Consider the following 57,154-nt stretch of genomic DNA (forward strand, 5'->3'; position numbering starts at 1 on the left):
CACGCCTCGCCGAACTCGCTTAACTCCTTGATTAGCAAGGAGTTTTGCGTTCCGTTTGCTGCGGAAGTGGGGCGCATTATAAGGGGATCTGAAAGGCCGTCAACCTTTTATTTCAGATATTTGAAAGATCCTCGGCGCAGACCTTATATAGGCCACCAAGTGCCTGCCTCAAACTCTGCTGCGCCTACAAGATCGAGCGCCGCCCGCGCGGCGCTTCGCGGGCAAGCCCGCTCCCACATTTGTTTCGGGCCAGTTATGCCTGTGCCATAGGCGCTCGACGCCTGGTGTGTACGACTCGGTAACGCGCCGTGCGCCAAAGGGGTCGCGCGAAAATGCCACAGGACTCAATGGCCCGAAACAAACTGTAGGAGCGGGCTTGCCCGCGAAGCGCCGCGCGGGCGGCGCTCGATCTCAAGGGCGCCAGAAACATCAAGGCAGGCCCCTCTCAGCCCCCAGCCCGCCCCCAAGCCAGCAACAACACTCCCAAGCCTACCCTACCGCCCACAAACCAAAACGGGGAGGCCTGTCGGCCTCCCCGCTTCTCACATCACCACAACCTTACAAGCTCGGGAACGCAAACTGCGACGCTTCATGGCTCTTGCGCTGCGGCCAACGCTGGGTAATCGCCTTGCGACGGGTATAGAAGCGCACCCCATCCGGCCCATAGGCGTGCAGGTCACCAAACAGCGAACGCTTCCAGCCGCCAAAGCTGTGATAGCTCACCGGCACTGGCAGCGGCACGTTCACACCCACCATGCCCACTTCGATCTCGTCGCAGAACAAACGCGCCGCTTCACCGTCACGGGTGAAGATGCAAGTGCCGTTGCCGTATTCGTGATCGTTGATCAGCTGCATCGCCTCTTCCAGGCTCTGCACCCGAACCACACACAGCACCGGCCCGAAGATCTCCTCTTTATAGATGCGCATCTCCGGAGTGACGTTGTCGAACAGCGTCCCCCCAACGAAGTAACCGTCTTCATTGCCCGCAACGCGGAAGCCACGGCCATCCACCACCAGCTTGGCACCCGCAGCCACGCCATCGTCGATATAGCCTACGACTTTGTCACGTGCAGCAGCAGTGACCAACGGCCCCATGTCCAGCCCGCAAGAAGTGCCGGCACCAATCTTCAGCGCCTTGATCTGTGGCTCCAGCTTGGCGATCAGCGCATCGGCAACCTGGTCACCTACGCACACCGCCACCGAGATCGCCATGCAGCGCTCGCCGCACGAACCATAGGCCGCGCCCATCAGGGCGCTCACCGCATTGTCCAGCTCGGCATCGGGCATCAGCACTGCGTGGTTCTTCGCACCGCCCAACGCCTGCACGCGCTTGCCGCGCTTGGTGCCTTCGGCATAGATGTATTCGGCGATCGGCGTCGAACCCACGAAGCTCAGGGCCTTGACTTCAGGTGCTTCGATCAGCGCGTCCACCGCTTCCTTGTCACCGTGCACCACGTTGAGGATGCCCTTGGGCAGGCCGGCCTCCAGCAACAGTTGGGCAATGAACAGGGTCGAGCTCGGGTCACGCTCCGACGGCTTGAGGATGAAGGCGTTGCCACAGACGATCGCCAGTGGGTACATCCACAGCGGAACCATCGCCGGGAAGTTGAACGGGGTGATGCCGGCCACTACGCCCAGCGGCTGGAAGTCCGACCAGGCGTCGATGTTCGGGCCGACGTTGCGGCTGTATTCACCCTTGAGAATCTCGGGCGCAGCACAGGCGAACTCTACGTTCTCGATACCGCGCTTCAACTCGCCGGCGGCATCCTCGAGGGTCTTGCCGTGCTCTTCGCTGATCATCTGCGAAATGCGCGCCTCGTTCTGCTCCAGCAATTGCTTGAAGCGGAACATCACCTGCGCGCGCTTGGCCGGTGGCGTGTTGCGCCAGGCCGGGAATGCAGCCTTGGCCGAGTCGATGGCTTCCTGGATGGTGGCGCGGCTGGCGAGTTCGACCTTGCGCGTAGCTTGGCCGGTCGACGGGTTGAAGACATCGGCGGTACGACCGCCCTTGGAAACCAGCTCACCATTGATCAGGTGCTGAACGATGCTCATGCAGAACTCCAGATAAAGAAGGTTGGAACAGGCGCGGTCAGGCGCCTGTCGTCAGCGTCGGAAAGATCAGTCGATCTGGTTCAGGGCTTCGCCTACCGCGTCGAACAGGCGATCCAGTTCCTGCGGCTTGGTATTGAAGGTTGGGCCGAACTGCAGGGTGTCACCCCCGAAGCGAACATAGAAGCCGGCCTTCCACAGTTTCATGGCCGCCTCGTATGGACGCACGATCGCATCGCCATCGCGCGCTGCGATCTGGATCGCGCCAGCCAGGCCGTAGTTACGGATATCGACGACATTCTTGGTGCCCTTGACGCCGTGCAGCAGGTTCTCGAAGTGCGGCGCCAGTTCGGCGGCGGATTGCACCAGGTTTTCCTTCTGCAGCAGGTCCAGCGCAGCGATACCGGCAGCACAGGCCACAGGGTGAGCCGAATAGGTGTAGCCATGGGGGAATTCCACGGCGTACTCCGGCGTCGGTTGGTTCATGAAGGTCTGGTAGATCTCGCTGCTGGCGATCACGGCCCCCATCGGGATGGCGCCGTTGGTCACCTGCTTGGCGATGCACATCAGATCCGGAGTGACGCCGAAGGCTTCGGAGCCGGTCATCGCACCCATACGACCGAAGCCGGTGATCACTTCGTCGAAGATCAGCAGGATGTTGTGCTGGGTGCAGATTTCACGCAGACGCTTCAGATAACCCTTCGGCGGAGGCAGCACGCCAGCGGAGCCGGCCAGCGGCTCGACGATCACAGCGGCGATGTTCGAAGCGTCATGCAATTCGATCAGCTTGAGCATCTCTTCGGCCAGGGCGATACCGCCCTCTTCCGGCATGCCGCGGGAGAAAGCGTTCACCGGAAGTACGGTGTGAGGCAGATGGTCGACATCCAGCAGTTGGCCGAACATCTTGCGGTTGCCATTGACCCCACCCAGGCTGGTGCCAGCGATGTTCACGCCGTGGTAACCACGGGCACGACCGATGATCTTGGTCTTGGTTGCCTGGCCTTTCAGGCGCCAGTAGGCACGCACCATCTTCAGCGCGGTGTCGGCGCACTCGGAGCCGGAGTTGGTATAGAAGACATGGTTGAGGTCGCCAGGCGTCAGCTCGGCGATCTTCTCGGCCAGCTGGAACGACAGCGGATGGCCGAACTGGAAGGCCGGCGAATAATCCAGTGTGCTCAGCTGGCGCGTCACCGCGTCGGTGATTTCCTTGCGGGTATGCCCGGCGCCGCAGGTCCACAGGCCCGACAGTGCGTCGAAGATCTTGCGCCCCTTGTCGTCAACCAGGTGATTGCCTTCGGCGGCCACGATCAGGCGTGGATCACGCTGGAAGTTGCGGTTGGCGGTGTAGGGCATCCAGTGAGCATCCAGCTTGAGCTGGCTGGCCAGGCCGGACGGGGCGGTTTCGGGCATGTTCATCGGCGGTTCCTCGGAAGACGACTAGGCAACGATGGGTGTTGTTGCAGCTAAATTGTCACGGGGATAAAGTCTGAAAAAGCCAACATTTCTAATCTTCAGTTAGCAGCGGACTAAACTTATGAGTCGTCGCCCAGATCCTCTCGCGCAAGTCAGCGATTTCGATATTCGTCTGCTGAAGATTTACCGCAGTGTCGTCGAGTGCGGCGGCTTTTCGGCGGCGGAAAACGTACTGGGTATCGGGCGCTCTGCCATCAGCCAGCAGATGAACGACCTGGAACAGCGCCTGGGCTTGCGCTTGTGCCAGCGTGGCCGGGCAGGCTTTTCGCTCACCGAAGAAGGCCGCGAGGTCTACCACTCGGCGCTGCAACTGCTCAGCGCCCTTGAGAGCTTTCGCACCGAGGTCAACGGACTGCACCAGCACCTGCGTGGCGAACTCAATATCGGCCTGACCGACAATCTGGTTACCTTGCCTCACATGCGCATCACCCACGCGCTGGCTGAGCTCAAGGATCGTGGGCCGGATGTGCGCATTCAGATTCGCATGATCGCCCCGAGCCAGGTCGAACAAGGGGTGCTGGACGGCAGCCTGCATGTCGGCGTCGTGCCGCAGACCAGCCCGCTCTCGGGCCTGGAATACCAGCCCCTGTACAGCGAACGTTCATTGCTCTACTGCGCAGTCGGCCACCCCCTGTTCTATGCCGAGGACCAGAAAATCGACGATCAGCGCCTCAACAGCCAGGAAGCCATCGCCCCGACCTTCCGCTTGCCAGCCGATATCCAGGCGCACTACCAGGCACTGAACTGCACCGCCAGCGCCTCGGACCGCGAGGGCATGGCCTTTCTCATCCTCACCGGGCGCTACATCGGCTACCTGCCCGATCACTACGCCATGTTCTGGGTCCAACAGGGCCGCCTGCGGGCACTGAAACCGACGCAACGCTTCTATGACCTGAGCCTGAGCTGGGTGACGCGCAAGGGACGGCGTCCGAATCTGGTGCTGGAAAGTTTTCTCGAAAGCCTCGCGGCAACGCGCTAATGCTTGTCACTTCAGCACAGGCAGGTAATCTGTCCGACATCCGTTGTCCACAGACCCCGTACGGAAACGTCCATGACCTTTGAAGTCCCTGCGCATCGCCTCTCCGCCTCGGGCAAGCCCGCCGGCCGCATTCGCCAAAAGAACGAACAGGCCATCATCCAGGCCGCCGAGGACGAATTTGCCCGCCATGGCTTCAAGGGCACCAGCATGAACACCATCGCGCTGAAGGCCAACCTGCCCAAAGCCAACCTGCACTACTACTTCACCAACAAGCTCGGCCTTTATATTGCCGTGCTCAGCAACATCATCGAATTGTGGGACAGCACCTTCAACGCCTTGAGCGTCGAGGACGACCCAGCCGTGGCGTTGAGCCAGTACATTCGCACCAAGATGGAGTTCTCCCGGCGCAACCCGCAGGCATCGCGGATCTTCGCCATGGAGGTGATCAGCGGCGGCCAGTGCCTGAGCGAATACTTCAGCGCCGACTACCGCGAGTGGTTCCGCGGCCGAGCCGCAGTGTTCCAGGCCTGGATCGAGGCCGGCAAGATGGACCGGGTAGACCCTGTGCACCTGATCTTCCTGCTCTGGGGCAGTACCCAGCACTACGCCGACTTCGCCACCCAGATTTGCCAGGTCACCGGCCGCAGCCGCCTGACCAAGCAGGACATGGAAGACGCCAGCAACAACCTTATCCACATCATTCTCAAAGGCTGCGGCATCACCCCGCCCGCCTGACCCGGACCTATGCCCTCTACCCTGCTTGAGCTCTGCGAGTTCCGCGAAGACATCCGCAAGAGCCGCTTCATCACCCTCGCCGGCCCTGTCAGCAGTGCCGCCGAGGCGATGAGCTTCATCGAACGTCACAGCGACCTGGCCGCCACCCACAATTGCTGGGCCTGGAAAATCGGCGCGCAATACCGCAGCAGCGATGATGGCGAGCCGGGCGGCACCGCCGGACGTCCAATTCTTGCGGCGATCGAAGCCCAGGACTGCGATCAGGTGGTGGTGCTGGTCATCCGCTGGTATGGCGGTATCCAGCTCGGCACCGGAGGCCTGGCCCGTGCCTATGGCGGGGGCGCCAACAAGTGCTTGCAACAGGCGCCGAAACGGCTGCTGGTACAGCGCAGCGAATTCACCTGCAGTTGCACGTTCAGCGAACTGACCTTGCTCAAGCTGCGCCTGGCCGAGGCCGACGGGCTGGTGCTGGACGAACAGTTCACGGCAAACGGCGTCGATCTACTCCTGGCGCTGGGCGAAGAGCACGTACAGACCTTCCAGCGGCAATTGGCCGACCTCAGCCGTGGCCGGATTCGTCTGGAGCCTCGCTGAAAGGTGCCCACAACTGCTGTGGGCCTGCCTGTGGATAAGCTTGGGGCATTCTTTGGCAAGCCTTGCCACGTATGGCTTTCAGCCGATTGAGCATATTTTGATCACTGTTTTATGACACCCGCAAACGACTGAAACCCGGAGAGTTATCCCCATCGCCCGGTTTTCACGAGCTTTCCCGCTGCCCACGCGCTTGCACACAATAACTGTGGAACAGCCTGTGGATAACCCGTGCGCCAACAGGCAGGGCGCCCACCAGCACACGGCGCGGAGCGTCTGATCATTTTTTGTACAAACGCAACGCAGGCGAGTCGCCCCCGCCTGGAGTATCCTCGATACCCTTCTTCAAGCGACCTCGGAGCATCCACATGTCCACAAGCAAAAACGCCCTCATCATCGGCGCCTCCCGCGGATTGGGACTGGGCTTGGTACAACGTCTGCGTGAAGACGGCTGGAACGTGACAGCCACCGTGCGCGATGCAAGCAAGCCGGGTGCCCTGAAAGATGTCGCAGGTGTGCGCATCGAATCCCTGGAAATGAACGATACCGCCTTGCTCGACGACCTCAAGCAGCGTGTGCAAGGCGAGATTTTCGACCTGGTCTTCGTCAATGCCGGAGTCATGGGACCGTTGCCACAAGACCTGGAAACCGTGCAAGACACGCAGATCGGCGACCTGTTCATGACCAATGCCGTTGCGCCCATCCGTGTGGCGCGTCGCCTGGTCGGGCAGATCCGCGAAAACACCGGGGTGCTGGCGTTCATGAGCTCGGGCCTGGGTAGCGTGACCAGCCCGGATGGCAACGAGATCTGCCTGTACAAGGCCAGCAAGGCCGCACTCAACTCGATGATCAACAGCTTCGTGATTGAGTTGCAGCGGTCCGACCTGAGCGTGCTGGCCATGCACCCAGGCTGGGTGAAGACCGACATGGGCGGCGAGAACGCGGAAATCGACGTGTTCACCAGCACACGCGGCATGCTCGACCGGATCAACGAGCAAAGCGGCCAGGGCGGCCTGCGCTTTATCAACTACAAGGGTGACGCCCTGACCTGGTGAATTGAAAGCCACGTGGCGAGGCAGTAGACTCGATGCCTCGCCTCGCGGCGGACCTGGATCAGCAGACAGGGCAACACTGAGCTGGCTAACCCTGAACCCACTTTCAGAGGAGCCGGCACCATGCCTGCGACCCGTATCTGGTTGAAATCACCCCTTGCCATCTTCACTGCCAACGGCACCGATGCCCGCGGTGGCCTGGTCATTGAAAACGGCCGCATCAGCCAACTGCTCGCCCTCGGCGAACAACCCAACACCGCCTGTGACCAAGTGTTCGATGCCCGTGAGCACGTTGTGCTGCCTGGCCTGATCAACACGCACCACCACTTCTACCAGACCCTTACCCGCGCATGGGCTCCTGTGGTCAACCAACCACTGTTTCCCTGGCTCAAGACCCTCTACCCGGTGTGGGCACGGCTGACGCCGGCCAAACTGGCGCTCGCCAGCGAGGTTGCACTGGCCGAACTGCTGCTGTCGGGTTGCACCACCGCCGCCGATCACCATTACCTGTTCCCGGAAGGTCTGGACCACGCCATCGACGTACAGGTAGAGGTCGTACGCAAGCTCGGCATGCGCGCCATGCTGACCCGCGGCTCGATGAGCCTGGGTGAAGCGGACGGCGGCTTGCCCCCGCAGCAGACAGTGCAACAAGGCGAAGTGATCCTGGCCGACAGTCAGCGACTTATCCACAGTTATCATGAGCGTGGCGAAGGCGCGCGCATCCAGATAGCCTTGGCGCCCTGCTCACCCTTCTCGGTCACGCCAGAGATCATGCGCGCCAGCGCCAGCCTGGCCGAAGAGCTGGACGTGCGCCTGCATACCCACCTGGCCGAAACACTCGATGAGGAAGACTTCTGCATGCAGCGCTTCGGCCTGCGCACCGTGGACTATCTGGACAGCGTCGGCTGGCTCGGCCCACGCACCTGGCTGGCACATGGTATCCATTTCAACCCCGACGAAATCACGCGCCTGGGCGCTGCCGGTACCGGCATCTGCCATTGCCCGAGCTCGAACATGCGCCTGGCCTCGGGAATCTGCCCGACCATCGAGCTCGAAGCGGCCGGGGCCGCAGTCGGCCTGGGTGTAGACGGCTCGGCGTCCAACGATGCCTCGAACATGATCCTCGAAGCGCGCCAGGCCCTCTACCTGCAACGCCTGCGCTACGGCGCCGAGCAGATCACGCCCGAGCGCGCGCTGGGCTGGGCAACCCGTGGCTCGGCGCAACTGCTGGGCCGTAGCGACATTGGGGAGCTGGCGGTGGGCAAGCAGGCGGATCTGGCGTTGTTCAAGCTCGACGAACTGCGTTTCTCCGGAAGCCACGATCCGCTGTCGGCGCTGCTGCTGTGCGCGGCGGACCGGGCTGACCGAGTCATGGTCGGCGGACACTGGCGCGTGATCGATGGCCAGATCGAGGGACTCGATGTCCAGGGCCTGATCGCCGACCACCGTCAGGCGGCAGCCGCACTGATCGCCGGTTGAAGCACAGCGGGGCTGTCGGTCAGCCCCGCCCTACCGAATAGCGCATAGCCCTGTAGAATGTCGGCCAACCGTACCTGATTCGAGATCACACCCTATGTATGACTGGCTCAATGCCTTGCCCAAGGCCGAACTGCATATGCACCTGGAAGGTTCGCTGGAGCCGGAACTGCTGTTCGCCCTGGCCGAACGCAACAAGGTCGCCCTGCCCTGGGCCGACGTGGAGACGCTGCGCAGCGCCTACGCGTTCAACAACCTGCAGGAGTTTCTCGACCTCTACTACCAGGGCGCTGATGTACTGCGCACCGAGCAGGACTTCTACGACCTGACCTGGGCCTACCTGCAACGCTGCAAGGCGCAGAACGTCATTCACACCGAACCCTTCTTCGACCCACAGACCCATACCGACAGGGGTATCCCCTTCGAGGTGGTGCTCGGCGGAATCAACCAGGCGCTCAAGGATGGTCGCGAGCAGTTGGGTATCAGCAGCGGCCTGATCCTGAGCTTCCTGCGTCACCTCAGCGAGGCGGAGGCCGAGAAGACCCTCGACCAGGCCCTGCCATTCCGCGATGCCTTCATTGCCGTGGGCCTGGACAGCTCCGAGAAAGGCCATCCACCAAGCAAGTTCCAGCGCGTCTTCGACCGAGCCCGCAACGAAGGCCTGGTCGCCGTTGCCCACGCCGGCGAGGAAGGGCCGCCCGAGTACATCTGGGAAGCCCTCGACCTGCTGAAAATCAAGCGCATTGACCACGGCGTGCGAGCTATCGAAGATGAGCGGCTGATGCAACGCATCATCGACGAGCAGATTCCGCTGACCGTCTGCCCGCTGTCGAACACCAAGCTTTGCGTGTTCGATCATATGAGCCAGCACAACATCCTCGACATGCTCGAGCGTGGGGTCAAGGTCACGGTGAACTCCGACGATCCGGCCTACTTCGGCGGATATGTCACGGAAAACTTCCACGCCTTGTACCAGCATCTGGGCATGTCTCAAGAGCAGGCAAAGCGCCTGGCGCAGAACAGCCTGGATGCACGTCTGGTTTGAGTAACGAGCACAGCCGGCATTACAGGGGCACTTCAGCCCACCTGCAATGCCGGCACCCTCGCGATACGGTTGATCTCTTGAATACCCAGGGAAGAAATCTGCATTACGCGCGACCCCTCCTGCTCGCGTATCCAGCCAGACTGCATGAACAACCTGAGCATCGCTTGCCCGACACCACCGCCCAGGTGGGGGCCGTTGTCACTCCACTCGCTGCTGTGGCAGACCACACAGGCACCACGCTGGCGCGGCGCCAGCGCATCGATGTAGACGCCAATCGCGGCCAGTTGCACGCGCCCTTCCAGGCTCACGCTAGGGTGCAGGTCATTGCCCTCCAACCAACCAGCGGACACCATGCGCCGATACAGGTCTACCGCAATTTCGCCACCCAGGTGATCGCCACAACGTCGCGCCCTGCGCAACGACAGCGGCACCTGCAACGGCCTGACCGATCCCTGGCATTCGCCACGACCGCCAAGCTGCACGCTGGCCAGTGCCTCGACCGCGGCGATCACCTCGGGGGTGGCCAGTCGAAAATAGCGCTTGCGCCCACGTGCCTCGAGGCGCAGCAGGCCGGCAGCCGACAACAAGGACAAGTGCGCGCAGGCCGATGACGGCGTAACGCCAATCATGAGTGCCAACTCGTCAGCGTGCCGAGAAGATCCATCGATCAGGGCCCAGAGCATGGCACTGCGCTTGGGCTCGGCCATCAGACCGGCGATCTGACTGATACTGCTGACTGCTTTCATACTCTATCAACTCCATTGCAAGGTCCGTTTTTTATCCAATGGCCATCATGGCAGTGGGAATGGCCAGAGGTTGCAGCAGATAGTGTGGGTTGCAGCCTGTCAGGCAGTGTGGGAAGCACCGCCTGGTGGGGAAACCGCTCCTGGGGGCAAGTATAAGCCGCCGAAAGCCCTGTACTAGCTGGGTTTGGCCAACGTTTCGCGACACAAGACCGAGGGTAGTAGCACCCTTCGCGAAGTCGAAAAACGCCGGTAAATGACAAGCGCTATCAGCATCCCCTCTAACATCCCGGACCTGGCCAGATTCCTTGCCAGATAAAGGCCACAACAGAGGAACAATGCCGACAGTCGAGTTCCACAAGTAGGGCAAGAAAAAGCGAAGGTTCGCATCTTGGTTGAATCAGCCTTTCGTCCCTCGGGTGACCGTCAGTCAGGACGTCACCCCGGCATGTGGCGGGCAGTAGGGACGGCGCTACACTGATTTCGCTCTCACCCCGACTGGAGGATGCCGCGATGAAGATTGTCGTCAGTACATCGAACCGCCACCCCAACTGCCCCTGGCAGGTACAGCTCGATCAACATGTGGTGAGTTTTCGCAGCGAGGCGGAGGCCCGGGCATTCGTCGCCGTTCTGGAGACACGCCTGAAGGCCCCTCACCCCCTCATGCAGCCTGCCTGGACTGGAGGCGTCGAGTCAGCATCGCGACATTGACCACCAGCACACCGCACAAGCTGATCACCAAGGCCATCGGCACTGCGCTGCCATCATGCAGAACCCCCACCAGCGCTGCCGCGCCTGCGGCGACGCTGAACTGCAGGCTGCCCATCAATGCCGACGCGCTGCCCGCCCTGGCCCCTTGCCCGTTCATGGCACAGGCCGAGGCGTTGGGAATGATGCAACCCAAGCTGGCGATGCACACGAACAGCGGCACCAGCAATGGCCACAACTGCGTCGGACGCAACAGCGCCACCCCCAGCAGTACCAACCCGGCAGCCAGGTAGAGCCATACCGCTCGGGCCAGCAGGAAGGCGGGGCCGCGCTTGGCCAGCAGTCGGGCGTTGACCTGGGCGCAGAGGATGAAACCGGCAGCATTGGTGCCAAACAGCCAGCCGTAATGTTCGGCCGGCACACCATAGAGCTTGATGAACACGAACGGGGATCCGGCGATATAGGCGAACATGCCGGCGATGGCGATGCCGCCCGTCAGCGCATGCCCCAGGAACACCCGATCGCCCAGCAGCCGCAGGTACTGACGCAAGGCACCCGGCAGCGGCTGGCGGGGCACATGGGCTGGCAGGCTTTCCGGCAGCCCCAGGCTCACGGCCAGCAGGCAGGCGGCGCTGAACAGGCTGAGCACCAGGAAGATCGACTGCCAGCCAGACACATTGATCAGCACGCCACCGAGCATTGGCGCGAGAATCGGCGCGAGCCCCATCACCAGCATCAATTGCGAGAACGCTTTGGCTGCCCCCACCGCGTCACATTTGTCGACGACGATGGCACGCGACAACACCATGCCCGCACACCCACCCAATGCCTGGATGAACCGCGCCACCACAAGAGTATCGAGGTCCGGGGCGTAGGCGCAGGCGAGCGACGCCAGGGTGAAAAGGCTGATACCGAACAACAGTGGCTTGCGTCGGCCGAAACGGTCGGCGATCGGACCATAGGCCAGTTGGCCAAGCGACAAACCAAGGAAATAGGCAGCCAGGGTCGTCTGGACGTGCTGTTCATCGGTGCCGAAGGCCTGGGCCATGGCAGGGAACGCGGGGAGATAGAAGTCGATCGCCAATGGCGCGAAGGCCGAGAGAGCGCCGAGGATCAACAAAATGCGCAGGTTCATCGGGAATCCATAGCAGGCTAAGCAACGGACTAGTCTAACTGCACTGGGGTCGGCCTGGTATGAAAAGCTTTGTAACAGTTACGCCCGAAAACGGTGATACCCGCAGCAGGTACCACCGTTCATCGTCGTCAGGCCGGCTCGGCCTGGTAACCCTCTTCACGGATCGCCTCCAGGATCTGCTGCGCCCCGAGCTGGCTCTGCACCCGCACCTGTTTGGCGCCCAGGTCGACTTCCACCTGCGCCGTCGCATCCTGCTCCTGAACCGCACGGGTCACTGCCTTGACGCAATGACCGCAGCTCATGCCCTGCACATTGAAGACTTGCATTGGAACTACCTCCATCTGGGTTTTGCGGAGAGTTTCAAGCTTGCCATCATGGCAAGGTCAAGTTCTCCACAAAACGGCCGGGCTGGAAATCCGCGAGCGGCTCGGCCAAGCTGCGCTTTTGACGACTCGCCAATCAGGAGAAGTTTCATGATCAGGGCAGCATTGGGCCTCGTCGGGCTGCTGAGTGCCGTGGCCGTCGTGCCACCGGTCAGCGCCGAGGGCAATTCGGACTACAGCGTGCTGATCATTTCCCGGGAACGCCTGGAAGTGGCCACCAGCTGCGAAATCGGTGTGTATCTCAACGACCAGCTTTCCGGCCGTGTGTTCCAGGAACAATCGACCTCGTTCAACCTGCCGCCTGGACCGGTGGACGTGCGCCTGCGCCTGCTGCCCGGGCAGGTGCCCGGTTGTGCACCCGGCGTCGAAGACCAGCGCAGCACCCGCCTCAACCTGCAAGCGGGCCAGATCAACAAATACCGGATCGCCGTGGGCCAGAATGGACTGGAATTGAAGCGAGCCGGCCTGGGGTATTGACCTTACCAACATGGCAAGCTTGATGCTGCAGGCTCGATCACGGAGGAAAGCCCATGTCCGCATCAACCACCTTCGACCTGCCGATCAGCGGCATGACCTGCGCCAGTTGCGTCGGCCGCGTCGAGCGCGCGCTGCGTAAGGTCAACGGCGCCGAACAGGTCAGCGTCAACCTTGCCACCGAACAGGCCAGGGTCCAGGCTCCGGCCGAAAGCCTGCCGGACCTGCTCGAGGCCGTGCGCAAGGCCGGCTACAGCGTGCCGAGCCGCACCCTTGAACTTCAGGTGGGCGGCATGACCTGCGCCAGCTGTGTCGGCCGCGTCGAGCGCGCCCTGGGCAAGGTGTCCGGCGTCGAGCAGGTCAGCGTGAACCTGGCGAGCGAACGCGCCCACCTCAGGGTACTCGAGGGCGTCAGCGACGACGCCTTGATCGGCGCCGTGGAAAAGGCCGGCTACAGCGCCAGCCTGCCACGTACCGCCCAGGACGATCGCCATGACGCGCAGCGACGCCTGCGCAACGAACGCCTCGCGGTGATCGCCGCCCTGCTGCTGGCCTTGCCCCTGGTACTGCCAATGCTGGTGCAGCCGTTCGGCTTGCATTGGATGCTGCCGGCCTGGGCTCAGTTCGTACTGGCGACACCGGTGCAGTTCATCCTCGGCGCACGCTTCTACAAGGCCGCCTGGAAAGCCGTGCGTGCCGGCGCAGGCAACATGGACCTGCTGGTAGCGCTCGGCACCAGCGCTGGCTATGGCCTAAGCCTGTACGAATGGTCCCAGGCCCATGTGGGCATGGAGCCTCACCTCTACTTCGAAGCCTCGGCCGTGGTAATCGCCCTGGTGTTGCTGGGCAAATACCTGGAAAGCCGTGCCAAGCGCCAGACCGCCAGTGCCATTCGCGCCCTGGAAGCCCTGCGCCCCGAACGCGCATTGCGCGTGGTGGAAGGCCGAGAGGAAGACGTAGCGATCAGCCAGTTGCGCCTGGACGACCTGGTGCTGGTCAAGCCGGGCGAGCGCTTCCCGGTCGACGGCGAGGTGATCGAAGGCAGCAGTCACGCCGACGAAGCGCTGATCAGCGGCGAAAGCCTGCCAGTGCCCAAACAGCCCGGCGACAAGGTCACCGGCGGTGCGATCAACGGTGAAGGACGCCTGCTGGTGCGCACCCTGGCCCTGGGCACCGAAACCGTACTCGCGCGGATCATTCGCCTGGTCGAAGACGCCCAGGCCGCCAAGGCACCGATCCAGAAGCTGGTCGACCGGGTCAGCCAAGTGTTCGTCCCGGCAGTGCTGGTGCTGGCTTTGATCACCCTGGTCGGCTGGTGGCTGGCCGGCGCACCGCTGGAAAGCGCACTGATCAACGCCGTGGCCGTACTGGTGATCGCCTGCCCTTGCGCTCTGGGCCTGGCCACACCAGCGGCGATCATGGCCGGCACCGGTGTGGCAGCCAGCCATGGCATCCTGATCAAGGACGCCGAAGCATTGGAGCGAGCCCATGCAGTCAATCGCGTGGTCTTCGACAAGACCGGCACCCTGACCTCCGGCAGCCCCCGCATCGTCCACAGCGAAGCCGCCGTCGGCGATGCACACGACCTGCTGCGCCTGGCCGGAGCCCTGCAACGCGGCAGCGAGCATCCGCTGGCCAAGGCCGTGCTGGATGCCGGCGCCGAGCACGCTCTGCAGATTCCCCTGGTGAGCGATAGCCAGTCGCTCACCGGGCGTGGTATCGCCGGTACGGTCGAAGGCCGGGTATTGGCCCTGGGCAACCGGCGGATGCTCGACGAAAGCGGCCTCGAGCCCGGCGCCCTGCTCGATAAGGCCCAGGCCTGGGAAGCCGAAGGTCGCACTTTGTCGTGGTTGATCGAGCGCACACCGCATGCCCGCGTGCTCGGGTTGTTCGCTTTTGGTGACAGCCTCAAGCCCGGCGCCGAGCAAGCGATCGCGGCACTGCACGCACAGGGCATCAGCAGTCACCTGTTGACCGGCGACAACCGCGGCAGCGCCAAGGTGGTCGCCGAGGCGCTGGGCATCGACGATGTGCACGCCGAAGTCTTGCCAGCCGACAAAGCGGCCACCGTCAACGCACTCAAGCAGAACGCCGTGGTGGCCATGGTCGGCGACGGCATCAACGATGCCCCGGCCCTGGCCGCCGCCGATATCGGCATCGCCATGGGAGGCGGCACGGACGTAGCAATGCAGGCCGCCGGCATCACCCTGATGCGCGGCGACCCTCGCCTGGTACCTGCGGCCCTGGAAATCAGCAACAAGACCTACGCCAAGATCCGTCAGAATCTGTTCTGGGCGTTCATCTACAACCTGATCGGTATCCCGCTTGCCGCCTTTGGCTTCCTCAACCCGGTTCTGGCTGGCGCGGCCATGGCGCTCTCCAGCGTCAGCGTGGTGAGCAACGCCTTGTGGCTCAAGACCTGGAAGCCCACCGACATCGCCTCGAAGGAGACGCCATGAACATCGGCCAAGCCGCCCGGCGCAGCGGGCTCAGCGCCAAGATGATCCGCTACTACGAGTCCATCGGACTGCTCAAGCCGGCGCTGCGCAGCGACAGCGGCTATCGGCTGTACCAGCAGGAAGACCTGCACAGCCTGGCGTTCATCAAGCGCTCGCGCGACCTGGGATTTTCCCTGGAAGAAGTGTCCCGGCTGCTGACGCTCTGGCAAGACCGCCAGCGCGCCAGCGCCGACGTCAAGGCGCTGGCGACACAGCATATCGACGAACTGAACCGGCGGATCGAAGAGATGGTGAGCCTGCGCGACACCTTGAGCGAGCTGGTCGCACACTGCCAGGGCGATGATCGGCCCGACTGCCCGATTCTCAGGGACCTGGCGAACGAAGGTGAATGCTGCCACTGAGCGCTGCCGGGGGCTGCCTGACGGCCCGCGGCAGCATTTTGGTATGCCATATTAGCCATCCCTGGCCGAACCGACCTCAATATCAAGTTTCATCCAATAAATTCGGGAGTTTCACTCAGAAATTCCTGCGCCCTGCCGATGCCCTGTATACCAGTTTCATGCGTCGACAAGAAAAAATCCGGGAGCGTGGATGAACATCAAGCAAAAATTGACCTGGGCCTTCGCCGTCATTGCCGGCCTGCCTATCGTTCTGGTCGCCACCGTAGTGGTGCTGAACCTGCGTGAAGAAGCGCAGGACGACTTCCTGGATGGCAGCAGCCGGGAGATCCGCCAGGTCGGCAACGCGATGAACATCTTCTTCCAGGGCATTGCGCAGAACGTCGAGTACCTCGCCAGCCAGCCCTTGGTCACCGCCAGCGCCGACAACCTCAAGAAGTACATTGCCGCCGACGCCGCGCAGATTCCCCTGGGCGAGCAGGACAAGGCGCTGTACGACCAGTTCACCCGCCTGGCCCAGAGCCACCCCGACTACGCGTACGTGTCCTACGGCGTGAAAGACGGCGGCTATGCGTTCTGGCCGGGCGATCCGAAGATGGCCAGCTACGACCCACGCACCCGCCCCTGGTTCCAGGCTGCCATGGCCAGCCCCGGCAAGACCCTGCGCACCGCGCCCTACTACTGGGCCGGCGACGACGCCGTGCTGGTCAGCACCGTGCGCACCGTGGCCAACCAGCTCGGTAGCCCGGGCGGCGTGGTCAACATCGACGTCTCGCTCAAGGGGCTGACCGAGATCGTCAAGCAGATCAAGCTGGGTGACAGCGGATACCTGATCCTGATGGAGAACAACGGCAACGTCATGGTCGACCCGCGTGACGCCAGCCACAACTTCAAGCAGCTGGAAAGCTTCGGCGGCGGCTACGCCGAGCTGGCCAAGGCCGGCAAGGGCCTGGCCGAAGTGACACTGGACGGCGAGCGCTACATGGCCAACATCTATCCCGACGAGCGCCTGGGCTGGACTTTCATCGGCCTCATCCGCCAGGACGAGGTGATGCAGACCACCACCCGCCTGACCTGGCTGATCGGCACCCTCGCACTGGTGCTGGCGGCAGTCTTCGCCGTGGCTGGCGCTGCCTTCGCCAAGCTCATCGTACGGCCGATCAACAGCGTCACCAGCGGCCTGGAAGACATCGCCCAGGGCGAAGGCGACCTGACCCGTAATCTCGAAGTGCGAGGCAGCGACGAAACCGCGCAACTGGCCAACTGGTTCAACCAGTTCCTGGGGGCGATCCGCAGCCTGATCCAGCATATCGGCGGCGCCGCCGGCAAGATCCTCAGCACCTCGGCCAGCTCCACCCGGGTGTCCGGCGACATGGCCGAAGCCGCCGGCCGTCAGCGCGAGGCGGTGGACATGGTGTCCACTGCTTTCCATGAAATGGTCGCCACCGCCAACGAAGTGGCGCGCTCCTGCAGTCAGGCCGCGCAGTCGGCCGACAGCGGTCAGCAACAGGCACGCGAAGGGCAACAGCAGATAGATGCGGCCGTGCAGAGCGTCGACCGCCTGAGCCAGGAGATCGAGCAATCGGCGCAGTCGATCCAGCAACTGGAGCGCGACAGCAACGCGATCCAGTCGATCCTCGGCACCATCCGCTCGATCGCCGAGCAGACCAACCTGCTGGCCCTCAACGCCGCCATAGAAGCGGCCCGCGCCGGAGAGCAGGGCCGTGGCTTTGCCGTGGTAGCCGACGAAGTCCGCGCCCTGGCCAAGCGCACCGCCGACTCCACCGCCGAGATCGACGGGCTGCTGGGCAACCTCGCCAACCGTACCGCCGAGGTGGCCGAGCAGATGCATGCCAGCCTTGAGGTGTCGCAGCAGTCGGTCAACCGCATCGGCCTGGCGCGCGACAGCTTCGGGCAGATCCGCGAGTCGGTAGACATCATCCGTGACATGAACACCCAGATCGCCACCGCCGCCGAAGAGCAGCACCAGGTGGCCGAGGACATCAATCGGCATATCAGCCAGATTCACGGCGATGCGCAGTTGGTGGCCGAGCTTGCACAAGCGGCGCGGCAGGACTCCCAGAGCCTGGAAGGGTTGTCCAACGAGCTGGATGCGTTGGTGCGGCGGTTCAGGACCTGAAGTTCACGCGCCACACCGCAACCCTCGGTGTGGCGCGCCTCACTCAGAACGAGTGGCTCAGGCCGAGGTTGATCCCATAACGCTGATCAACATTGCGCCCGCGGGCAGCCTCAACCTCCGTGCTGATTGTCCAGCCTGACAGCACCTCGGACGATACGCCCAATGCCATCTCGGTGCGCCCGCTGCTGAACCTGTTGTCGAGTTCATGACCGTTGAGGCTGACCCTGCGCGTGCCGCCCAGGTTGTCCATCACCGCGATGCGGCCATGGGTCGACAGTTCCAGACCATTGTTCAAGACGATGACGCGCCCCCCCTTGATACCGAGCGTCCCCATATTCAGGTGTTGGTTGGATGACTCGACCTCAAGCCCATTACTCAAGCTGCTGCGCTGCCCCTGCACGATCGCGGCACTCAGTTGTACAAAAGGCTGCACATACCAACCTTGATCAAGGCTCAAGCGACGACCAGTCTCCAGCGTGAGCCCATACCCCCCCTGACGGCGATTGCCGGACACCTTGCGTCCATCGTGAGCCCGGGCATCGAGGGTGCCATCGAACAGGTTGAGCTTGAGCGCAGCATCGGCGTAGTAACCGGAGTTGTCGCCCCAACCGGCATACAACGCGGAGAAGTAGCTGTTCAGTGTTGCAGATGAGCCGCGCTGCAGGCCAATCGCCGAATGACTGAGCCCCACTGCCGCACCGACCCGCCAAGTATCATCGAGCAAAGTATCAGCGCCCAGGGCAAAGCCACCAACGCGCTGGGTATAGCGGGTGCCGACTGCACTGTCGACATCAAAGCCGGTCGTGCCGGTATGCATCCACAACCCGGCTGAACCACCATTGGTCCGCAGTTTTTCGAGGCGTCCGACAACCCATCGGGACTCGACCTGCGACGCGGCTTCAAGCGAACTGTCGAACGCCATCGCCGTCTCACCGGCATTGCTCAGTCTCGCCTTGCCCCGCATGTCGACCTGTGGCCGCAAACTCCACTGGTCCCCTTCGCGGACCAACTCGTGAGCAAAGGCCCCTGCATCGACCGGGCCGGATGCCAGATCGAACGTCGCATCACCACTGCCGATTCCGACCACCGGCCCCTGTGGCTCATGGCCAGAACTTGCCAGGTGCAAGGCAAAGCTGCCGCTGGCATGACTGTCTATCTGCAAGCGGCTATGGTCGAGCCAGAACGTACCTTCTCCTTGCAAGGTGTCGGCTCGCAGGCTACTGCCTGACTGCACGACCACCGAACCCTGGCGCAAGTCGAGAGTCCCGACCTGAGCGTCCGCTACCGTCTCCCACCTGGACTGCGCGCCAATCTGCAACTGCTGGACATTATGTAGCTGGCCTCGTAACTGCGCCGCATTGTCCAGGGTGATATCAGCACTGGCACCCTGCTCGACGCGGATGTCGCCTTCCAGGCGACTGTTGCTCACGTGAAGCGAGGCCTCGCCCCCCTCGATGACCTCAAGCAGCACGCCGTTAGCGCCTTTGAGTTGGCCTCCCTCGGCCACCCGGATGTCCACCTGTGCGTCACGAACCACTACCGCACTACCCTGCAGACCCTCGATCAGACTGGCTTGAACAACGACCTGATTGGACAGATCCTTTTGCCAGAACTCCGGTGTACCGACTTCCAGGCCGACGCCCCCCGACACCACGGTCCCTTCATGCAACGCAAGTGTTCCGCCCTTGAGTACAACACCTGCTCTGTCACCGTGGATGCGCGAACTGCGCGCGTGCAGATCAGCCGAGTCCAACTCCACCCCAGTGGTGGCACCGCGCACACTGCTGCCGCTCAAGATTGCCGTAGACGTCAAAGTGCCATCGCCCAGCGTTCCAAGGGCCATACCGATGGAGCCTGTGCTGACTACCGTGGCATTGGTCAGGTTGACCGCACCATCCACGATGCTGATCGCAGCCCTGTCGGTCGAACTCACCTTGGCTCCCTCGACGTTGACCTGACCGCCGTCGAATCCAGTGATACGCCCGGTCTCGGCGCCCGGGCGCACGTCAAGACGCGCTCCGCTGCCCAGGTGCCAATCCTCGACAGGGTCTCCAGGGGAGACCAGCGCAAACTCGCCAGGCCCCAAGTCCGCGGCATTGGCAGCCAGACTTGCGCCCAAAGTGAACGTCAGGGTTACCGCCAGCGGATGGCGCCGCAGTAAAATCAGTGATCCAGTCATGGAAATGCCTCTCAGGATATTGGCTCGAGAGGCGGACGTTACGTTGGAGCAAAAAGAAGATCGGTCAGACAGTTCCGTATGGATCGTGAGAAGCGAGTTGTTCGGATTGACCGTTCGAAATAACGTCGGATAAGACTTGGTCGGTCGTCCCTAGAAACGAAGCTCCCCAGGCGTCGCACCGAACAGTTGCTTGAACGCCGCGATATAGGCCGATGTCGAGTCATACCCGCAGCCTAGTGCTGCATCGGTCACGCTCTCCCCCGCCTCCAGCAACGCCAGCGATGACAACAGCCGCATGCGCTGGCGCCAGTTACGGAAGCTCAGCCCCGTTTCGCGCTGGAACAGGCGCATCAGGGTCTTCTCCGAGCAGCCCAACTGCAGTGCCCATTGCTGCAGGGTCTGCGCCTGGTCGGGCGCGGCGATCAACTGATTGCACAGCGCAAGCAACCCGGCATGACGCGGCAGCGGCAGCGAAAATCCCACCTGCGGCAACGCCTGCAACTGGTCGAGCAAGACGGCTACCAGGCGCGCCTCGGCGCTGTCGCCTTCGGGATACGACGCTGGCATCTGGCAGAACTGCTTGATCAGCTCCCGCGCCAGCGGAGTCACTTCGAGTACCCGGCATTCGTCGGCAGCCCAGGTACAGGCATCGCGACGCACATACAGGCTACGCATCTCGGCCTGCATCGAGGTCACCACTTCGTGTTCGAGACCAGCCGGGATCCACACCCCCCACTGCGGTGGCGCGAAGTAGCTGCCATCGCTGGTGTAGACCCCCAGCACACCGCTGATCGCATAGGAAAACTGCACCCAATCATGTCGGTGACGCGTGGTCCAGGAACCCGCGCCGAGGCTTTCGGCACGGGCGTAAAGTGGCCTGGGCAGTTGCTCGAGGTCGGGGATGGCGCGGGGGGCGGAAATCTGTCCGAGGGTCTGCATGGCACTGATTATTGTCGTGGGTCCGACAAGGTTAACACCTCAACGCTCGACGATCGCAGTCACCCCCTGCCCGCTCGCCGCGCAGATCGAGATCAGCCCACGCCCCTTGCCCGCCGTGGCCAGCAGCTTGGCCATGTTGGCCAGAATGCGCCCGCCGGTAGCGGCAAACGGATGCCCTGCCGCAAGCGAGCTGCCCTTGACGTTGAGTTTGCTGCGATCGATCGAGCCTAGCGCGCCCTCCAGCCCCAGGGTGTCGCGACAGTAGCGCTCGTCCTCCCAGGCCTTGAGTGTACAGAGCACCTGGGCCGCGAAGGCCTCGTGGATTTCGTAGTAATCGAAGTCCTGCAGGCTCAGGCCATTGCGCGCCAGCAGCCGCGGCACGGCATGAACCGGCGCCATCAGCAGCCCCTCCTGGCCTTTGACGAAGTCCACCGCCGCGGTCTCGCCATCGACCAGATAGGCGAGTACGGGTAACCCGCGCGCCTCGGCCCAGGCCTCGCTGCCCAGCAACACCAGCGAGGCGCCATCGGTCAGCGGCGTGGAGTTGCCGGCGGTCAGGGTGCCTTGAGCGCCCTTGTCGAACACCGGTCTGAGCTTGGCCAACTGCTCAGGGGTGAGGTCCGGGCGCAGGTTATTGTCGCGGGTCAGGCCGAGGTAGGGCGTGAGCAGGTCGTCGTGCCAGCCTTCGGTGTAGGACGCAGCCAGATGGCGATGGCTGAGCAGTGCCAGTTCGTCCTGTTCGGCACGGTCGATCTGCCAGGTCTGCGCCATGCGTTCGCAGTGCTCGCCCATCGACAGCCCAGTGCGTGGCTCGCCGTTGCGTGGAAACTCAGGTTTCAGGAAGCTCGGACGCACCTTCAGGAAGGGCTTCAGGCGCTCGCTCAACTGCTTGCCCCGGTTCGCCTGCAGCAAGACTCGGCGCAGCCCTTCATTGATGGCGATCGGCGCGTCCGAGGTGGTATCCACGCCGCCAGCAATACCACTGTCGATCTGCCCTAGAGCGATCTTGTTGGCCAGCAGCAGCGCCGCCTCAAGGCCCGTGCCACAGGCTTGCTGGATATCGTAGGCAGGGGTTTGCGGCGACAGGCGTGAACCGAGCACACACTCGCGGGTCAGGTTCATGTCCCGCGAATGCTTGAGCACCGCCCCCGCCACCACCTCGCCCAGTCGCTGGCCATGCAGGCGATAACGCTCCACCAGGCCTTCCAGGGTGGCAGTGAGCATCGCCTGGTTGCTGGCAGTGGCGTAGGCGCCATTGGAGCGGGCGAAGGGAATACGGTTGCCCCCCAGGATCGCGACCCGTCGAGGTGAATGCATGCGCTGATTCCTCCTGAAACAATTTGATCCGATTGGATGACGGGCTCAAGGCCTGTCACTTCGGCTAGGTTGGCTACAGCCTAGGCGTTTTTGCCGCATTCGAACGACCTTGCCACAAACATGGTCCACACTTGCATGCTTGCCTTCAGGGAGACCCGCACCATGAGTGACCGCTATCTCGGCTTTGCCAACTCCAACCTCGGCCGCCGCCTGGTCGACGCCCTCGGCCTGCCGCGCCCGGCGCCGCTGGAGCGCTGGCAGGCCGGACGCCTGCGCCCGATCGAAGGCGCGCTGGTGCTGGGCGGCGGGCCGCTGGTACGCAAAGTCGAAGCCATCGCCCCGGCACTCACCGACGAGCGCTACAGCTTTGCCGGCGAGGACCTCGAGGCTCCCGCCTGGGTCGCCGGGCTCGGCCCGAAACTCAAGGCAGTGGTGTTCGATGCCAGTCATCTGTCCGACAGCGACGAGCTTCGGCAGTTGCGCGAATTCTTCCAGCCGCTGCTGCGCAGCCTGGCACCCTGTGCCCACGTGGTGATCCTCGGGCGCCCCCCTGAACAGGTCGAAGCGCCCCAGGCCAGCGTCGCCCAGCGCGCCCTCGAAGGCTTCAGCCGCTCGCTGGCCAAGGAGCTGCGCAACGGCGCAACGGCGCAACTGCTGTACGTCGCGTCCGGCGCAGAGGATCAGCTCGAAGGCGCGCTGCGGTTCTTCCTTTCACCCAAGAGCGCGTTCATTTCCGGCCAGGTGCTACGTCTTGAAGCCTGTGCAAGCCAGGTGCAGGACTGGACGCGACCGCTGGCAGGCAAACGCGCATTGGTCACCGGGGCTGCCCGCGGCATTGGTGCATCCATCGCCGAAACCCTCGCCCGCGACGGCGCCGAGGTGATCCTGCTGGACGTGCCGCCCGCGCAGAAGGACCTCGACGCCCTCGCCGCACGTATCGGCGGCCACGCCCTGGCCCTGGACATTTGCGCCAGCGATGCCTCGGCCAAATTGCTCGAAGGGTTACCTCAGGGCATCGACATCGTGGTGCACAACGCCGGCATTACCCGTGACAAGACCCTCGCCAACATGACCCCGGAATACTGGGACGCGGTCATGGCAGTGAACCTCAAGGCTCCCCAGGTGCTGACCCAGGCCCTGCTCGACGCCGGCCAGTTGCACGACAACGCGCGCATCGTGTTGCTCGCATCGGTCAGTGGCATCGCCGGTAACCGGGGCCAGGCCAACTACGCCGCGAGCAAGGCCGGCCTGATCGGTTTCGCCCAGGCATGGGCGCCTAAACTCGGCGCGCACGGCATCAGCATCAACGCAGTGGCACCCGGCTTCATCGAAACCCACATGACCGCCGCCATGCCCATGGGACTGCGCGAGGCTGGCCGTCGCCTGAGTTCGCTGGGCCAGGGCGGACGCCCACAAGACGTCGCCGAGGCTGTCGCCTGGCTCGCCCAGCCCGGCACTGGTGCGGTCAGCGGCCAGTACCTGCGCGTCTGTGGGCAAGCACTGATGGGGGCATGAACATGAACCGGACATGGCAGGACCTGCACACCCCCGATACCCGCACCCGGCTTTACCTGCGAGCGCTCGGCAAGCGCAAGATCAGTGGCGACCGCCTGCCCACTGGTGGCCTGCGTTGTTTCCTGCGGGTCGACCCGACAAACCTTGCGGCTTATCGTCGCCTGTGCCACTTCAGCGACGATGGTCGCCTGCCGCCCACCTATCCGCACGTGATCGCGTTCAACCTGCAGTTGCAACTGCTGACCGCCAGCGACTTCCCCTTCCCCCTGCTCGGGCTGGTGCACCTGCACAACGAGATCCAGGTGCTGCGCCCGTTGGGCGCCATCGAAGGCCTGCGTTTTGCCGTGCATGCCGACAACCTGCAGGCACATCCCAAGGGTGGCACCTTCGACCTGGTCACCGAGGCCCAGGACGGGCTGGGTCTGCTCTGGCGCGAAACCAGCCGCATGCTGGTGCGGGGGCTGAAGCTCGAAGGCGAAACGCACGGGGCCAACGACGAGCCAGCCATCGAAACGCCGGAAGTGACGCGCTGGTATGCCGACAGCGATATCGGCCGCCGCTACGCCAAGGTCTGCGGCGACTACAACCCCATCCACCTGAGCGCAGCGAGTGCACGGCTGTTCGGCTTCCCCAAAGCCATCGCCCACGGCATGTGGAACAAGGCCATGGCGCTGGCGGCACTGCGCGGGCACCTGCCGGTGGCGGGCTATGGGTTCGCGGTGGACTTCCACAAGCCGGTGCGCCTGCCCTCGGAGGTGGTGCTCGGCGCGACTGCCGCTGGGCCGCAAGGGCAACTGAATCTGACCGGGCACGGGGGCCTGCTGCACATGACCGGCAAATGGAGCGCCCTGTAACCGATCAAGCGCGCGCCAGGGCCGCTCCCTCGGCTTCAACAATGGCCGCCAATTCACTTGATTTGCTCCCTGGCGCACCCGAAGCTATGCGCCAGAAGGAGAGCCCTCGATGAACCTGCAAGAACTGACCGACCGCCTGCACCGGATCCGCGACAACAACGACTGGCGCGGCTTCCACAGCCCGAAGAACCTGGCCATGGCCGCCAGCGTCGAGATGGCCGAGCTGGTGGAAATCTTCCAGTGGCTGAGTGAAGACCAGTCACGCCAGCTCGCTCCCGAGCAGCTCGCCCACGCCGGCCAGGAAGTCGGCGATGTGGTGCTCTATCTGTTGCTGCTGTGCAGCGAGCTGGGGCTGGACATGGAAAACGTGGTGCGGGCCAAGCTCGCCGACAGCGAGAGGCGCTTCGCCCGATGAACGACCGTCATTTCGATGAGCTGGCCAGCCGCTTCGCCGAGAAGATCTACGGCGGTGCCAAAGGCGCGATCCGCCTGGCGGTGCTGCAGGCGGACCTCGCCGAAAGCCTGCCCGACCGCCCCCTGCGCATCCTCGACATCGGCGCGGGCCTGGGCCACATGGCGCTGTGGCTGGCACAGCGGGGGCACCAGGTGACCCTGGCCGAGCCCGCCGCGCCGATGCTCGACGGCGCCCGCGCGCGCTTCGCCGAGGCCAACCAACCCGCCACCTTCATCCAGGCGCCCTGGCAGGACCTGCTCGGTCAGCTCACCGAGCCCTTCGATGTGGTGCTGTGCCACGCCGTGCTCGAATGGCTGGCCGAACCACACAGCATCCTGCCGGTGCTGCACCAGCTGACCACACCGGGCGGCTGGCTGTCGCTGGCGTTCTACAACCGCGATGCGCTGGTCTACCGCAACTTGCTCAAGGGTCACTTCCGCAAGCTGCGCAGCGACCGCCTGGCCGGCGAAAAACAGAGTCTCACCCCGCAAAAACCTCTTGATCCGCGAGAGCTGCGCGCGCAACTTGAACCCATGTGGCAGGTCGAAAGCGAGAGTGGGGTCAGGGTTTTCCACGACTACATGCCCAAGGAATTCCAGGACAAGGCCGAGCTGCTCGACCTGCTGGAAATGGAATTGGCCCACCGCCGTCATCCGAGCTTCGCCGGGCTCGGCCGATACCTGCACTGGACCTGTCGCCCACGCTGATCTCGCCTGCCGGGAGGAATACATGCCTTACCGTCTGTTGTGCCTGGCCTTGCTTCCCTTCGCCCTGGCGGCGTGCCAGAGCAGCAATCCCTATGTCGCCAGTTCCCGGCCACTGCCACCGGCGCCGCCCCAGGCTGCGACCACCTTCGATGCCAGCGCCTACCCGGCCGCGCCACGCGACTATGGGCGCTATCGCAGCTGGAGCTGGCGCAACGGCCAGTTACCCAGCGGCAGTGCCAATGCCGATCCTGCGCAACTGGCCGATGCCATCAGCGGTGCGCTCGACCAGCATGGCCTGCGCCCGGCACGCGGCGCCAGCGGCGATCTGCTGGTCAGCGCGAACCTGCGTCTGGAACGTCGCCTGCGCCAGGTCCGCGATTACGACTACGATCCCTACTACGGCCCCGCTCCCTACGGCGGCATCGGCTATGGCGGCTACCGCAACGGCTATGGTGCCTACGGCAGTGTACCGATCGTGCGCACCTACGAAGTCGAGGTGATGGTGGTGCGCATCGACCTGTTCGATGCCCGCAACGGCCAGCCGGTGTGGAGTGCCAGCGCCGAAAGCGGCAGCGAAAAAGGTTCGCCGCGCGACCGTGAAAATGCCTTGCGCGAGTCGGTGCGCAAGGCCCTCAGTGGCTACCCTCCCAGTTAACGCGTCAGGAGAATCATCATGTTGCGCCGCCTCGTTCTGCTGTCCTTCGCGCTGCTGGTCGCCGGCTGCACCAGCAACAACGTCACCCAGGATTTCGATGCCAGCCGTGACTTCGCCGCCTACCGCAGCTGGGCCTGGCAGGAACCGGCCCTGCAATACCGCCCGGACGATCCGCGGATCAAGAGCGATCTCACCGAGCAGCGCATCCGCCAGGCCGTGGCCGACCAGCTCGACCAACGCGGCCTGCGTCCGGCACAAGGCAGCGCCCGGCCCGATGTGAAAGTGCGCGCCTACCTGATCGTCGAAGACCGCCAGCAGCAGGTCACCACCAACTATGGCGGGGCTTGGGGTGGCTACTGGGGCGGTTACTGGGGTGGTCCGATGTACAACGAGACCCGTAGCGTCGACTACAAGGTGGCGACCATCCAGGTCGACCTGTTCGATGGCCGTGACGGCAAGTTGGTCTGGCGCGGCAGTGCCGAGCAGATCATGAACAGCTACCCGCCAAGCCCGCAGGAGCGCAATGCCGCGATCCAGAAGACAGTGACCCAGGTGATGAGCAACTACCCACCGCACTGAGACCCAACACCTATCTGTAGGAGCGGGCTTGCCCGCGAACACGGGCGTAGCCCGTGCCAGGCAGCGCGGTGTTTTTTTCGCGGGCAAGCCCGCTCCTACAACCAGGTGGCGTGAAGCCTGAGAAGAGGCAAGATGCCATCATCCTGACTACACTCCTTTGACCGCAGCCGCGATGCCTGGCCTTCGGCCTGCAAAGGAGTGCCCGTGGTTTCCTCTTCCGCTGCGCGCCAACGCGGCGCGATCGGCCTGATGGCCGTGATCACCCTCGGTATGGCCCTGCTGTTCCTGTTGCTGGCAATCGACAGTGGGCGGCTCTACCTCGAACAACGCAAGCTGCAGCGCATCGCCGACATGGCTGCACTGGAAGCCGCCGGGCAGTTCGCCGTGTGCATCGGCACCGGCCCACAGGCCAATGCCATCGCCCGCAATGCCGCCACCCGCAACGGGCACGCCCCCGGCAACCCGCTGCAGGCCAGTTGCGGCTACGTGCAGACCGGCGCCAACAGCCTGCGCAGCTTTACCCGTGACGACAACCGCAACGAAGCGATCCGGGTCGATGTCAGCAACACCGTCACCACCAGCGTCGCGGCGGGGGTGTATGCCCTGGTCCAGGGCAACGGCGTGCCGCTGACCACAACCTTGCAGGCCCACGCTGTCGCCTCCGCGCCACTGCCGCCGCAGGCGATGCTTAGCATCCGCACCACCCTGGCCACGGTCGATTCGCGCCAGTCGGTACTGCTCAACGCCCTGCTCGGCGCCCTCGGTGGTGGTGTGCAGTTGGACCTCGCCGGCTGGAAAGGCATCGCCGCCACCGACATCAAGTTGCTCAGCTATCTCGATCAACTGGCAGTCGATCTCAACCTCACGGTCGGCGACTACAAGCAGTTGCTCAACGCCAACGCCACCGCCACCCAACTGCTGCAGGCGGCGGTCAAGGTGTTGCAACAAAGCGGTGCGGCGCTGGAGGTGGTGACCAACCTGGGCAAGGTCGCCCTGGGGGCCGGCAACGGCACGCTGGTGCGCCTGGGCGATATCCTCGACATCCAGAACGGCACCGCCCAGGCTGGCCTGGATGCCAGCATCCAGTTGCTGCAACTGGTGCAAGGGGTGATCCAGCTGGCCGCCAGCGAAAGCGCCGCCAACGTCGACCTGCCGCTCAACGTGCTCGGCCTGGTCAACGGACGAGTTCGCCTGAAGGTCATCGAGCCGCAGCAGATCTCCTCGGTCGGCGACCCGCGTACCGACGAACTGCGTGTGCACACTGCCCAGGTGCGGGCGATGATCTCCCTCGACCTGCCCTTGCTCGATGGCATCTTCGGCCTGGTCAACGCCGTGCTCGACCTCGCCGCGCCGCTGACCAACGTGATCAACAACCTGCTCAGCCTGAACCTCGCCGCCACCGTGCAATCGGTGCTCTGCCTGCTCGGCGTGCCCTGTACGGTCAGCGATATCGTCCTGGTGCCCGGCAAGCTGCACCTGGACATCGGCCTGGAAGTCGCCGAAGCCAGCACCCGCCTCAATCCTGCAGCCCCCGATACCTTCAGTTGCTCACCCAAGCGCCTGACCACCCGCAACCAGAGCTCGGCGGTCAAGATCGCGGTAGGCCAGTTCGCCTCACCGGATGAGTTCTTCACCAACGGCACCACTGCGGTGAAGGCGCTGCCCCTGATCGACATCGGCACCAAGCGCTGCACCCGGCTGTTGATCCTGCCGCTCGGACAGTGCGAGGAGCGCATCCCCTTCGTCGGCGGCGGCATCGGCCTGCGGGTGGACAGCATGGTGCTGGGCAGCGGTGCCCAGGAGCGCGCGCTGACCTTCCAGGCCCCCGACAGCGTACCGCCGAACATCGGTCTCAAACCTGCCTATCTACCCATGAGAAGCGCCAACGACAACGTGGTCGGCAGCCTCAGCGACACCCTGCTGGGCATTCAGTTGGAGGCCTACCGGCCGACCGCCAACAACAGCGGCCTGGGCCAGGTGCTGGTGCTCGTGGGTGGGGTGCTCGATGGCGTCAAGGCGATACTCGAGCCGCTGATCAAAGGTCTGCTCAGCCCGCTGCTCGACCCCTTGCTGAACGTGCTGCTGAAAGTGCTGGGCATCGACCTGGTCAACGCCGAAGTCGGCGCCAACCTCAGTTGCTCGACAGGCCGTGCTCAACTGGCACTGTAGAGCGGCAGCAGTATGCAGAAGCACGCGCCGTCCGGGCCGTTGAGTACCTCGAGGCTGCCGCCCATGGCCTCGACGATGCCATGGCTCACCGACAGCCCCAGCCCCGTGCCGACACCCGCGGGCTTGGTGGTGAAGAACGGCTCGAAGATGCGCCCGAGCAGGCGCGGATCGATGCCACCCGCGTTGTCCTCGACCTGCAGGCAGACGCGCCCCTCGACCCGCTGCTGGCTGACCCGGATGGCCGGTGCCAGGGGTTGGCGTTCGAGCAACGCGTCGCGGGCATTGATCGTCAGGTTGATCAACACCTGCTCGAGCTGGTCCTGATGCCCCAGTACCGTCAACGCCGACTCGGGCGCCACGATATGCAAGGCCACACCCTTGCCCCGAAGCCCCTCGGCCAGCAACGCGGCCGCACCTTCCACCGCGTCCCAGGCCACGAATGCCTGACGCTCCGGTTCAGAGCGACGGCCATAAACGCGCATGTGCTCCACCAGCCGCGCCGCCCGCTCTACCTGGGCCTCGATGCGGTGCAGCTTGTCGGTCAGGTAATCGGTATCCGCCGCGCCGTTCTCCAGACGCTTCAAGGTATTGGCCACGGCCATGCGCATCACGTTCAGCGGCTGATTGATCTCATGCACCAGCCCGGTCGCCAGCTCACCGAGCGTCGCCATCTTCGCGCCCTGCAACAACTGGCGCTGGCTGCGTCGCACCTCGGTGTTGTCACGCCCCACCGCCTGGATCTCCTGGAGCCGCCCCTGCCCGTCAAACAGGCCGCGGTCAGCCCACACCCACCAGGCGTTTTCCCGCCCCGGCAGTTGCAGGCAGATCTCCGCGCTGCTCAAGGGCTGCTCCGGGGTCAGCGTTGCCAGGCGCTGCTGGAACGCACTGCGTTGCGCGTCGGACATCCACTGGCCAAGGTTCATGCCGGCAAGCTGCTCCGGCGCACACTCCAGGTGGTCAGCCAGCGGACGGTTACCGAACAGGAGTTCGAGATCGGGACGATAGCGGCAGATCATCGCCGGCGAATCCTCCACCAGCACTCGATAACGCTCCTCGCTGTGGCGCACGCGCTCAGCAGCCTCGGTCGCCTCACTGACGTCCAGCCACAGCCCGACCACCTCCACGGGCTGGCCGAGGTCGTCGCGCAGCAGACGGGCTTCATCGAGGACCCAGTGATAGCCACCCGACTGGTCGCGCAGGCGGTAGCGGCAGCGCGCCTGGCCATCGCGCAGCAGTGTGCGCGTGCGCTCCAGCCACAGGCTGCGGTCGTCAGGGTGCACTGCCAGCCCCGGCTGACGAGCCTGTTCGCTGTCGCTGTGCCAGCCCAGCATCGGGGCCAGGCTGGCGCTGAAGAACTCGCTGTGCAGCGCGCCCTCGGCATAGCGCTGGATATAGATCACGGCCGGCGAGCTGGCGATCAGGTTCTCCAGCCGTGCACGGGCGGCGCCAGCCTGCAGTTCCTGAGCCTTGAGCGCACTGATGTCGAGCAGAAAGCCGCGGACCTGGCGCCCCTGCATTTGCCCCACCCAGTGCAGCCAACGCGGACTGATCTGCGGGGCGTGCTCGTGCAGGCGCAGGCTGAGGCTCAGGGCACGGCCTTCACGCAGTTGCTCGAGCGCCAGCTGCGCGGCCTCGCGATCCGCCGGGTGCACTCGCGCCAGCCATTGCTCGACGGTGATTTCACGCGGCAGGTCGAAACTGGCCGCCAACGCTGGGTCCAACTGCAGCGGCCCCTGCAGTGGCCACTCCCACCAACCAGCGCCCAACTGCCGCTGCAGCGCGTCGAGGTGCTGGTCGCTGCGCTGCAACTGGCGCTGTCGAAGACGCGCCAGCAACGGGTCCAGCAACGCCTGCAAGAGCCGCTCTCCCGGCTCGTGCACAGGCGGCGACCCGCTCGCCACGCACAGCAGGCAGGCCTGGATGTCCGGCCCCAGCCGATAGGGCAGCAGCGACACCGGCAAGCCGCCGCACAAGACCTGCAATTCGTAACGCTCGCACGCATCGAGCTCGCCCCGTAGCGCATACTTTTCAAGCCACGGCCGCAGTTGCCCGTCATCGGCCCAGGGCCAGTCGTCGCCACTGTCGGCATGGCTGCGCCAGACGCCGGCCTCCAGCAGCATCAGCCGCACCGAATCGGCCTGCCAGTACTCGACCAGGCGCTGTAACTGCTCGCCGGTCACCTGCGCCAGGCGCTCCTCGCCGCAGTCGCGTACCGCTCGGCCGATGTCGCCAGCCAGGCGCTGCAGGCTCAAGCGCTGCCCCTCGTGGTCGTGCGCGCGCACCAGGTCGCCGATATCGAACAACTGCAGCAGCCAGCCCTCGGCCTGACGTTGCAGCCAGCCACGGGTGTGCAGTGCCTGCCCGTGCACGGTACGAAAATCCAGATCCAGCGGCTGTCCCTGCCAATCGGCGGGATCACCTTCGAGCACCAGCCAGCTATGGTGCTGCAGGTAATCCTGCACCCGTCTGGCATGCTGGGGCGGCATGGCCAACAGGGTACGCAGCGGGCCAGACAAGCGCAGCACCTCACCCTGCTCGTCGAGCCACACCTGAAGACCGACCGCCAACGGCGCCTCGGCCACCGATGTCTGGCCACCCAACCAGCGATCGAAAACGCCGCTCACAGTTGCAGGCTCGCTTGGGCCTGCAAGCGCTGGGGCAGCCGCGGCACTTCGCCGATCAACGGCAGCACCAGTACCGGCATGACATTGGTCAGTTTGTTTTTCGGGTAGTCGATGGTCACCGTCAACAGGTTGCCGGGGGCCAGTACGATCCGTGCATCGGTGGCGGGCTGAAAGTCCAGCGCAGCGGGCATCCAGCTCAGTTGATGGGCGATCACCTGGCGTGCCAGGTTCTGGACATCATTGGCATAGGTGGCGCTGTTCGGGTCCAGCGCCACGCAGCGCCGTACCGCCTCGCTACTGGCCTGATTGAACGACTGCAGCATGAGCATCGGCAGGCTGTAGCTGACCAATCCGTAGAACACCGCGAAAAAGATCATGAAGACTGCGACAAACTCGATGGCTGCCGCGCCTTTTTGCCGTACTGCCAAGCTTGCTCGCATGTTCACGTCTACCCTGACTAGAAGTCCTGAGTGACAGCATAGAACCCGTTCAACGAATAGGGATGGCCAATTGCCAATGCAAAGCATTGTTCTCCTGATGTGGCTTGCCTTGTGCACCGAACAAGATGTCCGTGAACGGCAGATCTCCAACACCCTGACCCTGGGTGTCGCCGCCTGCGCCCTGGCCTGGCTGTTCGCCACCGGGCACAGCTGGATAGGTGCCGATGCCAGCGATGCGGGCTGGGCCTTGGCCATCGTCATGCTGCTGACCCTTCCCGGCTACATGCTCGGCCGCTTCGGCGCCGGCGATGTGAAACTGCTCGGCGCCCTGGCCCTGGCCACCAGCCACCAGTACGTGCTCGGCACCTTCATCGGCGCAGGCGTGACAGTGCTGGTGTGGATGCTTGGCCGACGCCGCCTGTGGACCCTGGCCAACCCCAAGGTTAAGAAGCGCCTGCAGCGCCTGGCCGAGCAGGTGGGCGACAAACAACCGTTCGCACCCTACGTGCTGGCCGGGTTTCTCCTGACCGCCGTCTGGATCCAATGAATGACCAGTGGGTCGAATCCGCGTGTATAGACCTTGTACATAATTTCAAAGTGCGACTACTTTTCTTAAGGGCCAGGCTGTCTGGCCAACGGAGCGGGGCCCGTACCAACAGGGAGTTGAACGTGAACAAGTCTGCTAGTGAGGTGAAAGTACTGGTTGTGGACGATCAGCCGTTGATCGTCGAAGAGCTTTGCGAATATCTCGAAAGCGCGGGCTACCACTGTGTGCCGGCGCACTCCACGGCGCAGGCCATCGAGCGCTACGGCGCGGACGAGTCCATTGGCCTGGTGCTGTGCGACCTGCACATGCCCGAACAGGACGGCATCGCGTTGATGCGCGCGCTGAAGGACATCGCCGGGCAGCAACGGCTGTTCGAGGCGATCATGCTGACCGGCCGCGCTGACAAGCAGGATGTCATTCGCGCGCTGCGCGAAGGGTTTTCCGATTACTACCAGAAGCCCATGGACCTGGCAGAGCTGCTCGAAGGCCTGCGCCGCCAGGAAGCAGCGCTGATGGAGCGGCGCCGCAACTTCCGCGAGCTGGGTAGCCTGAACCAGCGCCTGCAGGAGCTGGCCGAATCCATCGACGACCTCTACCACGACCTGGAAAAGGCCCGTGGCCAGGGTGCCCATCGCCGGGCCGGTGACGGGGAAGAACTCGAGAACGAACTGCCACCGGTGTTCGAAAAGCTCTCGCCGCGCCAACTCGAAGTGGCCAAGCTGGTCAGCAAGGGCAAGACCAACTACCAGATTGCCTGTGAGCTGGGGATCACCGAGAACACGGTAAAACTCTATGTGTCGCAGGTGCTGCGCCTGACACACATGCACAACCGCACCCAGTTGGCCCTGGCTCTGACGCCGCGCGCCTCGCCTGTGCATCAGCGGTTCACTACCCACTAGGTGCAGGAGCGGCGGTTCGGCGCCCCGACTTGCCCGCGAAAAAGACACCGCGCTGCCTGGCACGGGCTGCGCCCGTGCTCGCGGGACAAGTCGGGGCGCCGAATCGCCGCTCCTGCGGCTATCGCACTCAGTTGTTCGAAGACGTCATCTTGGTCCAACGATAGAAATCCGGGATCACATACTTGTAGGTGTCCAGCCAGCGCTGCATCGACTGGTCGCGCTCCTGCGCCGTTTGCACCTGCAACCGGTTCGACGCCTGCTCACCACTGGACTGCACCCGCAGCAACGCCTCGGTGGCCGTCTGCGCCTCTGCCTGGCGAGGTGGCTCCTGGGCCATCGCCATTGACACGCAAGCACACCCGGCAAGCACCATCAGATACCTGAACATGACCACCCTCCTCCTGCTCAATTGACCACCGCCTCGGCACCATTGGCCAACGCAATGGGACCACGCCCGGTGGATTTCACCTGCCTGGCCCGGGCCTGGGCATCGGCGAACTGTTCGGGGCGCAAGTGCAGGCGACCGACCAGATCGGTCGCCTGTTGCCAGTTGTCCTGTACCAGCGACAGGGTCACCAGGTTTACCGCCGCCAAGGCGTTGTCGTCCTTCAGCTCGATGGCCGTGAGGAACTCGAAGCGTGCCTGCTCGTATCGCCCCAGGTTCATCAGCACCACGCCCAGGTCGTTGCGCACGCGCTCGTCAGTGGGCGCCAGGCGCACCGCGCGCTGCAGGTTCTGCAAGGCCTGCGCATCATCGCCACGCGCCGAGGCGAGCTGGCCCAGACCATGCTCGCCCTCGGCCGCCAGGCAGCCCCCCAGCAGGCTGCGGTACAGGGGCTCGGCCTCACTACGCCCCAGCAAGCGCGAAACCCTGGCCTTGCGCAGGCGCACCTGGTCGAGGGTGTTCGGCAACTGCTCGAGGTGCGCCAGGCTGGCATGCGGGCGCCCCTCATTGAGCATCTCGTCCGCCAGGTTCAACGCCAGTTGCTGGTCGGCATCCGGCTTGCCACAGCCTGGGCCGCCGAACAATGCACCCAGCCCCTGCGCCGACTGCCCGGCACAACCGCCTAGCAGCAGCATGCCGGTGAACAACAGGATCGTTTTCATCCCTCTCTCCCTAGACTCAGGCCCTAGACCCCCAAGGCCCGTGCCAACGCAGAAAAACCTGGCCCGGCCAGGACGATGAGCAAGGCCGGGAACAGGAATACCATCATCACCGCCGACATCTTTGCCGACATCTTCGACACTCGCTCCTGCAGGTGCGTGAGGCGTCGATCGTCGAGCAGCGCCTTGAGCGCCAGCAGCGACTTCATCCCGCCACTGCCCTGCACCAGCAGTTGTTGAAGGATCACGCAGGTGTCGACGAGCTCATCCACTGCCAGCACCCGAGCGGTCTTCTCCAGCTCCGGGCCGAGCGACAGCCCCGAATCCACCCGTTGCAACACCTGCCGCAGCTCTTCGCTGATCTCCGGCACCAGTGTCCGTCCCTCCTGGCTGAGCACACGCAACGCCTGCTCCACGGCCAGCCCCGTCTCGAAGAGAATACGCAGCAGCGGAATCATCAGGCTGACCTCCTGGGCGATACGCTGTTGCCGGCGCGTGGCAGCCAGCGCCAACAGGCGCTTGGGCAACAGGTAGCCGATCACCAGCGCGCACGCTGGCAACACCAGCCAATGCAGGGCATCCACGCCAATGAAGGCATGCTGCAGCAGCAACGCCAGCCCCATGGCCAGCAACGGCAATCCCAGTTGCACGGCGGCGAACAGCGCGCGCTGGCGACTGCGACGCCAGCCGATCCGTTCGAGCAGGCCCTGGGTTTCCCCGTCGAGCGTCTGCAAGCGTTGCCCCAGCGGGCTGCTGCCCAGCCAGTGCAGCATGTCGCCCAGGCGTTCCTCGCGGGCCAGGCGCCCTTGCAGGCGCCGTGTAACCAGGTAGCGCGCACGCAACTGGCGCGAGGCCTGCAACCCCAGCAACAGGGCGACGACGAGCAGGCACAGGGCGCAGATCAGCAGGGCCATGTCAAAGACTCCTCATCATGCGCCACAGCACCAGGCAGCCGATCGCCTGCAGGGCAAAGGCCAGGAACAGCAGCCACTGCCCACTGCTGTCGCGCCACAGGCTCATCAGGTAGTTGGGGTTGACCGTCAGGAAGTAGCCGACCATGAACAGCGGCAAGGCCCCCAGCACCCACGCAGTGACACGCGTTTCGCCGGTCATGGCCTTGAGCTGGCGCGCGCCTTGCTCACGTTCGCGGATCAGCTTGATCAGGTTTTCCATCAGTTCGCTGGCATTGCCGCCATAGCGCTGATTGATGCGCAGGCCCAGGGCGAACAGGCGCAATTCGTCCTGGTCGTACAGCTCGGCCAGCTCGCTCAGCGCATCCTCCAATGGCACGCCCATCTGCACATTGCGGCGCACACGGCCCATGGTCGAATGCAACGGTTCGCGCGTGCCGTCGATGCCGCCGAGCACCGCGTCGCTCAGGGTCCGACCGGCCTTGAGGCTGCGCACGCTGTAGTCGAGCAGACCGGGCAGTTGCTCGACGAGCTGACGCATGCGCCGACGGCATCGCCAACTCAAGTACAGATAGCCCGACAGCGGCGCACCGAGCAGCACCATCAGGCCGGCCAGCCAACCGGCCAGCAACACCGCCACCAGCGCCAGCCCGCACCACGCCAGCAGCCAGCGTTGCGGACGCACGTCAGCGCTGATCAGGCCAGCCCGTTGCAGCAGTGGGTCGAGCCAGTCGCGCCGGGCGCTGCCCGTTCGAATCGTCTGGTAGGCGCGCCCCAGACGCTGCAGGACGCGCTCCTCGCCGCGCTTGTACAAGCCCAGGCGAAACAGCAGCATGGCGGCCCCCAGCAGCAGCGGCGCCAGCGCCAGCAACAACGGCCCGATCACGACACACCGTCCTGACGCAGTTTGCTGCCTGCCGGGTTCGGCGCCTCGCGCTGAAAAGTCTCACCGCCGCGCCGGTCGAGGCGGAACAGGGTATTGGTCACATATACATCCTCACGTACGCCGACCACCTCCAACACTTCGCTGACGCAACGCCTGCCATCAGGCAAACGCGTCAACTGGATCACCACATCCAGCGCCGCGCAGATCATCTGGCGCAAGGTCTTCTCGGCGATCTGTCGGCCGCTGAGGCCGACCAGGGTCTCCAGGCGCAGCAGGGCGTCCTGTGCAGTGTTGGCGTGTACGGTGCTCATCGAGCCGTCGTGGCCGGTGTTCATCGCGGTGAGCACATCGAGCACCTCGGCGCCGCGAATTTCGCCAAGGATGATGCGGTCAGGACGCATGCGCAGGGCGTTGCGGATCAGCTCGCTGGGCTTGATCTCGCCATGGCCCTCGGCGTTCGGTGGCCGGGTTTCCAGACGCACCACGTGGGGGTGGTGAAGCTGCAGCTCGGCAACATCCTCGATGGTCACCAGGCGCTCGCGCGGCGCGATCATCTGACTGAGGATATTGAGCAGCGTGGTCTTGCCGGTGCCGGTGCCGCCGCTCACCAGGATGTTGCAACGACGGCCCACGGCGCGTTCGAAGAAATCGAAGATGGGTTGATCGATGGCGCGGGTGGCCAGCAAGTCGGCACTCTTGAGCATGTCCTGGCGGAATTTGCGGATCGACAGGCACGGCCCGTCCAGCGCCACTGGCGGGATGATCGCGTTGACCCGGCTGCCATCGGGCATACGCGCATCGACCATCGGCGAAGACTCGTCCAGGCGTCGCCCCAGGGGCGCAAGGATGCGCTGCATGACCCGTTCGACATGGTGCGCATCGATGAAGCGCAGGTCGGTCTGCTGCAACAACCCGGCCCGCTCGACGAACACCCGGTGCGGGCCGTTGACCAGGATCTCGGTGACGCTGGCATCGCGCAGCAGCACTTCCAGCGGGCCGAAGCCGGTGAGTTCATCGACCAGTTCCTCGGCCAGGCGCTCCATCTCGTAGCGCGACAGCGCCAGACGCAAGCGCCCGACATAGTCACCCACCTGTTCGAGGACGAACTGAGTCAACGCCGGGCGTGCGCCTTCGAGCAGGTTGCGCCCGCTGTCTTCGATGGCGTCGATAGCGAAGCGATGCAGCGCACGCTTGAGCGCGTGCGGGTCGCCCGAGGCGTGGCGCTGACCGCCGAAGGGTTCGTCGCCGCTCATTTGCTACCCCACAGCCGACGCAGCCAGGGGAAGCTCGGTGGGGCGAGGTTTTCCGAGCGCCGGGCCAGGCGCTCGCCGAGGGCACGCAGGGCCTGGGTCAGGCCTTCGCGCGGGGCCAGTTCGAACAGGCTCAGGCCCTGGTTCTTCACGTTCATGCGCACCTCTGGGCAGTCGGGCATCACCTTGAGCAGCGGCAGGCCATAGCGCTTGGCGAGCGCCTCGGCATCCGGGGCGACATTGCGCAGGTAGCGGTCCACCAGCAAGCTGGCATGCTCGAGCTTCATGCCGCGGTCGCGCCACTGTTCGAGCACTTCCAGGTTGCGCCGGCAGTCCAGGATGTTCTGGTCGGTGTAGACGATCAGCTTGTCGCAATGGCTGACGATGGTACGCAGCGCTTCGCTGTCGGCATGCCCGGTCAGGTTCACGACGATGTGCTGGAAGTGTTGGCGCAAGGCACTGAGCAGCATGTACAGCTCGGCGGCGCTGGTCTGGCGCAGCGGATCGTCGTTCTCGGCATAGCTCAGCAAGCGCAGGCCGCCCTTGTCGCGGGTGAAGGCACTGTCGATCAGCGTGGTGTCGAGCCGACGCAGGTGGCGCAAGGCATCGCCGAAATAGAATGACGCCTCCAGCCCGAGCAGGGCCAGGCTGTCGCCGCGCGGCAGGCCCAGGTCGAGCAGCAGGGTCTGCTGGCCGCTCTCCTGCACCACCCGCGCGAGGTGGGTGGTCAGCAGCGCGCCATCGGCGCCGCGCTGGGCACCATAGAGCACGGTCAGGCCACCCAGTTTGGGGTTGTTGGTCACCGTCGGCAGGCGCTTGCCGAGCCTGCGCACCAGCCCGGCCACCTCGCTGGCACGCGAGCCGTAGGCGACGAAATCGCGCGCACCGGCACGCATGGCATGCAGCACCAATTGATTGTCCATGCCATCGCCCAGCGCGACGATGGCCAGCATCGGCTTTGCTTCCAGCACGCCTTCGATCAGCGCGCACTGGCTGACCAACTGCTCGCGGTCAAGGCCGATGAACACCAGGTTGCTGAACGTCACATCCAACAGCGCCAGCAATTCGTCGAGGGTGCCTGCGCTGGCGCCGATCACCTGCCCCTGCGGCGCCAGGGCGTCCTGCAGCCACTGCAGGTCGTCTTCGTTGCGGGTGATGGCCAGGTAAGTCTGGTTGAGGCTGTCGTTCATCGTGATAACCCCCCCTGACCTTCGAAGTTGCCGTTTTCCATGAAGAACAGCTGGCCCCAGCTCGGGTCGTAGGTGCGCAGTGCTTCGCCCGGCAACTGCGGCAGGCGCGCATTGGCCGCCAGCGGCTGGACCAGGTGCGGGGTGACGATCATCAGCAGTTCGGTCTCTTCGCGCACCAGCGCCGACTGGCGGAAGAACGCGCCGAGGATCGGCAGGTTGCCCAGGCCGGGAAGTTTGTCCACCGAGGAGCGGGTGTTGTTGCTGACCAGACCGCTGATGATGAAGCTCTCGCCATCGGCCAGGGAAATGCTGGTGTCGGTGCGCCGCACGCTCAGTCCCGGCACCAGGGTGCCGGCGATGTTCACCGCGTTGTTGTAGTCCAGCTCGCTGACCTCGGGGGCGACCTTGAGCGTGATACGGTCGCGGCTGACCACGGTCGGGGTCAGCGCCAGGCGTACGCCGAACTCCTTGTATTCGATCGACACGTTGTCGCTGCCGGAGCTGGGCACCGGAACCGGGATCTCGCCACCGGCCAGGAAACTGGCCGTCAGGCCGCTGAGCACGGTGAGGCTGGGGCGCGCCAGGGTGTAGGCGAAGCCGCTGTTTTCCAGGGCGTTGATCGCCGCCAGGAACTTGCTGCTGCCACCGCCCCAGACGATGTTGAAGACGTTGTCGTCGAGCGGGATCGCGGGGCGGGTGATCGGCACCGAGCCTGGGGTCACAGCAGTATTCGGCACCGTTCCCGGCGAGCCGATCAGGCTGTTGTTCGAGCCTTTGAAGAACAGCCGCGCACCTGCCTCCTTGTACTTGCTGCGGCGCACTTCGACGAAGCGGATATCGGCCTGCACCTGGCTTGGCAACTGCGCGTCCTGAGACGGTAGCAGGCTGCCTTCTGCCATGTCGGCACTGGCCCGACCCTTGACGAACAGCATGGTCCGGTGCGGCGCTGGCGCGCAGGCGGTCCACAACATCAACGTGGTATTGCCCGGCCCCACGGCGGTCAGCAGCACCGCGCGATCGCCGCTGGCCTGCACGTCGGCGACCTTGGGCTCGCCCACCGCCGCCCGGCTGATCGCCAGCGGCAGGCGCAGTTCCTGCTGCAGGCCCTGGTCCATCTCGATCACCGAGGGCAACTGGCCGAAAGCCTCGCACCCCTTCACCGCCGCCTGGGCGTGGGGCACCAGTGCCGTCAGGAGCAGTGCACGGCACGCATGTCGGAAACTACGCTCGGAACGTCGCATCGCTGCATCCTTGCCTGGTCAGGGAGTCTTGTCGGTGTCGGCAGCCTTGGCGCCACGAATGATCTGCATGCTGGGCGCAGCGTTGGCGGGAGCAGCGCTGGCCACGGGAGACTGGGACAACTGGCTGAAGCGATAGAGCTCGCGTCCGGCACTCTCGACCTGCGGTCGCGCCTCAGGTTCGGCCCAGTAACGGGCCAGGCGCTGTTCATCGGCGCTGCGTACGGCCAGGCGCAGGGTGCCGGCCTGGGCAGCGAGCATCAGCCGGCTGGCCAGGGCTTCGGGTACGGCCAAGGTGACGGTGCGGGTAGCGCCGACGCTGCCTTGGCTCCCGTGCTGTTCGCGCCGGGCCTGTTCCTCCTCGACGGTTTGCGCCGGCCGGCCATCGTTGGCCAGCCCCATCTGCTCGCCGACACTCAGCACGCGCAGGGCCGGCAGCACCACCTGGGCTGAAGACTGCGGGTTGTTGTTCTCCTCGCGCAGAAACAGCAACACATCCACGTAGTCGCCTGGGCGCAGCAGTCCGGCCGCCCCCACCACATCGTCGACGCCCACGGCCACCGCGCGCTCGTGGGCACGAATCATCCGCGACAGTGGCCCGCCCGCCTGAAAGCTCGCCTCGTCCAGCCAACTGCCCGCCGACAGCGCACGCGCGCTGGAGCGACCGAGCACCTGGTCGATGTGCTGGAACGCACCGGCAGGCACCACTTGCAGGCGCTCTAGCAACACATCGTCCTCGGTCAGGGGCGTGTTCGCCGGGAGCGCCCTGCGCAACACAACGATGGATGAACGTGCCGGTTCGGGCGGTTGGGGAGGTGGCGCAATCACTTCGGCAGGCGCTTCGGCGACTGTGGGAGCAGGACTGACGGGGGGAGTGACCGGACGGCTGAGCACCAGCCCCCAGTAACCTGCGAGCACTGCGCCGAGAAGAAACAGGACAGCCAGGACCATGGTCAAGCGACTGCTCATCTCCGCCTCCCTGCGCCATTAGATTGATGGCAAAACGTAACTATTTCGCTATTGAACGGTAGCGCAGACCTCACCGTTCGCCATGAGCGGAAACGGGATTTTTTCGTCTGGCACGCGGACATGCAGGGAAAACAGGTACTTAGAAAAAGCCTTGGCTTCCAATACTTTAGAGTTAATGCCTTTTTACATTTGCAGGCTTCGCCAGCTTGGCAATTCTATGATGGCAAATGGACGTTACTTAGCCACGTCCTTACCCCGCGCCGTCGGCGCAAGGAGATGTGCCATGCAACTGCAACGGATCCTTCAGCACTGCAAGAACTTCATCACCCGCAAGGACGGCGCGTCCGGTATCGAATACGCGCTGATCGCCGCAATGGTCGCGGTGGTGCTGGTGCCATTCGTACCGACGATCTCCGGCAAGATCACCACGATGTTCAGCGCCATCTCCGGGGCGCTATGACCTTGACCAGCACGCCGCAGCATAACGCCAGGCGAACAGGAGCCAAGCATGCCGAACTCTTCCTCGCGCCAGCAAATTCTTTTGGTGGACGACGAGGAAGAGGCACTGCAGGAGCTGGCTGAACTGCTGGAAAACGAAGGTTTCAAGTGCCACACCGCCAACTCGGTGAAGACAGCCCTGCAACAGCTCACCCGCTACCCTGATGTGGCCCTGGTGATCACCGACCTGCGCATGCCCGAAGAAAGCGGCATCGGCCTGATCAAGCGCCTGCGCGACCACACCGCCCGCCAGCATCTGCCGGTGATCGTCATGTCCGGCCATGCCGATATGGACGACGTCAGCGACCTGCTGCGCCTGCATGTGCTCGACCTGTTTCGCAAACCGATCTACCACGCCCGCTTGCTGGAGACACTCGACAATCTGTTTCCCAAGTCGGTGATGCAGGTGGTGGGGCGGTAGGCCAATGCGTTCAGATCAACAAGGCGAAGTCGCGCAAAACTCCTGCCCTCTGTGGTAGGCCTTGCCTCGAATAGCACTCCAGCAGGGCTTCGGCGGTGTAAGGCATACGAACCAAGCTGCGCCGCATTTCAGCCACAGCCTCCAGAACAGCAGCCTGATCGAGGTCCCACAAGTCCATGATGAATTCGTCAGGGTGCTGTGCCTCTACACCGAAACAGCGCAATGCGGATGGGGGAAAGTCTTTCAGGTTGAACGTCACGATGACTTCCGCGTTGCTTCTGATCGCGGCGGCAAGAACATGTACGTCATCGGGGTCGGGCAGATTCAGAGCCGGGTACAAGGATTCATGACCGACAACCAGTGCATCGGGAATCGCCGCTTCCATCAGTGTGGAAATACGGTCCAATTGCCCCCGGGTAAGATCCCGCCGTTTCAGCAACAGATTCCTTTTCCATTCATCATCGATCTGGGCGCTCCATCTGGCTCTGTAAAGGCCTTGCCAGCGAGCCTGACCAGCAAGTCGCGCAAAGGGGCGGGATAAAGAACGCATGCGTCGTAAATCGTGGTGAACGGTGAGTGACGCATCAATACCCCAGGTCAAGCTCTTCCGATAGCGCGGTCAAGTCGTCCATCGCCTTGCGGCTGGCCTGATCCCGCTGCTGTTTGTAGGTCATCAGGTCAGAGAAGAGAACACGACGATGTCGACCCGCCTTGTGATGGGGCAAGGCTCCTTCCTCGAGCAGTTTCACCAGATGAGGGCGCGAAACACTCAGCAGATCCGCAGCCTCCTGCGTGGTCAGCTCCGCGTGGACCGGCACTACCCGCACAGAGTTGCCCCGTGCCAACTCTCCCAGTATGTCCAGGAGCAACCGCAGCGCACTGGTTGGCAGCTCGACGGCATGCGCCTTGTTATCGGCGTCGTAGATCTCGATGCGCTGCATGTCAGCCTGGGTGCATAGCACGGCTGCCAGGTCTCGTTGCCCCTGCACAGCGGCTGCTACTTCACGGGCCTCGGGAAACTCGGTACGGATAGGCACAGTCATGAACTTTCTCGCTGAAGACTTCTGTTCACTTCAACATATTCGAAATAAGAAAAATCAAGTATCACCAACTTCCCTTCCCTGACGTCCTCGCAAAGACTAGACAGGCCCCCCATGAGCGGCAATCAGACGCTATTCGACAGATCAGGTCAGACAGTTCCTAGGAAGATCCATCCTCCCTACAGTTGATAACTGAAGCTCACCGTGAACCGCGGCCGCCGGTTCAGACTGTCCAGGGCGATGTCCGACATGGGCTTGGCTACCTCCAGCGCGATGTTGTAATAGCGCGCATCGCCAAACCGCAGCCCTACCGCCGCCGACGACATCTTCGCCTTCTGCACCTCCAGTTCGTTGAACCAGGCCCGCGCGGTATCGAGCACCACATAGGGCTGCAGCACCTTCAGCCACTGGCCTTGGCGCTGGATGCTGTAGTTCAGCTCGTAGGCCAGGCCCCAACCCTTGTCGCCGGAGGCCTGGTCGCTGGGGTAGCCACGACCGAAGTTCTGCCCGCCGAACACCGCCCGTTCGCTGTCGGGCAAACTGTCGTTGCTCCAGTAACCGGCAGCGGACACGACCCCTTGCCAGTGTTCGAGGAAATTGTCGCTCTGCACCCCGGACAGGCGCAGGCGCAGGAAGTCCAGGTCGTAGCCTGCATTGGTGCGTGCGCCAAAATGGTCGAGGCCCTGGTAGACCCCGGCGCTGAGGATGCGCAGGCGCTTGGCCTCGGCCTTGCGCCAATCACCCTCGAACGACAGCGCGCGAATGTCGGTGTGGCTGTCGAGCTTCAGCGGGAAGCCCACGACCTGGTAGTCGATCTGGTCATTGACCGCATAGAAGCGCCCGACCACATCCAGCCATTCGGTCGGCGAGGCGATCAACGCCTGGCTGAGCCCGATCGAGTAACGCTCGTTCTCGCGGTGCTGGGTCAGGTCGATACCGTTGTCCAGGCGAATGCGTGCCTTCGGGTCGCTGCGATAGCGCGATGCCGACAACAGCAGTTGCGTACCCTCGTCATCCAGGAACTGGCTGTAGTCGACGCGGTAATAGTGTTCCTTGTCCTCGCCCGGCGGCACCAGCACGCTGGCGCTCAACTGCTCGGCGAAGCGAGTCTGGGCATTGCTGCTGGCGCCCAGCAGCGCTTGCAGGTCGTCACGGTTGCCGTCGCTGAGGTTGAGCGTGGTGGTGAAGGGCTTGCGCGAAGCCTGGGCAATCAGGCGCGTGGCACCGTCGGTGGTGCCCGGTGGCGGCACCTGGGCCTGGAAGGTGACACCGGGGATACGGCTGATCAGGCTGGTGTAGCGCTCGAAGGTCTTGCGCGTCAGCGGCCGTTCGGCCTTGAGCTTGTTCACCAGACGCTCGACATAACCCGATGCGGAGCCGATATCGCCCTGAACCTCGTAGTCGCGGATATAACCTTCCACCAGCACCACCCGCACGCGGCCATCGGCGAAGTCTTGCGGCGGAAGATAGGCGTAGGACAACAGGTAGCCGTCCTGCTGGTAGCGCTGGGTCAGGCGTCGGGTGACCTCGATCAGTTCAGCGAGGGTCACGCTGCGATTGAGTATCGGTTGGTAATGCTCGCGCAGATCTGCCAAGGGGTAGACGGTCCCGCCCTCGAAGCGCACCTTGCGCACCAGGACCTGGGTGTTCATCTGCAATGGCGTTTGTTGGGGTGCCGCTGGTGCCGGTACATTCAGCCCAGGCTTGCCCGGACGGTAGGCGTCCACCGGTAGATTCGGCGTGGGCAGGCGGCGTTCGGTTTCGTTGCTGTTGAGAAAACTCGGCAGGGGTTCGGCGCGGGCCACGCAGGCCCAGGACAGCGCCAGCATCGTCACCAGCAGTGGACGCATTCGGACACTCCATGATCCTGTGGAACCAGGGGCGCCCGGCAGGGACGCCCTTGTCAATGCAAGCGTAGGTGCTGAGCGAGCCGTCGTCTAACCGAGCGCCCGGCGGATCAGCGAAAAAGATCCGCCGGGCACTTTATCAACGCTGCACGCCGCCCAAGGCACCGGTCACACCGCCCAGTACGCCGCCGAGCCCGCCACCCTGGCCACCGCTGCCATTGACCAGCGTGCCAGCCTGGCCAACGGTGCCACCGACTGCACTGACCGTCGCCCCCACCTGGCTGACTACCGGGTTGCCAGTGGCCGCGCCAAGCTGGCTGCCTGCACTGGCCACCGCACCGCCTACCTGATTGAGCAACCCGGCGACCGGCGCACCGACGCCCGTCGCAGCACCAACCTGCTGGGTCACACTGGCCACGCCACTGACGACCGGCGTCACACCGGCGCTCACCTGTTGCGTCACCGCTGCCACCGGAGCACCTGCTGCCGTATTGGTGACGCCATTGCCACCGAGCACCGTGCCGAGCGCAGCGACGGTGTTGCCAACCTGACCCGTGCTGCCACCCACCGACGCTACCGCCGGATTACCAGTGCCCGCCGCCAGCCCGCTGCCAGCGCCAGCAACCACGCCGCCCACGGTTTCCAGCAGGCCAGTGCGTGCGCCGCCGGTTGTCGGGGCCAGGCCGCTGGTGGTGCTGACGGTGCTACCCACATTGCTCACCACTTGCCCGAGCGTACTGGTCAATGGATTGCCGTTGCCGGTACCTGCAACCTGTTGCCCGGCCTGGTCGAGCGCCCCGCCGACCTGGTTGAGGGTCTGGTTCAGCGGGCCAGCGAGCCCGGTTTGCCGGGTGACATTGGCAGTGGTGTTTTCCACCAGCGACACCACCGGCACCAACGCATTGCTTACCCCCTGCGTGGCGCCCGCCAGCGGGCCGCTGGTACCGACAGGGGTCAGCGTGTTGCCCAGCATGGTGACCGCCTGACCGACACGGTCGACGCCTTGCCCGGCGCCTGCCACCACTTGGTTGACCAATGGAACCTGCTCGACCGGTGAGCTCGTTGCGAGCGCCCCTATGCCCTGTCCCAGGCCGGATACGCCGGTCCCGAGGTTGGAAGTGGCTGCCCCCACCACGCCGAGTGTCGTACCAACGGCATTGTTTCCGGTGCCCAGTTGCCCAAGCCCCTCGCTCAGGCCGGAGCCGACACTACTGACTGCATCACCCGTGGACGACACCAGCGAACCGACGCCGCCGGTCAGCGAAGTGTTCCCCGCCACCGGCAGCGAGCCGATCATCTCACCCAGGTTGCTGACACCATCGCCCAGGCCGGAAACGGTATTGCCGACCTGGCCGACGACCTGACCGGTGACCAGCGGGGTCGGCGTATTACCGCCACCCGTACCACCATCACCACCGCCTGGCGTTCCGCCACCGTTACCAGGATTGGTACCACCGCCTCCCGTACCATCTCCACCACCGGTGCCACCGCCAGTGCCACCGTTGCCTGCGCCGTTGCCACCACCCGCCATACCGCCGCCATCACCACCGCTGCCGCCCGATCCGTCGGAGCCGCCGCCTGCACCTGCACCAGCGCCACCATCGGTGGACGAGCCATCAACCTCGCTGTGATGACCACCACCACCGCTGCTGCACCCGGCAAGCCCAAGGGCCATCACCAGCGCCAATGCCGTACTCGCTTTCATCCAAACCTGAGTTTTCATGGGCGACTCCCGCACTGCTTTGTTGTTGGATAGGCGCGCTGGCCAGGCTGGCCAGCGTTATGCCTTCAGTCAGCAGTGAAGCTCCGGCGGTTCGACGGCGGTAGGTCGTAAGTTGGTATTAATACGGGGGAATAAGGTGCTGACGGCGCTGGAAAGCCTATGAAATTCAGTGAGTTGTGAGGGCAGCCCGAATGGCTGGCCGAAAGGTTTAATACCATGTCATTAGTACAAGGAAGCGCTGGCTGAGAGCGGCTACTCCGCCACCTGGAACTCGACCCGTGCCGTCTCGCCGCTCTCATCCAACGCACTCAACTCGATGCGGCCTGACTGCTCGAAACGCACCAGCAGGCTGTCCTGCCCTTCGGTCTCGCCCAGCGGCTGGCCATTGAGGAACCACCAGCGCCGCCCTGCCCCACCCAGTGCCGATACGTGCAGTTGCAGTGGCTCGTGACTGGTGAGCGGCCGGCGCAAGTTGTCGCCTGCTCGCACACCGACGATCGACAGCGGCGGCGCGCTGGGCGGCACCTGCGGTGGACAGGCAGGATCGACCATCGGCAGCCGCGCACTACGCCGCTCTACCCGTGGCAGCCACGGTTCCAGAGGCGCAGGCCAGAGGGCAATTTCCAATGCTTTCGCCCCCCGACAGCTGGCATCGACCCGCAAGCCGCGCTCATTGACCCATACCGTTTCGCGCAGGCCCAACCCCAGCGGCTGGTCGGCAGCCTGCAAGGTCGGCGGCGTGGTGCCGTCGAGGGTCCAGGCAAAACGCTGGCGGCGGCATTGCGGGTCCTGACGATTCATCGGTTGTCCCAGGGGCCAGCAGATCGCTGCCACGCCGACACTGCCCGGCACGTTCTCCACGGGCACGGCAACACCGCGCTGGCTGTCGCGGTTGCTCAGCAGGTCGTGCACCTGCAGCATCAGCGGCGCTGCCGAAGCCAGGCCGAACTGGCCCGGCACCGGCGTGCCATCGGGTCTGCCTATCCAAACACCAATGATGTACCGCGGGCCGACCCCGACCGACCAGGCATCGCGAAAGCCATAGCTGGTGCCGGTCTTCCAGGCCAGTTGCGGGCGCTGCACCAGCTCGGCGTGCGGATCGCGGTCCGGACGCGCCTGGCCGCTGAGAATACGCCGCACGATCCACGCCGAACCCGGCGACAACAGGCGCCGCTCCAGCAGCGGGTCCTGGGGCTGCAGGCGGATCTTCGCGCTCTTGCCTTCACGCGCCAGCGCGGCATAGCCACCCACCAGGTCCTCCAGGCGGCTGCCCGCGCCGCCGAGAATCAGCGACAGGTTCGGCTCGGCCAGTGGCGGCAGTATCAGCGGCACCCCACCGATACGCATCTGCGCGGCAAAGCGTTTGGGCCCATAGGCCTCGAGCAACTGAACCGCTGGCAGGTTGAGCGACAACGCCAGCGCCGAACTGGCCGACACCGGCCCACTGAAGCCCATCGAGAAGTTGCCCGGACGATAGTCGCCATAGCGACGCGGCACATCCTGCAACAACGATTCGGAGTGGATCAGCCCATCGTCCAGGGCCATGCCATAGAGAAACGGCTTGAGGGTCGAGCCCGGCGAGCGCAGGGCATGCACCATGTCGACATGGCCGAAGCGGCGCTCATCGCCCAGATCGATGGAACCCAGGTAGGCACGCACGGCCATGGTCTGCGCCTCGACCACCAGGATTGCCGCCGAGGTGCGCTCGGGCAAGCGTGCACGCCAACCGAGCAGCAGGTCTTCGAGACGACGCTGCAACGATGCATCGAGCGTGGTGCGGATCAGCGTCGGGCTGTCCGCCGTGTTCAGCCGCCGAGCCAGCAGTGGCGCCAGCGCCGGCTCCTGGCGTGGGGCGAGCAACAAAGGCTCCTCGCGCGCCTCGGCAATCCGCTGCTCAGGCCACACCTGGTAGTCGGCCAGGCGTTGCAGCACCTTGTCGCGGGCACGCTGCGCACGCTCGGGATGGCGATCCGGGCGCAGGCGGCTGGGCGCCTGGGGCAGTACGGCGAGCAATGCCGCTTCGGCAGGCGTGAGGTGCTTGGGCGACTTGCCCAGGTAGGCCCAACTGGCGGCAGCGACGCCCTGCAGGGTGCCGCCGAAGGGCGCGCGATCGAGGTAGATCTGCAGGATCTCGCGCTTGGACAGGTGCCATTCAAGTTGCGCCGTACGCCACAGCTGACGCAGCTTGCCGGCCAGGGTGCGATCATGGGGGTCGAGCAAACGTGCTACCTGCATCGACAGCGTGCTGCCGCCGGACACTACGCGCCCGCCACGCAGGTTCAGCCAGGCCGCGCGAGCCAGGGCCAGCGGGTTGACCCCGGGATGGTCGTAGAACCAGCGATCTTCGTAGGTGAGCAGCGCCTCCAGATACAAAGGCGATACTTCCTCGGGGCTGACCGGATAGCGCCACACGCCATCGGCATCGGCGAAGCGCCACAGCGGCGTGCCGTCCTCGGCGAGCACCACCCGCGCCAGGTCGTCACCCGGCATCGGCAACGGCCACAGGCGATCCGCCAGCCACAGCAAGACGACGCTCGACAACACAGTAATGCCGATACCACGCAAGATCCTTGCGCTGCGCGTACGCGGGCGAACTATGCTTGCGCCTGGCATCGGGAACCGACCCCATCGAACGATGGCCAAAGGCTTGGGATGATCATCAGGAAGCAGCTATGCATGTAGAAGGGTTTTTCGAGTGGTTGGGCCAGGCGCTGGGCGCGGTGATCAAGTTCATCGTCGATATCATGAGCGGGCTGTTCAATCTGCTGGCCAATGCCGGCGGCAATTTCATCGACGGGCTGGCGCGCACCTTGGGCATGGACACCTCGCTGGTCAGCATCCTTGCGCTGATCGTCGGGCTGATGCTGCTGTACTCGGCGATCCGGGCGTTCATGCGGGCGTCGATCGTGATGGGCATCATCTGGCTGGTGCTGGGCTTGTGGGTGTTGAGCTGGATCATTCACTGACCCAAGGCCCGCCATCCATGAACCTGTGGGAGCGGAGTCACCCGCTCCCACAGTCGCATCAACGGCTACGCACCACCATCTCGCCCTGGCTATCCCCCACTGCCTGCAGGTTCGGCCGGTACATCGACTCCACCTGCGGCGGCGGAATGCGATAGCTGCCCGGCGTTACTGCGCGCGCCAGGTACAACAGGTGCGTGGTGCCGTAGCTGTCGAGCTTGAGGGCGGCCACATAACGGTCGTCGCGGTATTCCTGGTGCACCACGCTGGCGTTCTGCATCGATTCGCGCCATTGCTTGACCGCGCTACTGGCGTTGTCGAGGCTGGCCGCGCTCTGCGCCAGGTTCTGGTTTTCCAGCTCCAGGCCCGCCGGCAGCAGGTCGACCACCAGCGCATCCGGCACCTGGCTCTGGGCCTTGAGCGCCAGGTGCACCAGCACCAGGTCGCCACTGCGCAGGTTGCGCAGGTCCAGGGTCTGGCCGTTCATGCCCAGGTATTCGCGACGGATCTCCATGCCATTGCTGCTGGCCGCAGGTGCCTGGCGCGGATAACCGGACAGGGTCAGTTGCTGGTAGAGGGTCTCGCTGCCCTGGTTCTGGATGCTCAGCGGCGATGCCAGCAACGGGCCTTCGAGCTTCATGCCCGATTCGGCGTTGTTGAACTCGCGAACCTCGCCGGCGCTGTCCAGGCGCGCCTGCCAGTTGCCTTCGGGCTTGCCCAGCAGGCCACGACCGGCGAGGAACAGCGCGTTGCGCTCCTGGGTCGACAGCCAGCGGTTGGAGGCCAGTTCGTCGGACAGCGCAAACAGCCGCTGATCGACCTGGTTGCTGGCCAGGTTGTTCTCCTGCAGCAGGGCCAGGATCAGTGCCTGGTCACGCACGGCGCTGCCGTAGTCGGCCAGCCAACCCTTGCCGCGGCCGATGGAAAGACCGGCCTGCAACGCCTGCTGCGAACGCGGCTTGTCGCCCATCTTGTCCAGTGCCACCGCCAGTTGCACCAGCGGCAGGCCGGAGCGGGCGTCGCTGCGGCGCTCGAACAGGCTGCGCAGCGCACCCAGCGGCGCCTGCTGGCTGCGGGCGAGCACCAGGGCGGCGTAGGCCTGCACGGCGAAGCGGGTGTGCTCGGCGTCCTGGCTGTAGTCGACCTCGATCAGGTTGCGTTCCTGCAGGTAGCGCAGCAGCCGCTCGTTGGCCTTCTTCAAGGCATCGGCAGGCACGCCGTAGCCTTGCTCACGCGCACGCAGGAGGAAGTCGGTGACGTAGGCGGTCAACCAGTACTCTTCCTCGCTGTCCGAACTCCACAGGCCGAAGCTGCCGTTGTAGCGCTGCATGCCCAGCAGGTGCTCGATGCCCATTTCGATCTTGCGCTTGCGCACATCGGCCCGTTCGCCCTTGATACCCAGGCGCTTGAGGCTGTCGGCATCGGCATAGAGCGAGGGGTACAGGCCGCTGGTGGTCTGCTCAAGGCATCCGTAAGGGTAGGCTTCCAGAGCGCGGATCTGTTCGGCCAGGTTCAGCGGCGGGCGACTCGACAGCGCCAGGCTGGCTTCAAGGCCTGCCGATTCGAACTCGGCCAGCTCATTCTCTGGCAGGGTCCAAGGCTGGTCCTTCAGCGCCACGCGGTAGTGCTTGAGCATGGCCGGATACGCCGGGCGCACACCCAGGGTCCATTCGCGCTCGAAGCCAGTGGCCGTCTCGCCCGGCAACTGCAGGCCATCGACACGCACGTGTACCTTGCCCTGCCCCAGGCCACCACGGGCCTGGACCGGGATCATCAAGGTGCTGCGCTGGCCCTCGGCGAGGTTGATGTTCTGTTGGGCAGCCCCAGCGAGGTCGAGCTGCCCATCGGTCGTCACCTGCACGTTGAGCTGCTGGGCGCGGCCAGACAGGTTGGCCAGGTCCAGGGCCAGGCGGGTCTGGTCGCCACCGGCAAGGAAGCGCGGCGCCGACAGCTCGGCAATCAGAGGTGCCGCTACGACCGTCTTGCCTTCGGCCATGCCGAAGTGCTCGTCGGTCCAGGCTTGCGCCATCAGACGCAGTTCGCCGTTGAAGTCAGGAATATCGACCGTGGCCTGGCCTTCGCCTTTCTCATCGAGCGTTACCGGCAGGCTCTGCTGGGCGACGATGGTGACCGTGGTGTTCGGGCGCTTGCCGCCCTTGGCCATGGCGGCGTCGCCACCGAAGGCCAAGCTCGCCAGACGCCCCTGGCCGGCTTCGATCAGTTGGCCGTAGATGTCCAACTGGTCGGCGCCGTAGGCCTTGCGGCCGAACAGGCTGGCAAAGGGGTCGGGGGTCTTGAAGTCGGTGATGTTGAGGATGCCCACATCCACCGCAGACAACAGCACATGCACCTGTTTCGGCACGCTGCCATCGGCATTGACGGCCTTGAGCTTGACGGTCAGGGGCTGCTTGGGACGCATCTTCTCCGGCGCCTGCAGGCTGACCGCGAGCTTGCGCTCGGCACGGTCCAGCGGCAGGTGAAGCACACCGACGGCACGCTTGGGCGTGGCATTGACCTTGCGCTCGCCCGGACGAATCACCAGGGCGCTGATATAGAGGTCGTGACGGGCCCATTTCTTGTCCAGCTCGACCTCGAAGGTCTTGCCCTCGGCAGGTACGTCGATTTCCTGCCACCACAGCGGGCCGTCGCTCGACTCGATCATCAGGTAGCCGCTGCCTGCGGCAGGCGGCGTGACGGTGACCTTGGCGGTAGCACCGTCGGCGTAGGACGGTTTGTCCAGTGCCAGCTTGACCTGGTCCGGGCGTACCGCGCCGCCTTCGGCGTTGTCCTGGGCGCGGTAGCCGGCCCAGAAGCGCTCGCTGGATACCAGCCCAGTCTCGGGGTCTTCGACCTCGACGCGGTATGGGCCCCATTCCACGGGGAAGGTCAGCTTGGCGGTGGAACCGGCCTTGATGCTGATGGTTTCTTCGCTCTGGGTGAGGAATTTCTCGTTGTAGTTGTAGCTCCAGCCATCGCTCTGCGAGTAGTTCCAGTAGTAGTCGCGCCGCTCACGGATCAACCGCACCTTGAGGTCGTCGGCGGCGAGCTTGTTGCCGTCGCGATCGGCGACCAGCACCTCGAACTGCACCGGGGCATCGCTGTCGGTCTCTTCGCCATCGAACAGGCCGCGCAGGCCCGGCAAGCGATCGGCCGGCCAGATCGGCTGCTCCAGGCGACGGGTGATCGGTCGACCGCCAGACTCCTGCAGGCTGGCCTGCACAGTCAGTTGCAGCGGCGAGCGGGCCTCGGCCCAGCGGCTCTCGATATCGACAGTGGCCTTGCCGGCCTGGTCGAGGGTGACTTCATCGAGTTCCAGGTCCTGGGTCAGCTCGCTCTCGGTGACCGAGCCGAACTGATAACCCGGCAGCGCCGGCACGGCTTCACGCAGCGGGCGGATGTAGGCCTGGCCGCTCAGGCGGTTGCCGGCGGCAGGCGCGCCATAGAGGTAGCGACCATTGACCTGGATGCGCGCGGTTTCTTCGGGGCTGAGCGGTGTCTTGCTGCCCTTGAGCTCCAGCGCCAGGCGCTCGGGCAGGAAATCTTCGACGAGGAACTCGTAAACCTGCTTGCGGCCGCCGCCCAGGTCGAGCAGCAGCTGCCAACGCCCGGTGGGCGCTTCGCTGGCCAGTTGCAACTGGTACTGGAACAAGCCGTTCTGGTCAGCCTCCCAGACGAACTTGCGGCTGACCTGCTCATCGGGGCGACGCACTTCGACCGTCACTGGCTGGGCCTTGACCGGCTTGCCGTCCTGGTCGCGCAGCAAGCCGTTGAGCAGCACGGTTTCGCCGGGGCGATACAGGTCGCGCGGGCCAAAGATGAAGAACTGCAGCGGGTTGGCCTGGGGGCCGGTGATGTCGAACTCGGCCAGGTCCAGTGCGGCGGTGTTCAGGCGCAGCAGCGTGGTGTGCACGCCCTGGGTGGCGATCAGGGTGTCGGCCTTGGCCGTGATCGGCAACTCGGCATGGCCCTTGCCATCGGTCTTGGCCTGGGCCAGCAGCTTGCCCTTGTCGTCGTGCAGTTCAAGGGTTACGTCACTCAGGGCCGTGCCGCCCTCGAGGGCCTGGGCGAACACGTCGAGGCGGTCGCGGTAGCGGTGGGCGGACACGCCGATATCACTGAGGGTGAACAGGGTCGCCGGTTGCGAATAGTCGTAGGTCCCGGAGGCGCGCATCACCGCCAGGTAGACGCCCGGCTCCTGCAACGGCTTGATCCCGGCGATCGGCAGCAGCACGGTTTCGCGGGTGTTGCGTGCAGGGTTCAGGTCGAAGCGGCCGCTGTAGACCAGCTCGGCCATGTCCAGGGTTTCCTTGGACTGGTAGTAGTACAGGCTGCTGTTACGGCCCCAGTTGACCAGGAAGGTCGAGAGCATTTCCGGTTTGACCCGGAAGAACTCGACATCGACCTTGTCGACGTTCAGGGCGATCACCGGCAAACCTTCGGCCAGGCGGGTGGGCAACAAAGAGCCACGGCTGGCAAAGCCGATGGTCGGCTGCATGTCGCGGGTTTCCAGGCGGCTGACCGACTCGCCCTGAAGCGTCTTGCCGTTGACCGCGAGCAGGCCCTTGTCGACGGTCAGCACCAGCTTGCGCTGCGGCTCGAGGTGGCGCAGGCGCAGTTCCATCTGGTTGTCGGACAGTTCCCAGGCGCCGTCGAGCTTGCCCTTGACGGTATCGACCAGGTGCACCTTGGCGGCGAAGTCCTGATTGGCATCGAGGGGTACCGAGAAGCTGATCGACAGGGTACTGGCACCGTCGAGCTGGACCTCCGAGACGTCCAGCACGTCGAGCTCACGGTCGGCGTAGCGCTTGGCGAGCGCTGCCGGGTCCTCGCGCTTGGCGGGCTTGGCTTCGGCTGGCGCGCTGGCCGCCGGCTTTTCCGCCGGCGCGGGGGCGTCCTTGGAGGAGGAATCACAGGCACTGAGCAGGGCCAGCGCGCAGGCCAGCAACAATCCTTTGTTGAACATGGGAGAGAGGACTCTTCGGCAGCAGGGTGGTGAGGGCAGGAACTATAGCGCAACGTACGGCAGGCTACCTGCGCTGCAGTGGCAAATGAGACCGCGTTCGCACGGATTGGTTGCCTGGCCGGTACAATGGCCACCAGCCGAAAACCGGGGCCGCCATGCGCCCCTTCGCGGGCAAGCCCGCTCCCACAGGATAAGCACTCCCGCATGCCCTCACTGCTCACCGACTGGCACCACCGCCTCACCCACCGCAAGGTCTGGGCCCTGGCCGCGCCGATGATCCTTTCGAACATCTCGGTGCCGCTGGTGGCACTGGTCGACAGCACGGTCATCGGCCATCTGCCCCACGCCCACCAGCTCGGTGCCGTCGCCGTCGGCGCCACACTGTTCACCTTCATGGTCGGCCTGATGGGGTTCCTGCGCATGGGTTCGACCGGCTTTGCCGCCCAGGCCGCCGGCCGCGCCGACGGCGCCGCGCTGCGCCAGGTGCTTGTACAAGGGTTGCTGCTGGCGCTGGCGTTCGCCGCACTGATCGGCCTGCTTGCCCTGCCGTTCAGCCAGTTTGCGCTGCACATGATTCAACCCGGCGAAGCGCTGCACAGCGCCACCGAAGACTTCTTCCATACCCGCCTGCTCGGGCTGCCAGCGGCACTGGCCAGCTATGCCCTGGTCGGCTGGTTCCTCGGCACCCAGAACGCCCGCGCACCGCTGGCGATCCTGCTGACCACCAACCTGCTGAACATCGTCCTCAACCTGTGGTTCGTGCTCGGACTGGACTGGGGCGTACTCGGTTCGGCGCGGGCCTCGGTGATCGCCGAATGGAGCGCGGCGCTGCTGGGCCTTGCCTTGACCCGCCCGGCGCTGCGCGCCTATCCGGGACGCATCGCCTGGGCCGCGCTGAAACGCTGGCAGGCCTGGCGCCCGCTACTGGCGGTCAACCGCGATATCTTTCTGCGCAGCCTGGCCTTGCAGTTGGTGTTCCTGCTGATCACCGTGCAGGGCGCGCGCCTGGGCGAGGCGACGGTCGCGGCCAACGCGCTGCTGCTCAATGGCCTGCTGCTGACTGCCTATGCCCTGGACGGCCTGGCGCATGCGGTCGAGGCCCTGTGCGGCCACGCCATCGGCGCACGTGAGCGCGACACCCTGCGCCGCTCGCTGGTGGTCGCCTGTGGCTGGTCGCTGATCGTCAGCCTGGTCTTTGCCGGGCTGTTTCTGCTGGGTGGGCACCTGTTCATCGACTTGCAGACCGATATCCAAAGCGTGCGTGACGCGGCCTACCCCTACCTGCCTTACCTGGCGCTGCTGCCATTGGTAGCGGTGTGGAGCTATCTGCTGGATGGCCTGTTCATCGGTGCGACGCGTGCCCGCGAAATGCGCAACGCGATGCTGGTATCGGTGGCGATCGCATTGCCGCTGGCATTCGCCCTGCGAGGGTTCGGCAACCATGGACTGTGGCTGGCGTTTCTCGGATTCATGGGATTGCGCGCGGTGACGCTGGGGTGGGTGGGGTGGCGGTTGCAACAGCGGGCAGCATGGATCGGTTGAAGCAGGGCCGCTCCTGCAAACCTTGCAGGAGCGGCCCGCCGATCACGACGACAGGTACGAAGAGCGGGTCAGGCCCAGACGCAGCGCATCCAGGAACTGGGTCCGCTCCCGGGCGCTGATCTTGGCGCTGGCGACCTTGTCGCGGTAGTGAGTCATCAACTCCTCCGGCGACAGGTGCACGTAGCGCAGCATGTCCTCGATGGTGTCGTGGGTCTCGATGCCGGCGTGGTACACGCTGCCGTCGGCGTTCTGGTAGATGTTCACCGAGTCGGTGTCACCGAACAGGTTGTGCATGTCGCCGAGAATCTCCTGGTAGGCGCCGACCAGGAACACACCCAGCAGGTAGTCCTCGCCTTCGCGCACCGCATGCACCGGCATGCTGGTTTCGATGCTCTGCTCGTCGACGTACTGGTTGATCTTGCCATCGGAGTCGCAGGTCAGGTCCTGCAGCACCGCGCGGCGCATGGGCTCTTCGTCCAGGCGGTGCAGCGGGATGATCGGCAGTACCTGGCCGATGGCCCAGGTGTCCGGCAGGCTCTGGAACACCGAGAAGTTGCAGATGTACTTGTCGGCCAGCTTGTCGTTGAGCTCGTCCAGCACCTGACGGTGCGAACGCTGGCGAGCCTTGAGCGAGTTGTGCAGGCGACGGCACACAGCGAAGTAGCATTGCTCGGCCAGGGCTTTTTCGGAGAGGCTGATCTTGCCGTCGGCATACTGCGCGGCCACGTCACCCATGTAGTGGGTGGCGCGCCAGTAGGTCTCGGTGACCATCTCGATGTCGGTCGGGCCGAGCAAGTCGGCCAGCCACTGCACGGTCTCGGGCAGCGCCTCCTTGTTCTCGATGGTCGGCACTTCGTCGTTGTGGCTTTCGACGTCGGTGACCTGGATCAC

The 57,154-nt window shown here is 64.5% G+C and carries 48 protein-coding genes and 2 pseudogenes (1 of these 50 cut by a window edge); 25 read left to right on the forward strand and 25 right to left on the reverse strand.

Annotated features, from left to right (window positions below; translation table 11 throughout):
• Positions 1-558: 558 nt before the first annotated feature.
• Together F6X62_RS15445 and F6X62_RS15450 are read right to left on the reverse strand one after the other, a co-directional pair.
• Positions 559-2,052: a CoA-acylating methylmalonate-semialdehyde dehydrogenase gene (locus F6X62_RS15445; RefSeq protein ID WP_063546230.1), complete on the reverse strand. Its 1,494-nt coding sequence runs from the start codon at positions 2,050-2,052 to the stop codon at positions 559-561.
• A gap of 66 nt (positions 2,053-2,118) precedes the next feature.
• Positions 2,119-3,465 (reverse strand): aspartate aminotransferase family protein, encoded by a 1,347-nt coding sequence (locus F6X62_RS15450; protein ID WP_125931351.1) that lies wholly within the window; start codon positions 3,463-3,465, stop codon positions 2,119-2,121.
• Positions 3,466-3,583: 118 nt separating this feature from the next.
• Here F6X62_RS15450 and F6X62_RS15455 point away from each other — a divergent pair, with 118 nt between their 5' ends.
• The 6 genes from F6X62_RS15455 to F6X62_RS15480 all read left to right on the forward strand — a co-directional run bounded on the left by F6X62_RS15455 (position 3,584) and on the right by F6X62_RS15480 (position 9,400).
• Positions 3,584-4,501 (forward strand): LysR family transcriptional regulator, encoded by a 918-nt coding sequence (locus F6X62_RS15455; RefSeq protein ID WP_054895182.1) that lies wholly within the window; start codon positions 3,584-3,586, stop codon positions 4,499-4,501.
• Between the two features lie 72 nt (positions 4,502-4,573).
• Positions 4,574-5,236, forward strand: a complete 663-nt coding sequence (locus tag F6X62_RS15460; RefSeq protein WP_054895183.1) for a TetR/AcrR family transcriptional regulator — start codon at positions 4,574-4,576, stop codon at positions 5,234-5,236.
• Positions 5,237-5,245: 9 nt separating this feature from the next.
• Positions 5,246-5,830 carry a YigZ family protein gene (locus F6X62_RS15465; protein ID WP_153774048.1) on the forward strand — a complete coding sequence of 195 codons (585 nt, stop codon included), beginning with the start codon at positions 5,246-5,248 and terminating at the stop codon, positions 5,828-5,830.
• Positions 5,831-6,195: 365 nt separating this feature from the next.
• A complete protein-coding gene (locus F6X62_RS15470; protein ID WP_153774049.1) occupies positions 6,196-6,882 on the forward strand; it encodes an SDR family oxidoreductase in 687 nt (228 codons plus the stop codon).
• A gap of 120 nt (positions 6,883-7,002) precedes the next feature.
• A complete protein-coding gene (locus F6X62_RS15475; protein ID WP_153774050.1) occupies positions 7,003-8,358 on the forward strand; it encodes an 8-oxoguanine deaminase in 1,356 nt (451 codons plus the stop codon).
• Positions 8,359-8,452: 94 nt separating this feature from the next.
• On the forward strand, positions 8,453-9,400 hold the full coding sequence (locus F6X62_RS15480; protein ID WP_065861691.1) for an adenosine deaminase: 948 nt from the start codon (positions 8,453-8,455) through the stop codon (positions 9,398-9,400).
• Between the two features lie 32 nt (positions 9,401-9,432).
• Here the strand turns inward: F6X62_RS15480 and F6X62_RS15485 are convergent, their stop codons facing one another.
• Entirely contained in the window at positions 9,433-10,146 is a 714-nt protein-coding gene (locus F6X62_RS15485; protein ID WP_153774051.1) for a helix-turn-helix transcriptional regulator, read from the reverse strand.
• Between the two features lie 510 nt (positions 10,147-10,656).
• Here F6X62_RS15485 and F6X62_RS25445 point away from each other — a divergent pair.
• Positions 10,657-10,854 carry a hypothetical protein gene (locus F6X62_RS25445; protein ID WP_081255318.1) on the forward strand — a complete coding sequence of 66 codons (198 nt, stop codon included), beginning with the start codon at positions 10,657-10,659 and terminating at the stop codon, positions 10,852-10,854.
• Here the strand turns inward: F6X62_RS25445 and F6X62_RS15490 are convergent.
• Positions 10,805-11,986 carry a multidrug effflux MFS transporter gene (locus F6X62_RS15490; protein ID WP_153774052.1) on the reverse strand — a complete coding sequence of 394 codons (1,182 nt, stop codon included), beginning with the start codon at positions 11,984-11,986 and terminating at the stop codon, positions 10,805-10,807. The genes F6X62_RS25445 and F6X62_RS15490 overlap by 50 nt on opposite strands.
• A gap of 128 nt (positions 11,987-12,114) precedes the next feature.
• Positions 12,115-12,312: a heavy-metal-associated domain-containing protein gene (locus F6X62_RS15495; protein WP_153774053.1), complete on the reverse strand. Its 198-nt coding sequence runs from the start codon at positions 12,310-12,312 to the stop codon at positions 12,115-12,117.
• Positions 12,313-12,459: 147 nt separating this feature from the next.
• Between F6X62_RS15495 and F6X62_RS15500 the strand changes: the two genes are divergently transcribed.
• The 5 genes and pseudogenes from F6X62_RS15500 to F6X62_RS25665 all read left to right on the forward strand — a co-directional run bounded on the left by F6X62_RS15500 (position 12,460) and on the right by F6X62_RS25665 (position 17,840).
• Entirely contained in the window at positions 12,460-12,846 is a 387-nt protein-coding gene (locus tag F6X62_RS15500) for a hypothetical protein (RefSeq protein WP_054895190.1), read from the forward strand.
• A gap of 53 nt (positions 12,847-12,899) precedes the next feature.
• Positions 12,900-15,302 (forward strand): heavy metal translocating P-type ATPase, encoded by a 2,403-nt coding sequence (locus F6X62_RS15505; protein ID WP_153774054.1) that lies wholly within the window; start codon positions 12,900-12,902, stop codon positions 15,300-15,302.
• Positions 15,299-15,703 (forward strand): Cu(I)-responsive transcriptional regulator, encoded by a 405-nt coding sequence (cueR, locus tag F6X62_RS15510; protein WP_054895192.1) that lies wholly within the window; start codon positions 15,299-15,301, stop codon positions 15,701-15,703. Before F6X62_RS15505 ends, cueR begins: the two co-directional genes overlap by 4 nt.
• 346 nt (positions 15,704-16,049) lie before the next feature.
• Positions 16,050-16,982, forward strand: a pseudogene (locus F6X62_RS25660) (cache domain-containing protein); the annotation flags it as partial.
• Between the two features lie 129 nt (positions 16,983-17,111).
• A complete protein-coding gene (locus F6X62_RS25665) occupies positions 17,112-17,840 on the forward strand; it encodes a methyl-accepting chemotaxis protein (protein ID WP_371105613.1) in 729 nt (242 codons plus the stop codon).
• 43 nt (positions 17,841-17,883) lie between these two features.
• Here F6X62_RS25665 and F6X62_RS15520 read toward each other — a convergent pair whose 3' ends face one another.
• The 3 genes from F6X62_RS15520 to F6X62_RS15530 form a co-directional block, all read right to left on the reverse strand.
• Positions 17,884-20,019, reverse strand: a complete 2,136-nt coding sequence (locus tag F6X62_RS15520; protein WP_153774056.1) for an autotransporter outer membrane beta-barrel domain-containing protein — start codon at positions 20,017-20,019, stop codon at positions 17,884-17,886.
• 150 nt (positions 20,020-20,169) lie between these two features.
• Positions 20,170-20,958 (reverse strand): helix-turn-helix transcriptional regulator, encoded by a 789-nt coding sequence (locus tag F6X62_RS15525; RefSeq protein ID WP_153774057.1) that lies wholly within the window; start codon positions 20,956-20,958, stop codon positions 20,170-20,172.
• A gap of 39 nt (positions 20,959-20,997) precedes the next feature.
• Entirely contained in the window at positions 20,998-22,275 is a 1,278-nt protein-coding gene (locus F6X62_RS15530; RefSeq protein ID WP_153774058.1) for an acetyl-CoA C-acetyltransferase, read from the reverse strand.
• Between the two features lie 162 nt (positions 22,276-22,437).
• On the opposite strand from F6X62_RS15530, the gene F6X62_RS15535 reads away from it, so the two are divergent.
• The 7 genes from F6X62_RS15535 to F6X62_RS15565 all read left to right on the forward strand — a co-directional run bounded on the left by F6X62_RS15535 (position 22,438) and on the right by F6X62_RS15565 (position 29,208).
• Positions 22,438-23,790, forward strand: a complete 1,353-nt coding sequence (locus F6X62_RS15535; RefSeq protein WP_153774059.1) for a 3-oxoacyl-ACP reductase — start codon at positions 22,438-22,440, stop codon at positions 23,788-23,790.
• Positions 23,791-23,792: 2 nt separating this feature from the next.
• Positions 23,793-24,644, forward strand: a complete 852-nt coding sequence (locus F6X62_RS15540; RefSeq protein WP_153774060.1) for a MaoC family dehydratase — start codon at positions 23,793-23,795, stop codon at positions 24,642-24,644.
• A 109-nt stretch (positions 24,645-24,753) separates the two neighbouring features.
• Entirely contained in the window at positions 24,754-25,059 is a 306-nt protein-coding gene (locus F6X62_RS15545) for a MazG-like family protein (protein ID WP_153774061.1), read from the forward strand.
• A complete protein-coding gene (locus F6X62_RS15550) occupies positions 25,056-25,805 on the forward strand; it encodes a methyltransferase domain-containing protein (RefSeq protein WP_054895199.1) in 750 nt (249 codons plus the stop codon). The genes F6X62_RS15545 and F6X62_RS15550 overlap by 4 nt, the downstream gene beginning before the upstream one ends.
• Positions 25,806-25,827: 22 nt before the next feature.
• The gene (locus tag F6X62_RS15555) at positions 25,828-26,460 is read left to right on the forward strand and encodes a DUF4136 domain-containing protein (RefSeq protein WP_063546260.1); all 633 of its coding nucleotides are present in this window, start codon (positions 25,828-25,830) and stop codon (positions 26,458-26,460) included.
• Between the two features lie 18 nt (positions 26,461-26,478).
• The gene (locus F6X62_RS15560; RefSeq protein ID WP_153774062.1) at positions 26,479-27,039 is read left to right on the forward strand and encodes a DUF4136 domain-containing protein; all 561 of its coding nucleotides are present in this window, start codon (positions 26,479-26,481) and stop codon (positions 27,037-27,039) included.
• Positions 27,040-27,243: 204 nt separating this feature from the next.
• Positions 27,244-29,208 (forward strand): pilus assembly protein TadG-related protein, encoded by a 1,965-nt coding sequence (locus F6X62_RS15565; RefSeq protein ID WP_256674042.1) that lies wholly within the window; start codon positions 27,244-27,246, stop codon positions 29,206-29,208.
• Here the strand turns inward: F6X62_RS15565 and F6X62_RS15570 are convergent.
• Together F6X62_RS15570 and F6X62_RS15575 are read right to left on the reverse strand one after the other, a co-directional pair.
• A complete protein-coding gene (locus F6X62_RS15570) occupies positions 29,193-31,832 on the reverse strand; it encodes a PAS domain-containing sensor histidine kinase (protein ID WP_153774063.1) in 2,640 nt (879 codons plus the stop codon). The two genes, F6X62_RS15565 and F6X62_RS15570, sit on opposite strands and share 16 nt — an antisense overlap.
• On the reverse strand, positions 31,829-32,272 hold the full coding sequence (locus F6X62_RS15575; protein ID WP_153774064.1) for a TadE/TadG family type IV pilus assembly protein: 444 nt from the start codon (positions 32,270-32,272) through the stop codon (positions 31,829-31,831). The genes F6X62_RS15570 and F6X62_RS15575 overlap by 4 nt, the downstream gene beginning before the upstream one ends.
• A 76-nt stretch (positions 32,273-32,348) precedes the next feature.
• Between F6X62_RS15575 and F6X62_RS15580 the strand changes: the two genes are divergently transcribed.
• The gene (locus F6X62_RS15580) at positions 32,349-32,819 is read left to right on the forward strand and encodes a prepilin peptidase (RefSeq protein ID WP_054895204.1); all 471 of its coding nucleotides are present in this window, start codon (positions 32,349-32,351) and stop codon (positions 32,817-32,819) included.
• A 122-nt stretch (positions 32,820-32,941) separates the two neighbouring features.
• Complete coding sequence (locus F6X62_RS15585; protein WP_153774065.1) at positions 32,942-33,718, forward strand: response regulator transcription factor; 777 nt, start codon at positions 32,942-32,944, stop codon at positions 33,716-33,718.
• Between the two features lie 127 nt (positions 33,719-33,845).
• On the opposite strand, the gene F6X62_RS15590 is transcribed toward F6X62_RS15585, so the two are convergent.
• From F6X62_RS15590 to cpaB, 8 genes are read right to left on the reverse strand one after another with little or no spacing between them, the layout of a single operon-like run.
• Positions 33,846-34,106, reverse strand: coding sequence for a DUF3613 domain-containing protein (locus F6X62_RS15590; RefSeq protein WP_153774066.1), 261 nt, complete (start codon positions 34,104-34,106; stop codon positions 33,846-33,848).
• A gap of 17 nt (positions 34,107-34,123) precedes the next feature.
• Positions 34,124-34,825 carry a tetratricopeptide repeat protein gene (locus F6X62_RS15595; RefSeq protein WP_153774067.1) on the reverse strand — a complete coding sequence of 234 codons (702 nt, stop codon included), beginning with the start codon at positions 34,823-34,825 and terminating at the stop codon, positions 34,124-34,126.
• Between the two features lie 23 nt (positions 34,826-34,848).
• Entirely contained in the window at positions 34,849-35,736 is an 888-nt protein-coding gene (locus F6X62_RS15600) for a type II secretion system F family protein (protein ID WP_153774068.1), read from the reverse strand.
• Between the two features lies 1 nt (position 35,737).
• Positions 35,738-36,619, reverse strand: coding sequence for a type II secretion system F family protein (locus F6X62_RS15605; RefSeq protein ID WP_153774069.1), 882 nt, complete (start codon positions 36,617-36,619; stop codon positions 35,738-35,740).
• Entirely contained in the window at positions 36,616-37,872 is a 1,257-nt protein-coding gene (locus tag F6X62_RS15610) for a CpaF family protein (RefSeq protein WP_153774070.1), read from the reverse strand. Before F6X62_RS15610 ends, F6X62_RS15605 begins: the two co-directional genes overlap by 4 nt.
• On the reverse strand, positions 37,869-39,059 hold the full coding sequence (locus F6X62_RS15615) for a pilus assembly protein (protein WP_153774071.1): 1,191 nt from the start codon (positions 39,057-39,059) through the stop codon (positions 37,869-37,871). The genes F6X62_RS15610 and F6X62_RS15615 overlap by 4 nt, the downstream gene beginning before the upstream one ends.
• A complete protein-coding gene (locus F6X62_RS15620) occupies positions 39,056-40,300 on the reverse strand; it encodes a type II and III secretion system protein family protein (protein WP_125931334.1) in 1,245 nt (414 codons plus the stop codon). Before F6X62_RS15620 ends, F6X62_RS15615 begins: the two co-directional genes overlap by 4 nt.
• 18 nt (positions 40,301-40,318) lie before the next feature.
• Positions 40,319-41,266, reverse strand: coding sequence for a Flp pilus assembly protein CpaB (gene cpaB / locus F6X62_RS15625; RefSeq protein WP_153774072.1), 948 nt, complete (start codon positions 41,264-41,266; stop codon positions 40,319-40,321).
• 283 nt (positions 41,267-41,549) lie between these two features.
• On the opposite strand from cpaB, the gene F6X62_RS15630 reads away from it, so the two are divergent.
• Together F6X62_RS15630 and F6X62_RS15635 are read left to right on the forward strand one after the other, a co-directional pair.
• Positions 41,550-41,726, forward strand: coding sequence for a Flp family type IVb pilin (locus F6X62_RS15630; RefSeq protein ID WP_063546282.1), 177 nt, complete (start codon positions 41,550-41,552; stop codon positions 41,724-41,726).
• A gap of 48 nt (positions 41,727-41,774) precedes the next feature.
• Positions 41,775-42,185: a response regulator gene (locus F6X62_RS15635; RefSeq protein WP_054894187.1), complete on the forward strand. Its 411-nt coding sequence runs from the start codon at positions 41,775-41,777 to the stop codon at positions 42,183-42,185.
• A gap of 10 nt (positions 42,186-42,195) precedes the next feature.
• Here the strand turns inward: F6X62_RS15635 and F6X62_RS15640 are convergent.
• The 5 genes and pseudogenes from F6X62_RS15640 to pbpC all read right to left on the reverse strand — a co-directional run bounded on the left by F6X62_RS15640 (position 42,196) and on the right by pbpC (position 49,408).
• Positions 42,196-42,770 (reverse strand): annotated as a pseudogene (locus F6X62_RS15640) (PIN domain-containing protein).
• On the reverse strand, positions 42,770-43,228 hold the full coding sequence (locus tag F6X62_RS15645) for a helix-turn-helix domain-containing protein (RefSeq protein ID WP_153774073.1): 459 nt from the start codon (positions 43,226-43,228) through the stop codon (positions 42,770-42,772). Before F6X62_RS15645 ends, F6X62_RS15640 begins: the two are co-directional and overlap by 1 nt.
• Positions 43,229-43,404: 176 nt before the next feature.
• A complete protein-coding gene (locus tag F6X62_RS15650; RefSeq protein ID WP_153774074.1) occupies positions 43,405-45,075 on the reverse strand; it encodes a ShlB/FhaC/HecB family hemolysin secretion/activation protein in 1,671 nt (556 codons plus the stop codon).
• Positions 45,076-45,211: 136 nt separating this feature from the next.
• A complete protein-coding gene (locus F6X62_RS15655; protein WP_153774075.1) occupies positions 45,212-46,795 on the reverse strand; it encodes a collagen-like triple helix repeat-containing protein in 1,584 nt (527 codons plus the stop codon).
• Between the two features lie 252 nt (positions 46,796-47,047).
• The gene (gene pbpC / locus F6X62_RS15660; protein WP_153774076.1) at positions 47,048-49,408 is read right to left on the reverse strand and encodes a peptidoglycan glycosyltransferase PbpC; all 2,361 of its coding nucleotides are present in this window, start codon (positions 49,406-49,408) and stop codon (positions 47,048-47,050) included.
• A 59-nt stretch (positions 49,409-49,467) separates the two neighbouring features.
• Here pbpC and F6X62_RS15665 point away from each other — a divergent pair, with 59 nt between their 5' ends.
• The gene (locus F6X62_RS15665) at positions 49,468-49,761 is read left to right on the forward strand and encodes a hypothetical protein (RefSeq protein WP_054894193.1); all 294 of its coding nucleotides are present in this window, start codon (positions 49,468-49,470) and stop codon (positions 49,759-49,761) included.
• Positions 49,762-49,819: 58 nt separating this feature from the next.
• Here the strand turns inward: F6X62_RS15665 and F6X62_RS15670 are convergent, their stop codons facing one another.
• Positions 49,820-54,721, reverse strand: coding sequence for an alpha-2-macroglobulin (locus F6X62_RS15670; RefSeq protein WP_153774077.1), 4,902 nt, complete (start codon positions 54,719-54,721; stop codon positions 49,820-49,822).
• 204 nt (positions 54,722-54,925) lie between these two features.
• Between F6X62_RS15670 and F6X62_RS15675 the strand changes: the two genes are divergently transcribed.
• Positions 54,926-56,263: an MATE family efflux transporter gene (locus F6X62_RS15675; RefSeq protein WP_153774078.1), complete on the forward strand. Its 1,338-nt coding sequence runs from the start codon at positions 54,926-54,928 to the stop codon at positions 56,261-56,263.
• Positions 56,264-56,305: 42 nt separating this feature from the next.
• Here the strand turns inward: F6X62_RS15675 and speA are convergent, their stop codons facing one another.
• Positions 56,306-57,154, reverse strand: the end of a protein-coding gene (gene speA, locus F6X62_RS15680; protein WP_153774079.1) for an arginine decarboxylase. Its footprint extends 1,065 nt past the window's final position; only the last 849 of its 1,914 coding nucleotides appear in the window; its start codon lies off the right edge, out of view; the stop codon is at positions 56,306-56,308.

It is taken from the genome of Pseudomonas sp. MNR3A (assembly GCF_009650575.1).
In the GTDB taxonomy this organism is placed as follows: domain Bacteria; phylum Pseudomonadota; class Gammaproteobacteria; order Pseudomonadales; family Pseudomonadaceae; genus Aquipseudomonas; species Aquipseudomonas machongensis.

What these genes read in the sequence shown, in the direction of transcription:
- F6X62_RS15445 (WP_063546230.1), bottom strand. Translation starts at nt 2,052, where the DNA reads ATGAGCATCGTTCAGCACCTGATCAATGGTGAGCTGGTTTCCAAGGGC.
- F6X62_RS15450 (WP_125931351.1), bottom strand. Translation starts at nt 3,465, where the DNA reads ATGAACATGCCCGAAACCGCCCCGTCCGGCCTGGCCAGCCAGCTCAAG.
- F6X62_RS15455 (WP_054895182.1), top strand. Translation starts at nt 3,584, where the DNA reads ATGAGTCGTCGCCCAGATCCTCTCGCGCAAGTCAGCGATTTCGATATT.
- F6X62_RS15460 (WP_054895183.1), top strand. Translation starts at nt 4,574, where the DNA reads ATGACCTTTGAAGTCCCTGCGCATCGCCTCTCCGCCTCGGGCAAGCCC.
- F6X62_RS15465 (WP_153774048.1), top strand. Translation starts at nt 5,246, where the DNA reads ATGCCCTCTACCCTGCTTGAGCTCTGCGAGTTCCGCGAAGACATCCGC.
- F6X62_RS15470 (WP_153774049.1), top strand. Translation starts at nt 6,196, where the DNA reads ATGTCCACAAGCAAAAACGCCCTCATCATCGGCGCCTCCCGCGGATTG.
- F6X62_RS15475 (WP_153774050.1), top strand. Translation starts at nt 7,003, where the DNA reads ATGCCTGCGACCCGTATCTGGTTGAAATCACCCCTTGCCATCTTCACT.
- F6X62_RS15480 (WP_065861691.1), top strand. Translation starts at nt 8,453, where the DNA reads ATGTATGACTGGCTCAATGCCTTGCCCAAGGCCGAACTGCATATGCAC.
- F6X62_RS15485 (WP_153774051.1), bottom strand. Translation starts at nt 10,146, where the DNA reads ATGAAAGCAGTCAGCAGTATCAGTCAGATCGCCGGTCTGATGGCCGAG.
- F6X62_RS25445 (WP_081255318.1), top strand. Translation starts at nt 10,657, where the DNA reads ATGAAGATTGTCGTCAGTACATCGAACCGCCACCCCAACTGCCCCTGG.
- F6X62_RS15490 (WP_153774052.1), bottom strand. Translation starts at nt 11,986, where the DNA reads ATGAACCTGCGCATTTTGTTGATCCTCGGCGCTCTCTCGGCCTTCGCG.
- F6X62_RS15495 (WP_153774053.1), bottom strand. Translation starts at nt 12,312, where the DNA reads ATGCAAGTCTTCAATGTGCAGGGCATGAGCTGCGGTCATTGCGTCAAG.
- F6X62_RS15500 (WP_054895190.1), top strand. Translation starts at nt 12,460, where the DNA reads ATGATCAGGGCAGCATTGGGCCTCGTCGGGCTGCTGAGTGCCGTGGCC.
- F6X62_RS15505 (WP_153774054.1), top strand. Translation starts at nt 12,900, where the DNA reads ATGTCCGCATCAACCACCTTCGACCTGCCGATCAGCGGCATGACCTGC.
- cueR (WP_054895192.1), top strand. Translation starts at nt 15,299, where the DNA reads ATGAACATCGGCCAAGCCGCCCGGCGCAGCGGGCTCAGCGCCAAGATG.
- F6X62_RS25665 (WP_371105613.1), top strand. Translation starts at nt 17,112, where the DNA reads ATGGTGTCCACTGCTTTCCATGAAATGGTCGCCACCGCCAACGAAGTG.
- F6X62_RS15520 (WP_153774056.1), bottom strand. Translation starts at nt 20,019, where the DNA reads ATGACTGGATCACTGATTTTACTGCGGCGCCATCCGCTGGCGGTAACC.
- F6X62_RS15525 (WP_153774057.1), bottom strand. Translation starts at nt 20,958, where the DNA reads ATGCAGACCCTCGGACAGATTTCCGCCCCCCGCGCCATCCCCGACCTC.
- F6X62_RS15530 (WP_153774058.1), bottom strand. Translation starts at nt 22,275, where the DNA reads ATGCATTCACCTCGACGGGTCGCGATCCTGGGGGGCAACCGTATTCCC.
- F6X62_RS15535 (WP_153774059.1), top strand. Translation starts at nt 22,438, where the DNA reads ATGAGTGACCGCTATCTCGGCTTTGCCAACTCCAACCTCGGCCGCCGC.
- F6X62_RS15540 (WP_153774060.1), top strand. Translation starts at nt 23,793, where the DNA reads ATGAACCGGACATGGCAGGACCTGCACACCCCCGATACCCGCACCCGG.
- F6X62_RS15545 (WP_153774061.1), top strand. Translation starts at nt 24,754, where the DNA reads ATGAACCTGCAAGAACTGACCGACCGCCTGCACCGGATCCGCGACAAC.
- F6X62_RS15550 (WP_054895199.1), top strand. Translation starts at nt 25,056, where the DNA reads ATGAACGACCGTCATTTCGATGAGCTGGCCAGCCGCTTCGCCGAGAAG.
- F6X62_RS15555 (WP_063546260.1), top strand. Translation starts at nt 25,828, where the DNA reads ATGCCTTACCGTCTGTTGTGCCTGGCCTTGCTTCCCTTCGCCCTGGCG.
- F6X62_RS15560 (WP_153774062.1), top strand. Translation starts at nt 26,479, where the DNA reads ATGTTGCGCCGCCTCGTTCTGCTGTCCTTCGCGCTGCTGGTCGCCGGC.
- F6X62_RS15575 (WP_153774064.1), bottom strand. Translation starts at nt 32,272, where the DNA reads ATGCGAGCAAGCTTGGCAGTACGGCAAAAAGGCGCGGCAGCCATCGAG.
- F6X62_RS15580 (WP_054895204.1), top strand. Translation starts at nt 32,349, where the DNA reads ATGCAAAGCATTGTTCTCCTGATGTGGCTTGCCTTGTGCACCGAACAA.
- F6X62_RS15590 (WP_153774066.1), bottom strand. Translation starts at nt 34,106, where the DNA reads ATGTTCAGGTATCTGATGGTGCTTGCCGGGTGTGCTTGCGTGTCAATG.
- F6X62_RS15595 (WP_153774067.1), bottom strand. Translation starts at nt 34,825, where the DNA reads ATGAAAACGATCCTGTTGTTCACCGGCATGCTGCTGCTAGGCGGTTGT.
- F6X62_RS15600 (WP_153774068.1), bottom strand. Translation starts at nt 35,736, where the DNA reads ATGGCCCTGCTGATCTGCGCCCTGTGCCTGCTCGTCGTCGCCCTGTTG.
- F6X62_RS15610 (WP_153774070.1), bottom strand. Translation starts at nt 37,872, where the DNA reads ATGAGCGGCGACGAACCCTTCGGCGGTCAGCGCCACGCCTCGGGCGAC.
- F6X62_RS15615 (WP_153774071.1), bottom strand. Translation starts at nt 39,059, where the DNA reads ATGAACGACAGCCTCAACCAGACTTACCTGGCCATCACCCGCAACGAA.
- F6X62_RS15620 (WP_125931334.1), bottom strand. Translation starts at nt 40,300, where the DNA reads ATGCGACGTTCCGAGCGTAGTTTCCGACATGCGTGCCGTGCACTGCTC.
- cpaB (WP_153774072.1), bottom strand. Translation starts at nt 41,266, where the DNA reads ATGAGCAGTCGCTTGACCATGGTCCTGGCTGTCCTGTTTCTTCTCGGC.
- F6X62_RS15630 (WP_063546282.1), top strand. Translation starts at nt 41,550, where the DNA reads ATGCAACTGCAACGGATCCTTCAGCACTGCAAGAACTTCATCACCCGC.
- F6X62_RS15635 (WP_054894187.1), top strand. Translation starts at nt 41,775, where the DNA reads ATGCCGAACTCTTCCTCGCGCCAGCAAATTCTTTTGGTGGACGACGAG.
- F6X62_RS15645 (WP_153774073.1), bottom strand. Translation starts at nt 43,228, where the DNA reads ATGACTGTGCCTATCCGTACCGAGTTTCCCGAGGCCCGTGAAGTAGCA.
- F6X62_RS15650 (WP_153774074.1), bottom strand. Translation starts at nt 45,075, where the DNA reads ATGCGTCCACTGCTGGTGACGATGCTGGCGCTGTCCTGGGCCTGCGTG.
- F6X62_RS15655 (WP_153774075.1), bottom strand. Translation starts at nt 46,795, where the DNA reads ATGAAAACTCAGGTTTGGATGAAAGCGAGTACGGCATTGGCGCTGGTG.
- pbpC (WP_153774076.1), bottom strand. Translation starts at nt 49,408, where the DNA reads ATGCCAGGCGCAAGCATAGTTCGCCCGCGTACGCGCAGCGCAAGGATC.
- F6X62_RS15665 (WP_054894193.1), top strand. Translation starts at nt 49,468, where the DNA reads ATGCATGTAGAAGGGTTTTTCGAGTGGTTGGGCCAGGCGCTGGGCGCG.
- F6X62_RS15670 (WP_153774077.1), bottom strand. Translation starts at nt 54,721, where the DNA reads ATGTTCAACAAAGGATTGTTGCTGGCCTGCGCGCTGGCCCTGCTCAGT.
- F6X62_RS15675 (WP_153774078.1), top strand. Translation starts at nt 54,926, where the DNA reads ATGCCCTCACTGCTCACCGACTGGCACCACCGCCTCACCCACCGCAAG.